Below are 57,671 nucleotides of genomic sequence, written 5' to 3' on the forward strand. Positions count from 1 at the left end.
CCTGGCCGACCTCGCCCGGGACGGCCGGGACGACCTGCGGGAGCGGGGCCGGCTCGCCCTGCGAAGGTACGGACGGACGCCCGAGTGCCACATGGAGGTGCTCGCACGGCGGGTCGCCTCCCGCACCGGCCAGAGCGATGCCTGAGACCCCGGAGCAGGCCCTGCTCCGGACCAGGGTGGACGCGGTGCTCCGGGAGTTCGTGCGGGAGGAGGCGGACAGGTTCGCCGCCGTCGACGCCGACCTGCAGCCGGTGGCAGAGCAGCTGTCCGTGGCGGTGGCCGGCGGCAAGCGCCTGCGCGCCGCGTTCTGCTACTGGGGGTGGCGTGCGGCCGGTCAGCCGGACGGCGACGCCCCCGTCCGCGCCGCCGCCGCGATGGAGCTGCTGCACGCCGCGGCCGTCGTCCACGACGACCTGATCGACGAGAGCCCCACGCGGCACGGCGTGCCGAGCGCCCACGCCGCCCTGGGGGCCGCGCTCGGCGGCCGGGCGCGTCCCCAGGCGGGCGGCCGCGCCCTCGCCATGCTGACCGGGGACCTGCTGATCGCCTGGGCGGCGCAGATGTTCCTCTCCTGCGGCCTGCCCTCCGCCTACCTGTCCCGTGCCCGCGACCTGTGGGCGGTCATGGCCCGGGAGCTGATCGCCGGGGAGTGCCTGGAGGTCCTGCGCACGGGGGCTCCGCCCGACACGGCCCGCTCGCTCCAGGTGATCCGCTACAAGACGGCCAAGTACACGGTCGAGCACCCGCTGCACATCGGCGGCGCCCTGGCCGGTGCGCCGGGGACGCTCATGGAGGCCTTCACCTCCTACGGCCTGCCCCTGGGCGAGGCGTTCCAGCTGCGCGACGACCTGCTCGGGCTGTTCGGCGACCCGGAGCGCACGGGCAAGTCGAACCTCGACGACGTCCGGGGCAACCGGCCGACCGCCCTGATCGCCGAGACCTGGGCGGCCTCCACCGCGGCCGAGCGCCGGGAGCTGCGCGGCCTGCTCGGCCGCCGCGGCCTGGACGGCGAGGGCCTGGAGAGGGTGCGGACGATCGTGCTGCGCACCGGGGCTCCCGAACGGATCGAGGAGATGATCACCCTGCGCGTGCGGGCCGCCGACGACGCCCTCGCCCGCGCGGACATCCCGCACGAGGCCGCCGAGGCCCTGTCCCTGATGGTCGCCTCGGCCGCGGCCCGCCAGTCCTGAACCGTCGAAAGGCAAGGCCCCCATGCCCTACACCCACGAAACCATGGACGCGATGCGGCTCATGGGGGACGAACTCGCGGACGCGACGGTGGCCGCGCTGTTCGAGCGCGGCGAGGTCGGCAAGTTCAACACCCTCATGCGCTACTTCACCACGGTCGGCCAGGAGCTCCCCGACGGGCTGCCCGACGTCGCCCGCGAGTATCTGCACGCCACCGCCTCACCGCCGGCCTGGGTCGACTGGGACGAGATGGAGAGGGCCCGGCTGTTCTTCATCGACAACAACGTGCACATCTCGACCGCCCTGGCCTTCGCCTCGATGCCCGCCTGCTACGTCGTGCCGCACGTGGCCAGGCTGCTCAGCGCGACCCACGCCCTGGAGTACCCCTCCCGGAGGATGGCGGAGACGGGGCAGTTCACCGTCTACCTGATGCAGCCCGACGCGTTCGAGGCGGGGAGCCGGTTCGTCCCCGCCGCGCAGAAGGTACGCCTGCTGCACGCCTCGATCCGCCGCCACCTGAGCCGCGAGGGGCGCTGGGACGAGGCGGCCCTCGGCACGCCGATCTGCCAGGAGGACATGATCGGCGGCCAGATGATGTTCTCCATCCAGGTCCTGGACGCGCTCCACCGGCTGGGCATCCACATGTCCACCGAAGGCGCGGAGTCCTACTTCTACGCCTGGCGCGTCGTCGGCGCGATGCTCGGCGTCGACCCCGGACACGCCCCGTCCGACGTGGCGGCCGGCCGCCGGTTCTCCGACCTCTACATGACCCGGCACATGGGCCCCTCCGAGGAGGGGGCGCTGCTGACACGCAGGCTCATCGAGCTCTACGAGGAGGTCGTCCCGGGCACCGCCCTGGACCCGGTCGTCGCCGCCCTCGTCCGCTACCTCATGGGCGACACCTGCGCCGACTGGCTCCAGGTCCCGCGCACCGCCTGGGACACGGCCGTCAAGGCCTCACCCGCCCTGCTCGGGATCCTCGAACGCATCGAGGACCGCTCACCCCTGGGCGCGTGGGCCCTGGACCGCCTCGGCCACGTCACCACCCACCTGGAGCTCAGCTCCCTCACCCGCGGCCGGATCATGCAGTACGCGATACCCGAACGCCTCAAGGGCGAGTACGGGGTCACCTCCACCGCCCCCCGCGTCCACCCCTGGACCCCGCCGCCGCCCACCCCCACCTGAGCGCAGCGCGTCCCGACCGTGCGACGCGGCAGGTTGCCCCCGGCCGCCCCCACAGGACGGACAAGGGGGATTGACGCGGGCGTCACGCACGGTATAAGCCTGGTGGGCACACAGCGACCGGAGGTGCGGATGGTTGCCGGACGTGTCCGAACGCGCCGGGCGGGGCCCGGGACGCGCCGCCGGGGCGCCGCCGCCCCCGGAGCGGAGGCCCCGTGATCGTCCTCGGGCTGTCCTCCGGAACCTCGGCCGACGGGATCGACGTCGCCGCCGCGCGCCTGGAACTGGACGCGGACCTGGTCACCCTGGCGCCGCTGGGCGACCGCACCGTCCCCTACCCGGCCGACCTGCGCACCGAGCTCCGCGACGCACTCCCGCCCGCTGCGACCACCCTGCAGGCCGTGTGCCGGCTCGACACCCGCATCGGGCAGGCGTTCGCCGAGGCCGCGCGCCTGGGCGCGGACGAGCTCGCCGGGGGCCGCGCGGACCTGGTGGCCTCGCACGGCCAGACCCTCTTCCACTGGGCCGAGGGGACCGCGGTGCACGGAACCCTCCAGCTCGGCCAGCCGGCGTGGATCGCCGAGGCCACCGGACTGCCGGTCGTGTCGGACCTGCGCACGGCCGACGTGGCGGCCGGGGGCCAGGGGGCGCCGCTGGCCGCACTGCTGGACGTCCTCCTCCTCGGCGGGCGCCCCCGACCCGCGGCCGCCCTGAACCTCGGCGGCATCGCCAACGTCACCGTCGTCCGGGAGGGCGCCCCGCCCGAGGCCTTCGACACCGGTCCGGGCAACGCCCTGATGGACGCCGCGGTGCGCCGGGCGACCGGCGGGCGCGCCGACCTCGACGCCGACGGCGCCCTGGCCGGCGCCGGACGCCCCGACCCCGACCTGCTCGCAGTCCTGCTCGCCGAGCCGTACTACGGGCTTGCCCCGCCCAAGTCCACCGGTCCGGAGCTGTTCGGCCCCGGCCACCTCGACGCGGCGCTGCGGCGCGCGGGGACACCGGAGGCCGCGGACCTGCTGGCCACCCTGGTCGAGCTCACCGCGGTCACCATCGCGGACGCGCTGCGGCCCTACGGGACGGCCGACGTGTTCGCGTCCGGCGGCGGCACGCGCAACCCGGTGCTGATGGACCGGCTCGCCGCCCGTCTGGCACCGGCGCGGCTCCGGCCGTTCGACGTCCTCGGGCTGGACAGCGACGCCAAGGAGGCCTACCTGTTCGCGCTGATCGGCTTCCTCACCTGGCACGGGATCGCCGGATCCCTCCCCGGCTGCACGGGCGCGCGCCGCCCGTCGCTCGCCGGCCGCATCACCCCGGGGGCCGGACCGCTCCGGCTGCCCGAACCGGCGTCCGCCGCACCCGAGCGCCTGAGGGTCGACGCACCTCCCCCCTGACCCGGGCGTCCCTGCTCCGCGCATGCCGCACCGCGGCCCGCCCACCCACCCCCACCCCCGGAGGCGCCCGTGCACGCCGTCGATCTCGCGGTCATCGTGGTGTACCTGCTGTGCTCGGCCTGGCTCGGACTGAGGCTGTCCGGCCGCCAGCGCAACACGCGCGACTACTTCATCGGCGGCCGCAACCTGCCCTGGTGGGCGGTCTGCCTGTCCGTCGTGGCCACCGAGACCAGCGCCCTGACGGTCATCAGCATCCCCGGCGTGGCCTACCTGGGGGACGTCACCTTCCTCCAGGTGGCGGTCGGCTACCTCATCGGGCGCGTGGTCGTCGCGTTCGTGCTGCTGCCCCGGTACTACCAGGGCGAGATGACCACGGCCTACGCCTACCTCGGCCTGCGCTTCGGCCGGGGCATGCAGGGCACGGCCTCGGTGACGTTCCTGTTCACCCGGCTCCTCGCGGACGGCGTGCGGATGTTCGCCGCCGCCATCCCCATGAAGATCGTCCTGGACTCCTACGGGCTCGAACTGCCCTACTTCACGATCATCGCCCTCCTCGGCGGGGTCACCGTCCTCTACACCCTCATCGGCGGCATCAGGGCCGTGGTGTGGGTGGACGTCCTCCAGATGGCGCTGTACGTGCTCGGCGGCGTCGTCGCCCTCGTCGTCATCGTCGAGAGCCTGGACGTGAACTTCCTCGCGGTCGCCGCGGAGGAGGGCAAGACCAGGTTCCTCGACTTCACGTCGAACCCGGTCTCCTCGCCCTACGCCACGGTCACCGCGGTGCTGGGAGGGGCCCTGCTCTCCACCGCCTCCCACGGCGCGGACCAGATCATCGTGCAGCGGCTGCTGGGCTGCCGCAGCCTCCGCGACGCGCAGAAGGCGGTGATCGGCAGCGCCGTCGTGGTCTTCCTCCAGTTCGCCCTCTTCCTCACGGTGGGCCTGGCCCTGTACTCCTACTTCGAGGGCGCCTCGACCGAGCAGCTCGGCCTGGCCAACTCCGACGAGCTGTTCCCGGTGTTCATCGTCGAGGGGCTGCCCACGGGCCTGTCGGGGCTCATGCTCGCCGGGATCATGGCGGCGGCGATGAGCACCCTGTCCTCGTCCCTGTCGGCGCTGTCGTCCTCCACCATGGCCGACCTCTACGAGCGGTTCGCCCGCCGCACCCTCACCGACGTCCAGGGGCTGCGGCTCGGACGCCTGTTCACCCTCGGGTGGGGGCTGGTGTTCGTCGGCGCGGGGGCGATGTTCACCGGGACGGACACCCCCGTGGTCGAACTGGGCCTGTCCGTGGCCAGCATCACCTACGGCGGCCTCCTCGGCGCGTTCTTCCTGGGCCTGTGGGTCCGCCGGGCCCGCCAGTCCGACGCCGCCGTCGCCTTCGCGGCGGCCGTCGCGACGATGGCCTGCCTCTTCCTCTTCGCGCCGGGCCTGGTCGGGTTCACGTGGTACACGGCGATCGGCACGGCCGTCGTGCTCGGTCTGGGCTACCTGCTGTCGCTGCGCCACCGCGGGAGCGCCCCGGCTCCGGAGCCGGAGCCGGAGAGGACGCCGGACGGGGAGGGCCCCTGACCCCGCGCGGCGGGGCCCGTCCGGTCACGGCCCCTGGACCCGGGACAGGAACCGGAGCAGCCCTCCGTTGAAGGCGGCCGGGCGCTCGCACGAGGGGGACGCCCCGTAGCCGGAGAACCGCGCCCACACCGTCTCACGGCGGCGGCGAGCACCCTGTCGTCACCGCTGTCGCCGCGCCCCCGCTCCGGCTTCGGAAGCGGAGCCCGAGCGGACGCCGGGCGGGATGAGCCCCTGGTTCCCGCGTCGCAGAGGCGTTCACGCCACTGCCCGGACAACGGGGTGCAAACCGTCCCGATGGGTGTGTTCCACATCACTTTGATGGCGTTCGCGTAAGCCAATGGGGTGGAAGGCACAATATGGGACCAGACGGGCAATGGCGTGAGAGCGTTTCGTGCCGCCCCATGACTCCGGGTCCGGACATGGGTGTGCTCGCTCTGCCCCCCGGAGACACCGCGGATTCCCCACCCGCCCCTGTCGGATATCTGCGAACCTCCCCTTCGCGCTCTTCCAGAGCTGCAGGATCCCCACGGAGTGAAGCCCTGTGCATGACGAAGTCCACAGCGATGACGGAGCGACCGCCGGTTCGAGCCCGGGAGGCAGCGGGCCCCCGGGGAAGCCCACGGCCTCCCCCCGAGGCCGGGACGGGGGAGAACCCGCTTCCAACACCCTCGGGGGCGATGTCCACGGGCTCGCGGTCCAGGCGGGAACGTTCAGCGGCGGAGTGACCTCCTACCACGGAGCCCACGTGGATTTTCGGGGCTCCACCGTGTCCCTCGTCGACGACCGCAGCCACGGAACCGCTCCGTCCGCAGTGCGGGACCTGCCGTCCCCCGGTCAGGGGTTCGTGGGGCGGGCCGGGGAGATCCGGGAGCTCATGGACGCCATGGCGCCCGCCCCGGCGGAGGCAGGTCCTCCCCATGGCCGCTCCGTCTCCGTGGTGACGGGGATGGGAGGGGTGGGCAAGACGGCACTGGCACTGGTAGCAGGACACCGTGCGCTCGAAGCGGAGATGTTCTCCGCTGTGTTCTTCGTCGACATGCGCGGATACGAGGACTCCCCGGTCACTGCTTTCCAGGCGCTGGAATCGCTCCTACGCGCTCTGGGGGTCGCGGCTCTCCACCTCCCGCCCGACCTGGCCGGGCGGTCCCGGCTGTACAGGTCTCGTGTGGCCGAACTGGAGACGGAGAGGAACTCTCCCGTCCTGGTCGTGGCCGACAACGTCTCCTCCGTGGGACAGGTGGAGCCGCTGATCCCCGGTACTTCGGGCAGTCATCTCCTGGTCACCACACGCGACCGCCTGCCGATCGTGGCCCGACGCCTCGCCCTGGGCACCCTCCCGCCGGACACGGCGGTCGAACTACTCGACAACGCGCTCCGGCAGATCGACCCCGCCGACGACAGGATCACACGCGAACCCCTGGTGGCACTCGACGTGGTGTCCGCGTGCGGAGGCCTTCCCCTGGCCCTCTGCATCTGCGCCGGTCTGCTCGCCCGCGACCCGGACAGGACCGTCGAGGAGCTCTCGGAGAACATGGCCACCCCGGGTGGGCGCCTGGTCCACCTCGACGACGGCAGGGTCGGCATCCGGCACTTCTTCGACATGGCCCTCGCGAGGCTGACCCCGTTCCAGACCCGGGTCTTCACACTCATCGGTGTGGTTCGGTGCGGCGGTATCACCACGGAGGCGGTCGCCTCGCTGGCGCAGACGGGTGTTCGGGAGACACTCGCGACGCTGAGGGAACTCGCCTCCGCCCACCTTCTCTCCTGGCGGAAGCAGAGCAGGCGCTGGGTCATGCACGACCTTTTGGCCGTCTACGCGTCCCAACGGGCGAAGGACGCCTCTTCGCCCTTCGACGTATACGAATCGGTCCTGATCCGACTGGCCGATCACTACGTGGAGTACGCCGGATATGCATGTGAGCATGTGAGGGAAGCGGACGCGGTCCCGGAAGGCAACGCCTTCTCCACCAGGGAGGAGGCAGAACAATGGCTGCACGAGGAACGGGCGAACATCATCACGGTCGCCCGTTCGGCACAGGAGATCGGGCACGACGGTGCCGTGGTGCGGTTACTGGCCCTGACCGCGGACCATCTCGACCGGTCGCGGTACTTCCATGACCTGAGGAAGATGTCGGTGCTGGCCGAGCACGCGTGCCGGAGACTGGGGGACCTCGGGGGCAGGGCCGCGGCCTGGGACGCCCGTGGAGTCGCCCTCGCCGGACTCCGCGACTTCCGCGGTGCGGTGGAACTGCACACCAGGGCCGGAGACGCCTTCCGCGATCTCGGAGACCGCCGCCGCGAGGCACTCGCCCGCAACAATCTCGGCAGTGCCCGGCTCGGGAGGGGCGAAACCGGAGCAGCCGTTGAAGCACACCGCCTTTCCCTGGGGTTGTTCGCCCGGGAAGGGGACCGCCACGGGCAGGCCATGGCGCTCAACAACCTCGCCATCGTGTACCAGGGAGAGCGCCGTTTCACGCTGACGATCGATTGCTACACCAGGGCACGGAAGCTTCTCGCGCGCACGGGGGACCGGCGTCGTGAGGCCACCGTACTGAACAACCTGGGCGCCGCCCTCCAGGAGATCCGCTGTTTCCCCGAATCCCTGGACGTGCTGACCACGGCCCGCGACATCCACTTCTCCTTCGGGGATCAGCACGGGGAGGCGGGCTCCTGGATGAACCTGGGCTCCACGTTCTTCGCCATGGGAAAGTACCCCGAAGCGGTCGATGCCTGGGACAGGGCGAGGAAGCTCTACCAGAGCACGAACGACCTCCACGGCGAGGCCAGGGCCTGGAACAACATCAGCGCCGGACACACGATGTCGAGGAGCTACGACGAGGCGGTCGACGCACACACCCAGGCCCACCACCTGTACCGGCACACCGGCGACCGGAGAGGTGAGGGGCTGGCCTGGATGAGCCTGGGATTCACGCAGCAGCGCATGGGCAAGTTCGAGGAAGCAGCGCGCTCACACGGTCACGCGAGGGAAATCTTCCAACGAGCCGATGACGCCCGAGGGCTCGCAGCGGTGTGGGCCCACCTCGGCGTCGCGGTGGAGAACATGAGGGGCTTCACCTCCCGGGACGCCCGAGCCCCCGGTCGGGCCGACCAGCAGGGCGGCCAGACCGGGGCTCCTTCCGCGGGCAGGCGTCCGCCGTCCCGTTCGGATACCCGGCACCCGGGAGGGGAGGCGGGCGCGTACCGCGGCCGTCGCCGTCGTGATCAGGTATGAACGTGTGCCGGCGGGGCCGGGGCCCCGGGACGCACGCGGCCCGGGGCCCTCACACGGCGAGGGACAGGACCAGGCAGCCGGCCGCCGCGCCGAGGAACCCGAGGGGCACGAGGAGGGACAGGTCCGGCGCCCTCAGGTGCACGGCCACCGCGCCGGTGAAGAACAGGACCAGGCCGAGCGCGGCCGCCGTCCCCACGAGCGGTACCCCGGCCGGCCCGAGGAGCAGGCCGAGGGCCCCGGCCCCCTTGAGCAGACCCAGCGCGGTCAGCCAGGACTCGGGCACCCCCACGGCGGCCGAGTTGGCGAGGACGAACCGTGCGCGGAGGAGGTCCGCCACGGCGAAGAAGCCGTTCGCGGCGGCGGTGAGCACGGTCACCGCGATGTAGGCGGCGGTCATGACGGCCTCCCGCCCGCCGTCGGCGCCGTGGCGGCCGGGGACCCGGTCCCGCGGTCCCGTGCGTCCGTCGTCGCGCCCGTGTCGGAACGGGTCGTTCGGGAATGCATGTCCTTCCACCTCCGGTAAGTGTCGCTGCGGTGTGCCTCGTCCCTCCTGACGAGCGCCGGCCCCGGAACGTGACACGGGCCCCGCCGCGCCCCGGGACGCCCCTGGCCGGGCCGCAGGACGGCCCCGCCGTGCCCGGGGCCGACGGCCGCCGCACGCCCCCGGCGCCGCCGGGGCGCGGCCCGCCCGGCGCGGCCCACCGCGCGGACGCACGAGGATCAGGCCGCGTCGGCGCGGCGGAGGGGGCGGAGCCCTTCGGCGGCGCACGCGCGCACGCGGAAAGGGCGCTCGGGCGAACCGGGGCCGGCGGCCGGAGCCCGCGGCGCGCGCACGCGCGCGGAAAAGCGGTTGTGCGCGCCCCGCCCAGCGACCACGATGGTCCGCCTGACAGGAGGCCCCGGATGACCCACCACGCACACGCCCGGACCCTGCGGGAGCACCCGCTGGCAGCGCCGGGCGCCGGCCCCTACGGCGTCACCGGGGCGGACGACGGCTCCCTCTGGGCCACGCTCGTCCACCACGGGCAGATCGCCCGCCTGGCACCGGACGGCGCGGCGACCCTGTACCCGCTGGACTCCGCGACCTGTGGCCCCTCGCTCATCACCCCGGGCCCCGACGGCGCGCTCTGGTTCACCCGCATCCAGGACGACAGAATCGGCCGTATCACCGCGGACGGCGAGGCGGGCTCCTTCGCGCTGCCCGCCCCGGGCGCACGCCCCTTCGGCATCGCGGCGGGCCCCGACGGGGCGCTGTGGTTCACCGAGACGAACACCGACCGCATCGGGCGCGTCACCCCGGACGGGGAGATCACCGGGTTCCCCCTGCCGACCCGGGGCGGCTTCCCGTCGTTCGTCACCGCGGGTCCGGACGGCGCCCTGTACTTCACCCTCAACCAGGCCGACGCGGTCGGCCGGATCACCGTCGGCGGACACGTCACCGTCCACGCCCTCCCCACCCGCGGCGCGGCGCCCGTGGGTATCACCGCGGGCGCCGACGGGGCCCTGTGGTTCGTGGAGATCGGCGCCGGACAGGTCGGCCGCCTCACGCCGGACGGCGACGTGCGGGAGTTCCCCCTGCCCCGGCGCGACGCGCGGCCCCACGCGATCACCGCCGACCCCGCCGGGGGGTGCTGGTTCACGGAGTGGGGCGCGAACCGGATCGGGCACGTCACCGCGGAGGGGGAGATCGACCTGGTCGACCTGCCGACCCCCGGCAGCGAACCCCACGGGATCGCGGTCACCGCGGACGGCGCGGTGTGGGCCGCCCTGGAGAACGGGAGCCTCGCGCGACTGGCCCCGTGACCGGGCGCACGGTGTGGGCTATCTTCTCCCCCATGGCCTTCGAACCGACCGCGGCGGCGTTCCTGGAGCGGCTGGACGAGCACCGCGACGACGGGGAACTCCGCAAGTACCAGCGCTATTTCCGCTTCGACGCCGACGACCAGGACCCGGACGACTACTTCGTGGGCGTGCGCATGGGCACCGTGTTCTCCCTCGCGAAGGAGTTCACGGCCATGGACCTCGACCAGATCGAGGCGCTCATGGAGAGCCCCGTCCACGAGGCCCGCGCCGGCGCGATGAGCATCATGGAGAAGAAGGCCCGGCGCCGCGGCGCCACCCCCGAGCAGATCGGGGCCCTGGCGGAGCTGTACCTGCGGCGCCACGACCGGGTCGACAACTGGGACCTGGTCGACCTGGCCGCGCACCACGTCCTCGGCCGCCACCTGAACGACCGCCCGCGCGACGTGCTGTACGCCCTGGCGCGTTCGGACGACCCGTGGGAGCGGCGGACCTCGATCGTGGCGACCGCACACTTCATCCGCCGACGGGACCTGGACGACGCCTTCGCGCTCTCCGGGATCCTCCTCCACGACGACCACGAGCTGGTGCAGAAGGCGGTCGGGTGGATGCTGCGGGCGGCCGGGGACGTGGACCGCGACCGCCTCCTGGGCTTCCTGGACGCCCACGCCGCCGGTGCGCCGAGACCGCTGCTCCGCGCGGCGATCGAGAAGCTCCCGCCGGAGCGGCGCGCCCACTACCGGGGGCTGCGGGCCTGACGGGGCCGCTGCGCCGGGCCCGGCGGCCGGGGCCCCCGGCCGGACCGGCGCGCCCGCCGGCGGGGGGACGGTGCCGAAGGCGCGGGAACCGCGCCCCCGGAGCCGGGTCAGCACGGCTCCTGGCGCGCGAGCGCCCGGCCGAGCGCGCGCACCCCGTCGGGGAAGGACCCGGGGTCCGGTCCGGCGTAGTTGAGCCGCAGGTGGGGGCCGGTGGGTTCGGCGGGGAACCACTCGTCCCCCGAGGCGACGACGACCCCGAGGTCCTCGCAGTCCGCCACGAGCCGCGCCAGGTCGGTGCTGTCGGGGAGCCGGACCCAGAGGTTCAGCCCGCCCCGGGGCAGCGCCTCCAGGTGCGCGGCGGGGACGTGCTCGCGCAGGGCGCCGGCGAGGAGGTCGCGCCGTGCGGCCAGCTGGTGGCGCAGCCCCCGCAGGTGGGTGCGCCAGGCGGGCTGGGTGACGACGTCGAGCGCGACCGCCTGCAGCACGCCGCTGACGTACAGGGACCCGGCCCGGGCGTCGGCGAGGATCCGCTCCCGGGCGGGGCCGCGGGCGACCACCCCGGCGACGCGCACGGCCGGGGACACGCTCTTGGTCAGCGAGCGCAGGTACACCACGTGCCCGCCGTCGTCGCGCGCGGCCACGGGCGCCGGACCGTCCTCGATCCCGAAGTCGTGCGCCCAGTCGTCCTCGACCAGGAACGCCCCGAAGCGGCGCACGGTGTCCAGCACCCGGTCGGCCAGGTCCGGCGACCAGCGCGCCCCGGTGGGGTTGGCGAAGTTCGGCTGGGCGTAGAAGGCGCTCGCCCCCGTGCGCTCGAACGCGCGGACCAGGGAGTCCGGGTCCGGCCCCCCGGCGCCGCTGGGCACCGGCACGACCCGCACCCCCGCCTGCGCGGCGGCCAGGAGCGCCCCCCAGTAGGTGGGCGACTCCACCAGCAGCGGGCGGCCCGCGCCGACCAGGGCGCGGAAGGCGGTGCTGAGCCCGCTCTGGCTCCCCGGCAGGACGACGGCGTCGCCGGGGGCGGGCGGCGCGACCCCGGCGGGGGAGTCCGCCCCCAGCTCGGTCGCGAACCACGCCCGCAGGTCCGGGAGGCCCGCGGCCGGGGGCCTCGCGACGGCCGACGCGCCGCGTGCGGCCCGTGTGAACGCTCCGCGCACCAGGCGCTCGGGGAGGAGTTCGCGGTCGGGGTAGCCCGAGTGCAGGGCGACCGCGCCGTCGGGGCCGGTGCGCAGCGCGGCGGCCGACCGGGGCGCGTGCTGGGCCGTCGGACCGAGCGCGGCGGTCTGCCACCCGTAGTCGTGCGGACGGGCGGCCCGGGCCGCGCGGACGAAGGTCCCCACCCCGGGGCGGCTCTCCACCGCCCCCTGGGAGGCCAGTGTCCGCAGCGCCTTCTGCACCGTGACCGGGCTCGCCCCGTACTGCGCCACCAGGGCTCGCGTGGACGGCAGCCTCGCGCCCGGCGGGGCCGTGGCGATCCACGCGCGGAGCCCTGCGACGATACGCGAACTGCTATCGTTATTCATGAAGAACAATAGTAGCGCTACTCAGACGATGCGACCAGCGCTATCCTCCCGGTCCGGGTTGCTGTGGGGCCTGCTCGGCGTCGCGGCCTTCTCCCTGACCATCCCCTTCACGCGTGTGGCCGTCGAGGGCGGCGGGATGTCACCGCTGTTCACCGGCTCCGGCCGTGCGGTCGTCGCCGCGCTCCTGGCGGCCGCCGCCCTGGCCTGCACCGGTCAGAGCCTGCCGCGCGGCAGCCAGTGGGTCCGCCTGGCCGTCGTCGCCGCAGGTGTGGTCGTCGGTTTTCCGGTACTCACCTCCTTCGCCCTCACCTCCGCCTCGGCGGGCCACGGCGCCGTCGTGATCGCCCTCCTGCCCGCGGCGACGGCGGTGGCGGCGACGCTCCGCGGACGAGAGAGGCCCCCGGCCCGCTTCTGGACCATGGCGGCCGTCGGCGCGGTGGCCGCCGTCGTGTTCGCCTCGCTGCAGGGCGGCGGGTTCGGCGGACCGTACCTGTCCGACCTCCTGCTGTTCGGCGCCGTGGCCGCGGCCGCGGTCGGCTACGCGGAGGGCGGGCTCCTGGCCCGCGAACTCGGCGCGTGGCAGACCGTCTCCTGGGCGCTCGTCCTGTCCTTCCCGCTGATGGCCGTCCTCACGGGGGTGGCGGTGGCCGACCGGCCGCCGAGCGGTACCCCGGCCGAGTGGGCGGCCTTCGCCTACCTGGCGGTGGTGAGCATGTTCCTCGGCTTCTTCGCCTGGTACCGGGGGCTGGCGATCGGCCCGATGGCACAGGTCAGCCAGGTCCAGCTCGTCCAGCCGGTCATGACCATCGGCTGGGCCGCCCTGATCCTGCACGAACAGCTCACGTGGCCCACGGTCCTCGGAGGGGTGGCGGTGGTCGCCTGCGCGGCGACGGCCGTCCGCGCCCGCCTGCGGCCGACCGCGGGGAAGGGGGCCGGGGCCGTCGCGGGGACCGGCGGCGGACGGGAGCCCGCCGCCGGCCGGCGCGGTCGGTCCCGCCCGGTTCCGCCGGACGGGGTCCGGACCGGCCCGGACGGAGGAACGGGTGCCGGACACGGGGCGCGTCCCCCGGGAGGGCGGTGAACCCCTCCGGCGCGGTCCCCGGAGGGGAGGCCCCCCGGCGCACCGTCCCGGGGGGGGGCCCCCCCCGCCCCGGGCCGGGGGGGCCCCCCCCCGCCCGGGGTTCCCCGGCGGACGGGGGCCCGCACACGGGGGGGGCCCCCGGGGCGGGCGGTGACCCCCCCGGGGGGGGCCCCGGGTGGGGAGGCCCCCCGGCGCCCCGCCCGGGGCGCGCCCCCCCCCCCCCCGGGACGGGGGAGCCGCGCCCGCGACGGTCTTCCCGGTCAGCCGGTGAACAGGGCCGCGGCCTGGACCGCGGTCCGCACCACGCCGTAGCCCAGGGCGACGACCACGACCACCCACAGGAAGAGCGCCGCCGCCTTCGACAGCGTCTGACCGCCTCGTCGCGTACCGTCCACCGGGTCCTCCCTCCGCGGCCCGGTGCCTCCGGGCGCTTCCAGTTCCTCCTGCCCGCCGGGTGCTCCCGGCGCCCGTCCGGCGCTCACGAGACCGCCTCGCGCGACCGGTCCGGGCCGGCCGGCCCGGGGGCCGGCGCCGCGGACGCGGACAGCGGGCGCACCAGCATGTTGGCCGTGAACCCGACCGCCATCACGGCCACCATGAGGTACAGGGAGGCCGTGTACAGGTCGGCGCCCGAGCGGCCCGCCGCGAGCTGGCTGTCGGCGACCACGTTGACGATCAGCGGCCCCGCGATGCCCGCGCACGACCAGGCGGTGAGGATGCGGCCGTGGACGGCCCCGACGTTGAACGAGCCGAACAGGTCCTTCAGGTAGGCCGGGATCGTCGAGAAGCCGCCGCCGTAGAAGGACAGGATGACGCCGGTGACCGCCACGAAGAGCGCCACGGAGCTCGTGCCGGCCACGGCGATGACCAGGTACAGCACGCAGCCGAGCCCCAGGTAGCCGATGTAGGTCCGCTTGCGCCCGAGGGCGTCGGACGTGGAGGACCAGACGAAGCGCCCCAGCATGTTGCACAGCGAGAGGACGCCGACGTACCCGGCGGCCTCGGCCGGGCCCACACCGGTGAAGAAGTCCTGCACCATGGGGGCGGCCTGTTCGAGGATGCCGATCCCGGCGGTGACGTTGCAGAACAGCACGATCCACAGCAGCCAGAACTGCCGGGTGCGGAAGGCCGCCTCCACGCTGAGGCCGTCCTGGACCTGCTCGCGAGCGGGGGGAGCCTGGGCGGGCGCGCCGCCCTCGGGGGTCCACCCCGGCGGCGGCACCCGGACGGTCGCGGCGCCCAGCATCATGGCCGTGAAGTACACGGCGCCCAGGGTGAGGAACGTGGGGACGATCGCCTCGGAGGGCGTCGCGGCGTACCGGTCCAGGAGCGCGGAGGACAGCGGGGACGCGATGAGGGCGCCGCCGCCGAACCCCATGATGGCCAGGCCCGTGGCCATCCCCGGGCGGTCCGGGAACCACTTGATCAGCGTGGAGACGGGGGAGATGTACCCGATGCCGAGGCCGATCCCGCCGAGGAACCCGTAACCGAGGTAGAGCAGCCAGAGCTGGCCGGTCGCCACGCCGAGCGAGCCGACCAGGAAGCCGCCCGCCCAGCACACCCCGGAGACGAACATGGCCTTGCGCGGGCCGTTGCGCTCCACCCACTTGCCGCCGAACGCGGCGGACAGGCCGAGCATGACGATGGCGATGCTGAAGACGACCCCGATCGCGGTCAGCGAGGTGTCGAACCGCTCGACCAGGGGGGTCTTGAAGACGCTGAAGGCGTACACCTGGCCGATGGAGAGGTGGACGGCGAGGGCCGCCGGCGGGATGAGCCACCGGCTGTAGCCCGGGGGGGCCACGCTTCTCTCGCGGTCAAGGAACGACGGCATGGACCATCCTCTTCACTGATCGGGCACGCGCGGTATCCGGTTGCCGCGCGCGGGTCTTTCCAGGTGCGGTCCCGTCCCCGACGGGGGGCGTGCGGGACGCCGTCCGGGGCGGGAGGGGGCGGGGGGCGCTACCGGTCCGGTCCTCCGCCGACGCCGTGCGGGGCGCCGGGGAGCGCGCGTCCCGGCCCCGGGGCCGGGGTCCCCGCCGCGACGGCGGTCCCGGCGGCGTGGCCGGTCGGCGGATCGGTCGGCCCGCGATGGCCGGAGGGACCCCGCACGACGGCTCCCGCGTCCTGGGGAACGGAGCCGGGAATGCGGTTTCCGCACTTCGGGCCGGGGGCGCCGAAAAAGAATTCGATTGTGCGCGTCGCGGTGAGGGGCGCGGGCCCGGAAACAGGGCGCGCCTGCACCGTCAGGACGCCATTGCGTCCTTCTGCCAGCGCCGTGGGGTACCTGAGCTGGCTCGACAACATGCGGACACAGTACAGGTGCGTATGTCGCCGAACAAGGGCGGACCCCCCGTTGCGGAAGGGGTCGGCCCCGGGCGGCCGACGGCGCGGGGAGCCGTTCTCGCGCGCGAGAGGGGTCGGAGGTCCCGAAGGGATCGTGCGAGTTCCTGAGCTGCGGTTTCTCGTGTTTGCAGCCTCTTGGGAGGCCCTTCGCGCGAGGCCGCCGGCCGGGCGCGCGTTCCGTCCGGCCCGGTCCTGGCGCGCAGGCCGTCACCGCCCGTGAGGCCGTCCTCCGCCGGGTCGGGGGTCCGCCGCACCGCCTCCCGCCCCGCGGGGGCGAGGGGCCCGCCGCCCTCCCCGGGGCGGCCCCTCTCCGAGAGGGAGACGGGGAAAAGGAAAAGGCGCGCCGATCCGCTGCGTTCTCCCCGGCGGCGCACCGGTGGAATCCGGGCGGGGCCGCTCGTGTATTTCTGCGCCTTCCTGGAACGGGCAGGGGAAAGGGCGAAAAGGGGTGGGGGAAAGGGGGAGGGCGTTCTCCGCCGCCGGACGCTCCCGCCCGCACCGGAGGGCACGCGTTCCCCGCCCCCGGACGGGGCCGTCCCGGTCGCGCCCCGGCGTCGCGGCCCCTCCGGGCCGACGGGCCGCCTGCGCGGCCGTGGCGGCGCGTCCCCGCCCCGCCGGAACGCGTGATCCATCCCACCGGACGCGCGGCGGCCGCACGCGGGGCGGCGGGGCGGCCGGTTGCCTAGGATCTTCCTACCGTCCAGACAGGGAAAGTGCGGTGGAAGCGATGACCGTCCCGGAACGCCCGCTCTCGAAGCTGGGATTCCTCACGATCGGCCTGTTCGACGAGGACGAACCCGCCGCGGGCCACGAGAACACGCTCAGGATGATCGAACTCGGGGAGCGGCTCGGCTTCGACAGCGCCTGGCTGCGCGACCGGCACCTCCAGCACGGCATCTCCTCGCCCGTCGCGGTCCTGGCCGCCGCCACCCAGCGCACCTCCCGCATCGAGCTGGGCACGGCGGTGATCCCGCTCGGGCTGGAGAACCCGTTCCGCCTGGCGGAGGACCTCGCGACCGTCGACGTCCTCAGCGGGGGGCGGCTCAACCCGGGGGTCAGCGTGGGTCCTCCCACCCACTACGACCACATCAAGGAGCACCTCTACCCGGACAGCTGGGACGCGGAGGACTTCGGCCGCACGCGCCTGTCCCGGCTCCTGCACAACCTGCGCGGCGAACCGGTCAGCACGTTCTCCGGCCGGGAGGGCGTCGAGACGTACTCGCGGCGTATCCAGCCGCACTCGCCCGGCCTGGCCGGACGCGTCTGGTACGGGGCGGCCGGACTGGCCTCCGCCGAGTGGGCGGGGGAGCAGGGGCTCAACCTGCTGACCAGCAGCGTGGTCCGTGCCGAGGAGGACGACGACTTCGCCCGCGTGCAGCGCTCCCACATCCTGCGGTTCCGCGAGCGCCACCCGCTCGGGGAGCGGGCGCGCGTCTCGCAGGGGCTCGTGGTGGTCCCCACCGACAGCGCCACGCCCGCGCAGCGCCGCAAGTACGAGGAGTACGCGCAGAGCCGTCTGGCGCGCACCACCGCGCCGCAGGGGCCGGGCCGACTCCTCTTCGCCCCCGACCTCGTGGGGACCTCGGAGCGGATCGCGCAGACGCTGGCCGAGCACGCCGGGTACCAGCAGGTGGACGAGGTGGTGTTCGCCCTGCCCTTCACGTTCGAGTACGAGGACTACGAGCAGATCCTCACCGACACCGCCACCCGGCTGGGCCCCCTGCTCGGCTGGACGCCCGCGGGGCGGAGCGGGCGGGAGGCGTGAGGGCCGGTCCGGGCCGCACGGAACCGGGCCACCCGGTCCGGACAGCCCGGAACCGGGCCGCCCGGTCGGGGGCGGGCCGCCGTGCCGTGCGGCGGCGCCGGGGACGCCGCGACCGGGCCGCCACCCCGGTGAACGGGACGAACGGGGGTCAGGGCCTCGTACAGTGAAGGATCCAGAGCGGACGGGGGAGGCCCGGCCGTCCGCGCCCGCACACACGCCCCGCCCCGGCGGGGACGAGACCCGGATCGGAAATCCTTGTACCTGGCTCGCATCAGTCTCAACCCCAAGCGCAGCACCCCCATGGACCAGTGGGCGTCCATGGGGCGGTCCGTACGGGAGGCCGTCGACCCCGACCCGGACTCCGACGCCCGGGTGCTGTGGGCGCGCGTGTCCCCGACCACGCTCGTGGTCAGCTCCGACACGGCCCCCGCGTGGGGGAAGATCCCCGGCGCGTACGCGGCGACGATGCAGCCGCCGCCCCGCCACACGGAGGGCGAGACCATCCGCTGGGAGCTGATCGCCGCGCCCACCGGGCAGCGCGGGGTCGACGCGGACGCCGCCGAGCCGCGCCCGCGGGGCAAGCGGGTCGCCCTGGAGGAGTCGGAGTTCCAGGGGTGGATCGAGGCCAAGACGGCGGGCGCGCTCAGGGTGACGTCCGCCAGGTGGAAGCGGCTGGGCGGCAGGCCCGCCCGGTACCACTTCACGGGCCAGGCCGTCGTGGAGGACAGCGAGGCACTCCAGGAGCTGTGCCTGGGAGGGATCGGCGCGGGACGCGGCACCGGCGCCGGCCTGCTCCTGACCAGCACCGCGCCGACCGGCTGAAGCGCAGGCCCGGAGGGGGCGGGGCCGCGGCGCCGCGGCGCGGGAAGGGGGCGCGCGCCCTCAGTGGGCGACGGACTCCAGGTACTCGTTGATGAGCTTGACGTCGAGGTGGTCCTTGCTCCGGCCCAGGAGCGTCTTCCACACCCGCACGTTGTCCAGGGCCGCGAAGCGGAGGCCGTCGATCACCTCGGCGCCGTCGATCAGCTCGTCGACCGTCCAGATGTCGGGGAACCACCCGTTGAGGACCTCGACCCGGTCGTCGAAGAGGAGGACCCGGCGGACCCCGTCGCCGAAGGGGGCGTCCTCGGGTTCTCCCAGGGTCAGCGCCCTCTCCCAGGCGGCCCCGCGGGCGACGACGTCGATGTCCCCGACCTCCCAGCGGAGGTCGTGGGCCAGGAGAGGGCCGCTGCCGGCGATGACGAAGTCGTTTTCGGGAAGTCCTAGCGACAGGACCTTCCTGATGAGGTCGTGTTCTCTGAGGTACACAGACACCCTCCTGAGTCGGGCGGCGTCGCACCCGTCTCACGACATTATAGTGAGGGCCGCGAATCCCACGAAGGCCGCGACCCCCAGGCTGCTCAGGGAGCCGATCATGAAGTACTCCGCGAAGCCCTTCTGGTGGGCCCGCAGATCGGGGAACCGGGCCAGCGCCTTGACGGCCACGACGAGGGCCGCGCCCTCGGGGCGGCCGGCGAGCACGAAGGCGTAGATCAGCGAGCGCTCCAGCCACCCGATCACCGCTCCCGCGCCCCTCAGCGACCTCATCTGCGCGCCCTCCTCCTCGTCGAGGACCTTCGTGAACGGGCGCAGGAGGTGCGTGACCACCTCCCCGCCGATGAACGTCGCGAGGACGAACCCGGCGACGACGACGAAGAGGCGGTCGTCCCCGAACAGCCGGGCCGCGAGCGCGACGGTACCGGACGCGTCGTGGACCAGGGCCCCGAGCAGGCAGACGCCCGCGAGCGCGCCCAGGGGCCACAGCACGAGCCCGGGCCGGTCGTTGAACAGGGTCGGCGACGTCTGGGCGTTCTCGTCGCCCCTGGCGAGGCGGGCGAGGGCGACCGCGATGGCGGGGCAGGCGACCAGGAGGAGCGCCGGCCCCCAGCCGGGCAGGAGCGGCGCCAGCGCGTACAGCCCGAAGGCGAGGGCCACCAGCGCGGCCCTCCACCATGTGCGGCGGGCCCACGGCAGGCTGTAGGACAGGAGCACGGAGATGCCCGCGCCGACGACGACGCGCAAGAGGTCCACCGGGTACGGCCCTTTCCACGGGGTGAGGGGACGGACCGGTCCCGCACGCGGCGCGGGACGCCGCCGGGAGGGGGAGCGGCGGGACGGGGACCGCGCCCCGGGAGCGCCGGGGACGTCGCCCCCGCCCCCTCCGGCGCCCCCGCCCGGGGGAACGGAAGGTCCGGGATCCCGGGCAGTCTAGGGTGCGCGCGGAGGTTCGGCGAAGGAGGCCCGCCCGGTCCGGGCCGGGGTTCCCCGGCGCAGGGCGGGGGGCCTGCGGCGGCCGCTCCGGGACCGCGTCCACGCCGGTCGGCCCGGCGGCCGTCCGAGCCCGCACGCCCCCGGGCGGAACGACCCTCCCGTCCGCCGGCACGGCGGACCGGCGGGCGGGGAAAAACGCCCATGGGGCTCTTTCTTTCATATGAGTATCAACCTCCCGTAGGACTCTTGCCTTCGTTCGGCAAATCATGAAGGTTCTCTTCTGAAAGCGACCTGACCGTCGCGCACAGTTGTCCCGGGGCGGCGACCGGCCCCCCGCCCGCGCGGACACACGTCGGAAGGAGCCACGTTGGCGCCATCGCACCGGAACCGCCCCGAGTCCCGGCCCCCACGGGCCGCGGTTCTGATCCCCCGAACGGCCCTCCTCTGCGGCGCCCTCGCCGCAGTGCTCACCACCTCCCTGGCCGCCGCGCCGGCCGGCGCCGCCCCGCGCGAGGCCGGGACGGGCGCCCCGGACGGCGTGTGCGAGACCGACCCCCAGGCCCCGCCCAAGCGGCAGATGCGCGCCGAGTGGATCGCCGGGGTGCAGAACATCGACTGGCCCAGCGAGCAGGGGCTCACCCCCGAGGAGCAGCAGTCCGAGCTCGCCGCGCTCTACGACCGGGCGGTGGACGACGGCCTCAACGCCGTGTTCGTGCAGATCCGGCCCACCGCCGACGCGTTCTGGCCCTCCCCGTACGAGCCCTGGTCGGAGTGGCTGACCGGTGAGCAGGGCGGCGACCCCGGCTACGACCCCCTGGAGTTCGCCGTCGAGGAGGCCCACGCCCGCAACCTGGAGTTCCACGCCTGGTACAACCCCTACCGGGTCGCCATGCACGCCGACCCGGCGCGGCTGGTCGAGGACCACCCCGCCCGGCAGAACCCGGACTGGACCTTCGAGTACGGGGGCAGGCTCTACTACGACCCCGGCGTCCCCGAGGCCCGCGAGTTCGTGATCGAGGCGATGATGCACTCGGTCGAGAACTACGATCTGGACGGGGTCCACTTCGACGACTACTTCTACCCCTACCCGGTGGCGGGGCGGACGATCCCGGACGAGGACACCTTCGCCGAGCACGGCGGCGGGTTCGACGACGTGGCGGACTGGCGCCGGAACAACGTCGACCTGATGGTCCAGGGCATGAGCGAGGCGGTGCGCGCCGCCAAACCCCACGTGAAGTTCGGCATCAGCCCCTTCGGGATCTGGCGCAACGCCTCCAGCGACCCGGACGGCTCCGACACCAACGGCTCCCAGTCCTACGACGGCCAGTACGCGGACAGCCGCAAGTGGGTCACCGAGGGGTGGCTCGACTACATCAACCCGCAGGTCTACTGGGAGATCGGCCTGCCGGTGGCCGACTACGCGGTGCTGGTCCCCTGGTGGGAGGAGGTCGCGGAGGGCACCGGCACCCACCTCTACATCGGCCAGGCCGCCTACAAGGCGGGCAACGCGGGCGCCTGGTCCGACCCGCGCGAACTCGCCCGGCACCTGGAGTTCAACCGCGACCGCCCCGGCGTGCACGGCGACGTCTACTTCAGCGCCACCTCGCTGGCCACCAACGCACGGGCGGCCATGGACGTCGTGGTGGACGAGCACTACGCCCACCCCGCGCTGGTCCCCGTCAAGGACGGCCTCGGCGGGGCCGCGCCGGCCGATCCCGTGGTCACCCGCGCGGTGAGGGGGGACGGCGGCACCGAGCTGACCATCCGGCCGGGGCGCGGCCAGGACCCCGCCTACTACGCGGTCTACGCCTTCGACGGCCCGCCCGGCAGGGACGGGGCCGCGTGCGGCATCGAGGACCCGCGCTCCATGGTCGGCACCGTCCGCTCCGAGGGAGGCGAGACGGTCTTCACCGCTCCCGCCGCGGAGGGCGACCGCACCTACTACGTGACCGCACTGGACCGCCTGCACCACGAGAGCGGTGTGAGCAACCCGCGCTACGTGCGCTGACACCGACCACCCCCGGAAGAGCGGCGCCCGGGAGCCGTGCCCGCACGGTACGGCTCCCGGACGTTTCCCGGGCCCGCCCCTGTGAACCCCCTCCCTCGCGGACACCACCCACAGGCACCGCCCCCGGACCCCGCCGCCGGCCGCCCCGGCCCCGGCGGCTCCCGGCGTGGTTCGGACCCCGCCCCGGCGGCGGCCCCGGACCCCAGGCGTCCGTGACGCCCCGGCCACGGGGCGGCGAAGACCGCGCCAACTCACGGCACGGGGTCTGGCCGTCCGCGCCCCCCGTGGGCCACACTCACCGGAGCCGACCGCCACCCCCGCGTAAGGACCCCGCCCAGGATGACCTCCCCCGCACACGCCCGCAGCACGGGACCCGCCGCCCCCCTCGGAGCCCGCCGCCTCCCGCGCCTGCTCGCCCCGGCCCTCGCCCTGGCCGTGGGCGCCGCCCTGCTCCTCCCCGCCCCGGCGGGCGCCGCACCGGACCCCGGGCCCTCGGCCGTCGGCTCGCCCGCGCGGTACGTGGACCCGTTCATCGGCACCTCCGGCGGCGGCAACACCTACCCCGGCGCGGTCCGGCCGTTCGGCATGGTCTCGTGGAGCCCCACCACGACCCGCGGCGACCAGACCGACACCGGGGCCGCCAACGGCTACGCCTACGACGCCACCCGGGTCCGGGGGTTCGCGCTCACGCACGTCAACGGCGCCGGCTGCCACCCCGGAGCGGCGGGGGACGTGCCGATCATGCCGGTCACCGTGCCCGTGGACACCTCGCCCAGCGCGGACAGCGCGGACGAGGTCTACGCGAGCGACTTCGACCACGCGGACGAGTCCGCGACCCCGGGCCGCTACACCGTCACCCTGGAGAACGGGGTGCGCACCGACCTGTCCGTCACCGACCGGGCGGGCGCGGGCGAGTTCGCCTTCCCCGAGGGCGCCCCCGCGAACCTGCTGTTCCGCACCTCCAACTCGCTCAACGGCAGCGAGGACGCCGAGATCAGCATCGACGAGGAGGCGCGCACGGTCTCCGGCTCCGTGCTGACGGGCGCCTTCTGCGGGCAGCGGGCCAACGGCGGGGAGAACAACCGCAGGTCGTACTACCGCCTGCACTTCACCGCGCACTTCGACACCCCGTTCACCGAGGTCGGCGCCTGGGAGGATGGCGAACTCCACGAGGGGGCCACGACCGCGTCGGGCGGGGAGGGCTACGACAGGGCCGCCCGCCGGGGCACCGGTTCCGGCGGCTACGTCGGCTTCGAGGAGGGCGCGACCGTGGGCGTGCGCGTGGGCGTCTCCTACGTGGACGCGCGAGGGGCCGAGGAGAACCTGGCCGCCGAGATCCCCGCCGGGGAGGGCGCGGACGTGGACGCGGTCGCCGCGGAGGCGGAGCAGGCGTGGAACCGCCGCCTGCGCACCGTCCGCGTCGGCGGCGGCTCCGAGGACCGGCTCACCGCCTTCTACACGGCCCTCTACCACTCCCTGCTCCAGCCCAACCTGGTCAGCGACGTCGACGGCCGCTACCCCGGCATGGACGGCGAGCCCCACCGCGTCTCCGGCGACCAGGGCGCCCAGTACACGAACTTCTCCGGCTGGGACCAGTACCGGGCGCAGATCCAGCTGCTGGCACTCCTGGAACCCGAGGTGGCCGGCGACTTCGCCCAGTCCCTCCTCAACTTCTCCGAGCAGAACGGAGGGGTGTGGGACCGGTGGGTCCACATCAACGGGCCCACCCACGTGATGACGGGCGACCCCTCCGCCGCGACCCTGGCCACGTTCGCCGCCATGGGCGTGGACGGCTTCGACACCCGGGCCGCCTACGACTCGCTGCGGGCGCAGGCCACCGAGCCGCACCCCGACGGGCTGTCCGACGCCGGGTGCCCCGGCCAGTGCGAGGGCCAGCGGCCGCACCTGGAGCGCTACCTCGAACTCCACTACGCGCCCCAGGACGACTGCCACTGCTGGGGCGGGGCCGCAGAGACCCTGGAGGCCTCCGTCGCCGACCACTCCCTGGGCCAGTGGGCGGCCCGGCTCGGACGCGGGTCCGACGCCGCCGCCTTCGCCGAGCGCGGCCGGTACTGGCGCAACGTGTTCAACCCCGACGCGACCCCCGGCGCCGGGTACGTCCAGGCGCGCGACGCCGACGGCTCGTGGGTGACCCCGTTCGACCCCGCCCGGGACACCGGCTTCGCCCAGGGCACGAGCGCCACCTACACCTGGATGGTGCCGCACGACGTCGGCGGCCTGGCCGGGGCCATGGGCGGGCGCGAGGCCGCCTCCGCACGCCTGGACGGGTTCTTCCGCACCCCCGACGGCGAGTGGTCGGTGGGCGGCGGCGACCCCCTCCGCTACGACCCCACGAACGAGCCCGGCATCCACGCCCCCTGGCTGTACAACGCCCTCGGCCAACCGTGGAAGACCCAGGAGACGGTGCGCGAGATCGCCGCCTCCCAGTACGGGACGGGGCCGAGCGGGCTCCCGGGCAACGACGACCTCGGGACCATGTCGGCCTGGTACGTCTTCGCGAGCCTGGGGCTCTTCCCGCAGGCGCCCGGACGCGGCGAACTGCTGCTGTCCAGCCCCGTGTTCCCGTACGCGCGGATCGCTCCGCGGGGGCGCCCGCCGATCACCGTGGTCGCCCGCAACGCCGGTCCGGACGCGGTCTACGTCGACTCGGTGCGCCTGGACGGTGAGCCGTACGGCCGCTCGTGGCTCCCGGAGGGGTTCACCACCGGGGGAGGGACCCTCACCCACGTCCTGGGCGCCCGGCCGAACACCGGGTGGGCCACCGGCGCGGAGGACCTGCCGGTCGACCGCTGACACGGGACCGCGCCCGCCGCGCCCGCTCCGCGGGGACCGGGCGCGGCGGGGCCCGCACGGCTCGGGACCGGCGGCCCCGGCCGGCCCGGCCTCAGCCCCCGCCCGGCGGGGGCGGGGCCGCGAGGCCCGCCTCGTGGGCGAGCAGGCCGGCCTGCGTCCGGTTCTCGCAGTCGAGCTTGGCGAGCATGCGCGACACGTAGCTCTTCACGGTCGACTCGGACAGGAACAGGCGGGCGGCGATCGAGGCGTTGGACATGCCCTCGCCCAGACAGCCCAGGAGTTCGCGCTCCCGTACGCTCAGACCCCGCACGCGTGCGCGCGCGTCCTCCGCGCGGACGCGGTCGCCGGCCGAGGCGCCCAGCAGGCGGCGGGCCGCGACGGGCGACATCACCGTGTGCCCGTCGGCGGCCACCCGCACGAGGTTGACCAGGTCCTCCGCGGGCGTGGTCTTGACCAGGAACCCGATCGCGCCGGCGCTGAGCGCGCGGACCACGTGCGCGTCGTCGTCGAACGTGGTGAGCGCCACGACGACCGGCGGGTCCGCCAGCGCGTTGACGCGCCTGATGGCGGCGATGCCGTCGACCCCCGGCATGCGCAGGTCCATCAGCACGACCCGGGGCCGCAGGCGGACCACGGCCTCGACCGCCTCCGCGCCGTCCCCGGCCTGGCCCACCACCTCGATGTCGTCCGCCGAGCCGAGGATCGTGCGCAGGTGCGCGCACACCATCGGCTCGTCGTCGACCACGACCACCCGGATCACGGAGCCTCCCCCGCCCTGTCCCCGTCCGGCAGCACCGCACCGATCCTGAACCCACCGCCGCTCTCCGGCCCCGCCGCGAACGTCCCGCCGAGCAGGTCCACGCGCTGGCGCAGCCCCTCCAGCCCCGAACCCGCCCCGCCCCCGGCGAGCAGGGGGTCGGGCGCGGTCACGGGGGCGGAGTTCACCACCTCGACCACGACGGCGTCCGGGCGGTAGCGCAGGTCCACCGCCACCCCGGAGCCCGGGGCGTGCTTGCGGGCGTTGGTCAGCCCCTCCTGCACGATGCGGTACACCGCGCGGGCGGTGTGCGGGGCCGCCCCGGCGGGGGCCCCGGTGACCGTCAGCTCCACCCGCTGCCCGGCCGCGCGCGCCTCCTCCGCCAGCACGGCCGGGTCCGGCCCGGGCTCCCGGGGACCGGCGGGGAACGCGTCCGGGTGCTCCGCGTCCGCGGCCCGGTCCTCCCGCAGCACCCCCATGATCCCGCGCAGCTCCTCGATCGCGCGGCTCCCCGCCGCGCGGATGCCGTCGGCCGCCTCGCGGACCCCCGGGTCCGAGGTCGCCACGGCCAGCGCGCCGGCCTGCAGCACCATCAGGCTGACCTGGTGCGAGACCACGTCGTGCATCTCCGCCGCCAGGCGCCTCCGCTCGTCGGCCCGGGCCCGGTCGGTGAGCAGCGCCCGCTCCCGCTCCTCCTGGAGGACCCGCTCCCGGCGCGCCTCCCCCAGCCTCGCCCAGAGGCTGAGGGAGGCGCCGCCGAGGACGGGCGCCGCCGCGTTGAGCACCGTGACCAGGACGGGGCCGCCCGCGGGCACGGCCACGGCGGCGGCGACCGCGACGTAGCCGGCCAGCGCCGCCCCGCCCAGGGCGAAATGGCGGGGCGCCCACCCCTCGCGCACCAGGACCGCTCCGCACCAGGCGACCGCGAGGAGCGGCCACACGAGGCCGCCCTCGTGGGAGAGGTCGCGCCACACGGAGTCGGGGGCGACCAGCAGGATGTACGCGGCGACCGTGACCAGGACGGACGTGAGCGGCTCCGGTCGCGCCACGGGCATCGCCAGCGACGCGGCGACCATGACCGCGACGCCGAGGGCCACCGTGCCCGGGGCGGCGCCGGGCATGATCGCCTGGCAGAACAGCCCGTTGGCCACGGCGACCGCGGAGAGGACGACGGCCGCCGCCCTGTGCATGCCCGCGTCGCGCCGCGCCGGAGCCGACGGCGGCCCCCCGGCCCCTGTCACCGGGGCCGTGTCCGCCCCGTCCGTATCGACCATGCCCCCACGGTAGGCCCGCGCGGGGCCGGCCGGGGCGGGGACGGAAGACAACTTTCGTCGACAGCGAAGACCACCTTGTGCGCTCGCGGGTCCACCGCCCCGGACGGTTGCCTGGAGCGAGCCGGTCCACGAGGGGCCGGGGCAGCACTCGCATCCGGAGGCGGCGTGATCGAGGTCGAGGAACTGACCAAGGAGTACAGGGGACGCAAGGCGGTGGACGCACTCTCGTTCACGGTCCCGGCAGGGCAGGTCACGGGCTTCCTCGGGCCCAACGGCGCGGGCAAGTCGACCACGATGCGGCTCGCCCTGGGCCTGGAGCGCCCCACGGAGGGGCGCGTGCTGGTGAACGGCCGCCGCTACCGCGACCTGGCGGAGCCCATGCGCGAGGTCGGGGCCCTGCTCGACACCGGGGCCGTTCCCCCCGGCATGACGGGCGCCGCCCACCTGGGGTGGCTGGCCCGCGCCGGCGGCCTGCCGGCCCGCAGGACCTGCGAGGTCCTGGAGGCGGTCGGCCTGGCCGACGCCGCCCGGCACAGGATCGCGAGCTACTCGCTGGGCATGCGCCAGCGCCTGGGCATCGCCGGGGCGCTGCTCGGCGACCCGGGCACGCTCGTCCTCGACGAACCCGTCAACGGCCTGGACCCCGAGGGGGTGCGGTGGATCCGCACCCTGCTGCGGGGCCTGGCCGCGGAGGGGCGCACCGTCCTCGTCTCCAGCCACCTGATGAGCGAGATGGCCGACACCGCCGACCGGGTCGTGGTGATCGGCGCGGGACGGCTCATCGCCGAGGAGGGGACCGACGAGCTCATCCGGCGCGGGGCCACGGGGAGGGTGGGCGTCTCGACCCCGCACCGGGACCTGCTCGCGGCCGTCCTGGAGGAGGCGGGCCTGGCGGTCGAGCGCGACGCCTCCGGCGGGGGGCTGACCGTGCTCGGCGCGGACGCCGCCCGGGTGGGCGAGATCGCCGCCCGCCACGGCGTCACCCTGCACGCCCTGGTCCAGCAGCGCGCCAGCCTGGAGGACGTCTTCATGGAACTCACCGGCGACACCGCCGTGCACCGCTTCGCCCCGGCCGGCCCCCGATGACCCCGAGCCCCGGCCCGCCCGGCCGCCGCGCCCCGCGGCGTCTCCGCGGGGCGGCCGGACACCACAGCCCCACATCCACGAGGAGAAGCACGATGACCACGGCGACAGGGCCGACCGCTCCCGCGACCGACCGACGGCCCCCCGGGTTCGCCGCGGCCCTCCGATCGGAGTGGTACAAGTTCTGGGCCCTGCCCTCCAACCGGACGATCCTGGTCGTGGCCGTCGCGCTGACGCTCGGCATCACCCTGCTGATGGCGGTGTTCGGCGACACCGCCGCCATGGCCCGGGAACAGGAGGACGGCCGGTACAGCGTGATCTTCTTCGGCAGCACGCTCGGCGTGTGGGTCCTCGCCGCGCTGGCCGCCAACGTCGTCGCCTCCGAGCACCGCAACGGGACGGTCGCCCTCACCCTGGCCGCGACCCCCCGACGCGGGCGCACCCTCGCCGCGAAGCTGGCCATCGTCGCGGCGCTCGCGCTCGGATGCGGGCTCGTGGTCTCCCTGGCCAACTTCGCCCTCACCCAGGCGGCCCTGGCGGCGGCGGGGGAGGCCACCGTCCGGCTCTCGGACCCGGGCATGCTCCGCGCCGTGCTCCTCTACATCCCGGTGTCCGCGTTCTCCCAGGCCCTGCTGGCCGCGTGCGCGGCCGTCGTGCTGCGCAGCGCCCCGGGGGCCTTCGGCCTCGTGGTCCTCCTCAGCACGCTGCCCGTCGTGGGAGCCCGCTTCTTCGGTCCCTGGTGGAGTGAGAACGTCCCCCGGCACATGGTCGGCGCCGCGTCCGAGAGCGTGGCGGGCATGGCCGTCCCGGGCACGGAGGGCTTCCTGCCCACCCTGCCCGCGCTGCTCGTCATCGCCGTGTGGACCGCGGTGTCCGTGGCGGTGGCGTCGGCGGCCTTCTCCCGGCGGGACGCCTGAGCCCCGCACACCGGCGGCCGAGGGGCCGCCGCCCGCCCGGGGCGCTGCCCGCGCCCGGCGGGCCCCGCAGGGCCCGCCGGACGCGGGGCCCCGGACGCCCCGGCCGTCCGGCGCCTCCTTGACCTTCCGGACGGCCGCGGGGGAGCGCCACCGCGCAGGCGCGGCGTCCGGCCCTCCGAACGCCGCGCGCACCCGGCGGGGGCCGCCGCCGACCGCCGTGGCCTCGCCGCCGTGCCGCCCGGTGTCAGCCCTCCACGGTGAAGCCGGCGCGGAGCAGGTCCTCCTCCCGCGACGACGGGCCCACGAGGAGCTCGAACCCGCCCGGCTCGACCACGCGCGCGCCCGAGGCGTCCACGATCGTGCAGTCGGCCACCGGCACCTCGATCTCGACGACACGGGACTCTCCCGGCTCCAGACGCACCTGCCGGTACGCCTTGAGCTCCTTCTCCGCCCACGTCACCGACGCGACCGTGTCGCAGACGTAGGCCTGGACGGTCTCCAGCACGGGCCTGGCGCCCGTGTTGGCCACCGTGACCCGCGCGCGGACGGTGTCCCCCGGCCCGACCCCGGGGCGGGGGATCCGCAGGTCCGCGTATTCGACGGTCGTGTAGGAGAGCCCCTGGCCGAACGCGAACGCGGGGCGCTGCGTGAGGTCCGCGTACCGGTCGCCGTGCTGTCCGCGCACCTGGTTGTAGAACGTCGGCTGCTGGCCGGCGTGCCGCGCGAAGGAGATCGGCAGGCGGCCCGAGGGCTCCACCAGCCCGAGCAGCAGTTCCGCGACGGCGCGCCCGCCCAGCATGCCCGGGTTGGCCGCGTACACCAGCGCGGCGGCCTCCAGCGCGGAGTCCGGCAGCACCAGCGGCTTGGAGGCGACCACCACGACGACCATCGGGGTCCCGGTCGCGGCGAGGGCGTCCAGGAGCGCGACCTGGCCGCCCACGAGTTCGAGGGTCGCGGTCGACCTGCCCTCGCCCACCAGCTCGATCCGGTCGCCGACCACGGCGACGACGACGTCGGCGTCCTCGGCCGCAGCCACCGCCTCCCCGATCATGGGCCCGTCGGGCTCGGCGGGGACCACGACGCGGGGGCGCGGCTGGCCGTCGGGGAAGAACTCCCCCTCCGGGTCCGGGACGAGGCGGAGGATGTCCGCGCCGCGGGCGTGCCGCACCCTCCACCCCTGCGGGGAGTGGTCGCGCACGCCGTCCAGGACGGTCCGGACCATCTCGCGCGGGTGGCCGTCCGGGAGCCAGTCCACCTGGCCCGACGCGCCGGCCCAGTCGCCGAGCTGGGAGTGGGGGTCGTCGGCGTTGGGCCCCACGACGGCGACGGTGCGCGCCGGGGCGTCCGCGGCGGCGTCGGCCCGCCCGGAGGCGTCGGCGCGGAACCCCCCGTCCAGGGGCAGGGTGCCGTCGTTGGCCAGCAGGACCAGGGAGCGGCGGGCGACCTCCAGGTTCAGGGCGGTGTGCTCCCGTGCGCCGATGACCGCGGCCTGGCGCTCCGGACTGGGGTGGCGCGGGTCCTCGAACAGCCCGAGCTCGAACTTGAGCGTGAGGATGCGGCCGACGGCGGCGTCGATCTCCGCCTCGGTCAGCGCGCCCCGGGCGACCGCCTCCTGGGCGCCCTCGAAGAACTGCGGCGTGGTCATCACCATGTCGTTGCCCGCGCGGACCGCTGCCGCCGCGGCCTGGACGTGGTCGGCGTGGACGCGCTGCTCCCACACCATGCGGCCCACGTTGTCCCAGTCGGTCACGAGCGTGCCGGTGTACCCCCACTCGCCGCGCAGGACCTCGTCGAGCAGCCAGTCGTTGACCGTGATGGGCACGCCGTCCATGGACTGGTAGCCGAGCATGAAGGTGCGGCAGCCCTCGCGCGCGACCCTCTCGAACGGGGGCAGGAACCACGAGCGCAGCTTGCGCCGCGAGATGTCCGCCTCGCTGGCGTCGCGTCCGCCCTGCGTCTCGGAGTAGCCGGCGAAGTGCTTGGCGCACGCCAGGATCGCCGTCGGGTCGTCCAGCCCCTCGCCCTGGTAGCCCCTGACCATCGCCGAGGCCATCTCGCCGATGAGGAAGGGGTCCTCGCCGAAGGTCTCGCCGACGCGTCCCCAGCGCAGGTCGCGGGCGATGCACAGCACCGGGGAGAACGTCCAGTGGATGCCGGTCGCGGCGACCTCGACGGCTGTGGTGCGGGCGACCCTCTCGACGAGCCCGGCGTCCCAGGTCGCCGCCATGCCGAGCTGGGTCGGGAAGATCGTGGCCCCCTCCCAGAAGGAGTGCCCGTGGATGCAGTCCTCGGCGACGAGGAGGGGGATGCGCAGCCGCGTCCGCCCGGTCAGCTCCGCCGCCTCCAGGACCCGCTCGGGGGAGGTGTGCAGGATCGAGCCCGCGTGCATGTCCTCGATGAGCGGGCGGACCCCGTCCTTGGCGTCGAGCTGCAGCATCTGGCCGACCTTCTCGGGCAGCGTCATGCGCCCCAGGAGGTCGGCGACCCGCTCGGCGTGGCTCAGCGCGGGGTCGAGGTAGGGAAGGGGTGCGTTCAACGGGTTCTCTCCTGCGGCGTCGGCTGGGCGCGGTCTGGTCGCGGGTGCGGTCGGCATGGCGGAGGCCGTCACGGACAGGCATGGGAACGCTCCCATGGGCACGGGACGTGAGATTCCCCCGCGAACACGGGCCCCTCCGACACCCCCGTGACGGGGACGCGCCCCGCCCCGCGGTCGGAGCGGTCCGCGTACGGTCGTACGCTACGGCAGTCACCGCCACCCGCGTCAAACCGGGGGCCGCGACGTACCGGGTACCACGGGCGGGCGTCCGCGCGGCGCTCCACCGGACCGCCCGCGCCCCCGGTCACCGCCGAGGCGCCGGCGGGCGCGCCGGGCGGCCCCGCGGAGTCCTGTCCGCGCCGCCACCCCGGGCTTACCTCCGCACCCGTGATGGCTCACCCCTTCGCCACTGCCTCGGCCGCAGGGGCCCGCGTAGTGTTCAGCTGGTCGCCCGGAGCCACCGGGAAACCCCGCAGGAGGGAACGAACCGATGAGGAAAGTCGCCTACCGCATCGCCGCCAGGCTGGGCATCGTCGACAGCGAGCGCCTGACCCGTCCCTACATCTACTACTAGGCCGCCGCCTCCCCGGACCCGCGCCCGGCCCCGGTCGCCCCGGCCTCCCGGCGCCCCCGGCCCCCGCGCAGCGGGTCCCGGAGCCTCCGGGGCGCCGTGCCCCGGGACCTCGGTCCGGCGGCCACGGCGCCCCGACCCCCGCCGCCCCCAGGGCCCGTGCCGATCCTCCGGGGCACGGGCCCACCGCCTTCCCAGGACGGTCCCGATGACGGTCACCCACACAGCCCCCCCGGGACCCGGGGGAGGGCGCGGCACGGCCAACGCCGCCGACTACGCCCTGGACCCGCTCGGCTTCCTCACCGGGGCGGTGCGCGAGTTCGGCGACGTCGTCTCCCTCACCTCCTCCAACGTGCTCCTGGCCCACCCCGGGGACATCGGCCGCGTCCTGGTCGACCGGGGCGAGAACGTCGTCAAGATCAGCGAGGGCACCCGGCGGGGGCCCACCGGCTTCCCGCGCGCCATGATGAACAGCGAGGGCGCGGACTGGGAGCGCAAGCGCGCACGGCTCCGCCCCGCCTTCCGCAGCGAACGCCTCGCGCACCTGGAGGAGGCCGCGCGGGAGGGGGCCGCCCGCACGGTCCGGTCGTGGGCGGACGGCCAGACCGTCGACGTGCACCGCGAGATGTCCCGGCTGGCCATGCTGGTGGGCGCCACCCACATCGCGGGCCGCGAGCCCGGGGAGCACGGCGAGGCCCTGGCCGGCGCCGTGGCCGCCATCATGAGGCTCACGTCCTCCCCGCGCCTGCCCGCCTGGCTGCCGACCCGCGTCAACCGCGACCTGCGGCGGTCCCTGCGCGACCTGGACGGCGCGCTCGCGGTGATGGTCCGCGAACACCGCGACGAGGGCGCCGGGACGGCGCTGGACGCCCTCCTCGCCGACGACCCGCCCTTCGAGGAGGTCCGCGACGAGCTGGCCACCCTGCTGATGTCGGGTTACGAGACCACGGCGGACGCGCTGACCTGGCTCCTCCACCTCCTGGGGACGCACCCGGAGGCGGGAGCCCGGATGGGCGAGGAGGGGTTCGCCCGGGCCGCCGCCCAGGAGGCCGTGCGCCTCTACCCGCCGGCGTGGGTCATCAGCCGGGAGACCGTGCGGCCGTTCGAGGCGGGCGGCCACACCCTCCCCGCCGGGACCGTCCTCGGGCTCAGCCCGTGGGTGACCCACAGGGACGAGAGGTGGTTCCCGCGGGCCGGCGAGTTCCGCCCCGAGCGCTGGCTCGCGGGCGGGCCCTCCCACCGCTACGCCTACTTCCCCTTCGGGGCGGGGCCGCGCGGCTGCATCGGGGCGTCGATGGCCCTGCGCGAGGTGGAGGTGATCGCGGGGGAGCTGTGCGCCCGCGTGCGCCTGGAGCCCGTCGCGCCGGAGGCGGTGCGCCCGCGCCCGGCCCTGGCGCTCCAGCCCCGCGGGGTGCGCGCGGTGGTCCGGAAGCTCCGGCGCGGCTGAACGCCCCGCCGCCCCCGTGTCGCCGGGCCCCGCGCCCACCGGTCGCGGCCGGTCCCGGCGCCCGCTCCGCCGGGAGCCCCCCGGGGCCTTCCGGCCGGGAGCCGCCGTCCGGGCGCCCCCGCGCGGGACGCCGTGCGGCACCGTGCCCCGCGCGGGGGCGCGGGCCCGGCGGCGCAGGGCCTCCCGGAGCACGCCCTAGCGCAGGGCGCTGACCAGGAAGAACGGGACGGCGACGAAGAGCCGCCCCGTCCCGGCGCGTTCGCGCTGCTCGTCCGCCCACGCGGCCGCCCGCTCCTCGGGGACCGCTCCCGCCGCCACGGCCGCCGAGGCCAGGCCGGTGAGCATGGGCAGGACGCCGGCGTCGGTGAACAGGAGCACGCTGCCCTCCACCTCCACGTCCCCGAAGCCCGCCTCCAGCAGCAGGGCGCGCTGGCGCCGGGGCGCGCGGGGGTCGGGCATGCCGTCGGCGTACGAGGCGACGATCGCGCGCGTCAGCGCCGGGTCGGCCGAGTCCACGGCGTACGCCTCCCAGTCCTGGCCGAGCAGGACGACGCGGCCCCCGGGGGCCAGGACCCTCCGGGCCTCGGCCAGGGCGCGCGCGGGATCGCCGAGGGAGTGGTAGAGCTTCTCCGCCCGGTACCCCTGGACGCGGCCGTCGGGCAGGGGGAGCGCGTAGGCGTCGCCGAGCAGGAACCCCGGTCCGGGGTGGCGTCCGCGGGCGGCGCCGAGCATGCGCGGGTCGAGGTCCACGCCGACCACGCGCGGCCCCCCGGCGGCGATCTCCGCCGCCGCGCGTCCCGCCCCGCAGCCCACGTCCACCACCGCGTCCCCCGGCCCCGCACGGAGGAGTTCCCGTGCGCGTGAGCGCAGCCGCACCGCCCCGGGCGTCAGGTCGAACCGGTCCAGCCTGGTCAGGAGCCGGTCGGTGTCCGACCGTTCGGAGGTCCGCATGGAAGGGATTGTGCGGCCCCGCCGACCGGACGACAAGGCCCCCGCGCCCCTCCCGTGCGGCGTCGCTGCGCCGGCCGTGCGCTCCGCGCGCCGGGGCGCGGGGGCGTCCGCGCACAGCGGCGCCCCGCTCGCCGGTGGCGGGCGGGGCGCCGCTGAACAAGGGTCATTCGGAGGGTTCGGGAAGTTCGGGGCACTCGATGGTCGGGTTGACCCCCACGTAGTTCAGGGGGCCGACGAAGACCGTGCCCACGGTGTGCCCGAGGTTCGAGCACGAGGCCTCGGCCGCGCCGAACAGGCCGCGCTGGAACGCGGCGATCAGGCCGATGAGAAGCCACAGGACGACCAGCGTCGAAAGAACGATCCTTACGCGCACTCTCTGCCTCCAAGGGGGGTGAGCTGACGAGGCGGCGTTGCTTCGCCAGGGACCTACCCGCGAGGAGGGGCGTCTCACCTGCTTCGCCCGCCGGGCGGCGCCGCGCCGCCCGGCGACGGGCTCAGGGCCACACGTCGAAGCGCCACCGGGTGGGGCCGTGCGGCAGTTCGTCGGCGGGGAACGCGAACACCGTCGACGGTGTGACGGTGAAGACCCGGTAGGGCGGCGGACCCGCGGTCGGCGCGCCCTCGGGGCCGGTCAGCTCACCGTCCCCGGGGGCCGGGGTCCACCCGTAGCGCTCGGCGTACGCCGCGGCGACCCGGTCCAGGCGTTCGGGCTCCAGCACCGCCTCGACGGTCCCCTCCACCACCACGTCCATCCGCCCCGTGCCGAACGCCAGGCTCACGTCGGGCGAGGACGCCATCAGGCGGGACTTGGCCGAGGCCTGCCCCGAGGCGAAGCAGGGCTGGCCGTCCACCCACACCGCCAGCAGCGGCCGCGTGTGCGGAGGGCCCTCCGTGCGGGACACGGTCAGCCAGTACGTTCCGGCCGTCTCCGCCAGATGGGGGAGGACCTCCGACCACACGCCGGGGGGTCCGCTCGTCAGGGACTCGGCCTTGGGATCCGGAAAAGCGAACACGACACACTCCTCTGGGCTCTCTGGCGTGAACAGACCAGGGTAATGGGCGGTGCCGACACTCACGCCGCCGCGGGTGCGGTGCGCCGGACGCGCAGCGCGAACCCGGCGAAGACCGCGGCCGCGCCGACGGCGGTGGCGAACATGACCACCGTCATGCTGGACAGCGTCACCGGGCCGAACAGCCCGGCGGTGGCGGCCAGACCGGACCCGATCGCGAACTGGAGCGAGCCCAGCAGGGCCGATCCGCTCCCGGCGACCTGGGGCGGCTGCCCGTTCAGGGCCAGCGCGGTCGCGTTCGGCGACACCAGGCCGGTGAACACCATCATCACGAACAGGGCGGCGGTCACCGTCACCAGGTCGGCCACGCCCGCGGTGTCCAGCAGCGCCAGGGCCGCCACCGACAGGATCGACCCGACCAGGCCGAGGATCAGCCGGCGGTGGATCTCCACCCGGGGGATGAGGAACGCGTTCAGCTGGTTTCCGAGGATCATCCCGAGGGTGGTCACCGCGAACACCAGGCTGAACTCCTGGGCGTTCGCACCGAACCGCGACTGCGACACGAACGAGAACGTCGAGATGTAGGTGAAGCTCATGCCGAAGCTCAGCGCGAGCGTGAGCGTGGGCCCCGTGAAGCGGATGTCGCGCAGCAGGCCGCCGAACACGCGCATCTGCGCGCGCGGGCTGATCCGCTGGCGCTCCTCGCGCGGCAGGCTCTCGGGCAGGCCGAACAGGACCAGGCCGAAGGTCAGCAGGCCCGCGGCGCCCAGCACGACGAAGAGCAGCTGCCAGGGGCCGAAGAAGAGGAGCTGGCCGCCCAGGACCGGGCCGAGCATCGGCGCCAGCCCGGCGAGCAGCACGAGCCGTGAGAAGAAGGTGGCGGCGGCGTCGCCGTCGAACACGTCGCGCACGATCGCCCGGGAGACCACCAGTCCGGCGGCGGCGGACAGCCCCTGGAGGAAGCGCAGCGCGCTGAACGCCTCCACGCTCGACACCGTCGCGATGGCGAGCGTCGTGGCGGTGAACACGCCGATCCCCGCGAGGAGCGGCAGACGGCGCCCCCACCGGTCGCTGAGCGGTCCGATGACCAGCTGCCCCAGGGCGAGACCGGCCATCACCGACGTCAGGGTGAGCTTGACGCTCGACTCGCTGGCGCCGAGGTCGGCGGAGATCTGGGGCAGGGCGGGCAGGTACAGGTCGGTGGCCAGCGGGCCGAGGGCGGACAGCACGCCCAGGACGAGCACGAGCAGCAGCGTGCGGCGGCGCGTGCTCCGGTCCCCGCCGCGAGGGGCGGCGTCCCGGACGTCGGTCGCGGCGGCGCGGACGACCGCGGTCGCCTCGTCGGTCGCGGCGGTCTCCGGGGCGCGGTGCTTCGGGCGCACGGAAAGAAGGGTCACAGGGGCTCCAGCACAGGAAAGGTCAAGGACAAGGAGAACCGGGAGGTGCTCGGGCGCCGTGAACCGCCTTCGGGCGGGGCACCGTCAAGGAAGTCCCACGTGGGGACACTCCCGGCACCAACGCAGGACCGGGTCCAGGCAATCCCGGCTTTACCCGGCGATCCGCGTGATCCGCGTTACGTGGCGGGAACCCCCGTGCGGGGCGCGGTTGCGGAGGGCTGTGACGGCGGCCATGCGGCACGCGGCGCGGACCGGCCCGCAGGTGGGGCGGGCGGCGGGCAGAGATCGCGGGCCCCGCCCGCCGCGGAGTCCCCCCACCGGTCCCGACGAGGGCCCTTCCGCGGGGCGGCACCGCCGTCGGCGGCGCGGGGCACGGCCTGCGGCGCCGCGGGGGCGACTCCACCCACGCCGGGGACGTGCTCGCGGATTCCGTCGCGCGCAGCCCCGGTCCAGGGACCTCTGGCCCGACCCCCGCCCTTGTGCACGCCGATGTCCCCAGGGGTTGCTACGGTCGCGCTCTCGACCCCGACCATCGTGCTGTGACCGACACCCCCGGGAGCTCCGGTGCGCCCCACCGCCCCCGTCGCATCCGCGGCCGCCGTCCTGCTCGCCCCCGGCCTCAGCGCCTGTGCCGAGGAGGCTCCCGTGGAGTACTCCTTCGAGTCCAGGCAAGAGCCGGAGGCCGACCTGCCCGCCCCGGGGGAGGCGATGCCGGTTCTCCTCGAGATCGGGGACTCCCACGCCTGGGACGACGGCCTGTCCGTGGGGCTGTCCGACGTCGAGCTGCCCGACGGGGACGCCCTCGGAGACAGCGGCGGTCGGGGCATGGTCACGTTCACCGTCGTCCTCACCAACGACAGTGACGTCCCGGTGCGGACCGACCGCATCGACTGGTTCTGCGCCGGCGGCGTCGAAGGCGACGACGAGGCGTTCGACGGGGACGCACACGAGCGGCCCGAGGCGATCCGGCCCGGCTCCACCGGCATCCTGGAGCCCGCCTGCGAGATGCCCGCCGAGGAGTACGGACTCCAGCTCCTGCTGGGCCTCTCCCGACCCGGTGACGCGGAGCTCGCGCACGAGGCCGTGTTCTTCTCCGGCATCGTCGAGTAGGCGGGGCCGGCGGATCACGGTGGCGTCGGAGCCGGGCGAGGGGGCCGGGGCGCTTGAGACGGCTCATCGACGGCGAACCCGCCGGGCCGGACGTATGCCCGCGTGATCTCGGACGCCTGCTCCCGGCGCCCGGTCGGGTCTGCGAGCCCGTGTGCCGCCGTCGGGCCCCGCCCGCCGCGGGCCTCCCGGGCGCGCGGCCGCGCGAAACAGGGATTTCACCTCTGCCGGTCTTGCCGGGCGCGGACCGTGTCGGTAGGAACGGTGGGGACCCCCAGGAGGAGCCCTCGTGCACCAGCCCCCTCAGCCGCGCCCCCGCCGCCCCCGCGCACTGTCCGCACTCTCCGGCACACTGGCCGCCGTCGTCGCGGCGGGCCTGCTCGCCACCCCCGGCGCGGCCTCCGCCGACCCCGTCCCGCGCGGGGAGGCCGCCAACGGCCCCGAGCGCAACGACCGGGCCGCCGGGGCGGAGGCCCTGGCCGGCGCCGCCCCGCACGCGTTCGCCGCCCCGCCGGCCGCCGCAGGGGTGGACCCGGACGCCCCCTACCCCAGGCGGACCGAACTCCCGGAGCCGCCGGAGGACCCCGACGACCACTCGGTCAGGCTCGGCCTCATGCCCTACCACGGCATCGCGCCCGCCCTCAACGAACTCCAGGAGTCCTCCGACCGGGTGAGCGCGGAGGTGGTCGGCGCCTCCGTGCAGGGCCGCGACATCTACCTGGTCACCGTCACCGCACCCGAGAACCGGGCCGAGTCCGACCACCAGAGACGGATGCGCGAACTGATCTCGCAGGACCCCGGGCGGGCCGCCCGGGACCGGACCCTGGCCGACCGCTACAAGGCCCCCGTGCTCGTCAACGCCAACATCCACGGCAACGAGTGGGAGGGCACGGACGCGTCGCTGCGGGTCATCGAGGAGCTCGCCACCGGCACGGACGAGGCGACGGAGGAGCTGTTGGAGAGCACGCGCCTGTACTTCGTGCTGACCGCCAACCCGGACGGCCGCGTGGCGGGACAGCGCGCCAACAGCCGCGGATTCGACCTCAACCGCGACTTCGTCACCGTCTCCCAGCCCGAGACGGCGGCGGTGCGCCAGGTCGTCATCGACACACAGCCCCTGGTCCTGCTCGACCAGCACGGGTACGTCAACGGCACCCTCATCGAGCCGGGGACGCCACCGCACGGCCAGAACTACGAGTACGACCTCTACATCAAGCACACGTACGCGAACGCGGAGAACATGGAGGAGGCCGTCCTCGACCTCGGGTACACGCCCGAGGACGACGGGGTGGAGCCCCCGCAGATCCCCTTCCGCGACTGGGAGGACGGCTGGGACGACTGGCCGCCGATCTTCACCCCCATGTACGCGCCCTACCAGGGAGCGGTCTCCTCCGCCACGGTCGAGTTCCCGCTGCGCGTCAACAACGCCGACTACGACGACCTGGACGAGGAGGAGCTGCGGCGCCGCTCGGCGATCAACACCGACGTCTCCGCCGCCACCATCGGGGCGACGCTGTCCTACGTCGGGGAGAACCGCGAAGAGCTCATCGGCGACCAGGTCGAGGTGTTCCGCCGGGGCGCGGCCGGTGAGGAGCAGGTCGTGCCCCCGCAGGGGTGGGTGCCCGGGTTCGACCCGGAGGACGTGTGGACCACCGAGTTCCCGCGCGCCTACGCGATCCCTGCGTGGGGTCCGGCCGCCGCCCGCCTCGTGGACCTGCTCGTCGCCAACGACGTGGTCGTCGGGCGCGCGAACGAGGGCTTCGAGGCGGACGGGACCTCCTACGACGCCGGGACGTACGTGGTGGACATGCACCAGCCCAAGCGCGGCATGGCCAACGTCCTCCTGGAGGACGGGCGGGACATCAGCGAGGACGTCGGCGCGATGTACGACATCTCCGGATGGAGCCACGGGCTGCTGTGGGGGGCGCGCGTCGACGCCCTCCACACCGGGGTCGGGGCCGACACCTCGCCCGTGGCGGCGGCCGACCCCTCCGGGCGGGTGGACGAGGCGGGCGGGCACGGCTGGGAGCTGGCACTGGACGACGGGGCCCAGGTCGTGGCCCTGAACGCCCTGCTCGCCGACGGCGTCGAGGTGACGTGGAGCGGGCGGGGCAGTGTGCTGGTCCCCGCGTCGGCGGCCGGCGCCGTCGAGGGCGTCTCCGACCGCCACGGGGCGGTCTTCGCCGGGGCGGAGACCGGCGGGGGCGAGGCTCTGTCGGCGCCGACCGTCGCCGCGGCGGGCGCCGCCGACGAGCTGTTCACGCTCGACCGGATGGGGTTCGACGTCGAACCGGTGTCCACGCGCGTGCTCAACGACGGGTTCGACTGGACCGGGGTGGACGTGCTCTACGTGTCCAGCGGGCTGGTCCACGCCGACCTCGACGCGGAGGCCCGTGCCGGCCTGGACGCGTTCCTGGCACACGGGGGCGTGGTGGGGAGGGGCGCGACGGGCGCCCGCTTCAACGACCAGGCGGGGCTGCTGGACGTGGTCGGGCACGCGGGACGCCCGGACGCCAACGGCGTGGTGGCCGTGACCGCCGGGGAAGGGGTGCTGGCCGGGACGGGCGGGCACTCGTTCGTGTACTCGCCCAGGTGGTTCACCGACCTGGGCGAGGGCGTGTCCGTGGAGCAGTCCTACGCCGCAGAGGGGCCCCTGGTGGCCGGGCACTGGCGTGCCGACGCGAACGGGGCGGGCGGCCAGGACGCCGCCGCCGGGCGGGCCTCCGTGGTCAGCGGCGTCGCGGAGCGGGGCGCGTCCGTGGTGCTGTTCGGCACCGAGCCGCTGTTCCGCAACCACCCCAAGGGCCTCTTCGGGCAGGTCGCCCAGGCCCTCTACTGGAGTTCGCTCGCCCAGGAGGGCTGAGCCCGCCCGCACCGGCGCCGCCCCGGAGGAGGACTCCGGGGCGGCGCGGTCGCCGGGGGATCCCGGTCTTGCCCGGGAATTGTCAAGGCGTCGCTCTCAGTACGGAAAGCCTTTGGCGTAATGAGCCCTTTTTCCCCGGACGGATAGGTGACCCTTGGAGGAGGGAGGGGATTCTGCCTGTCCGGGCCGGACCTTCCCGAGGGGGGTAATGCGTCATGTACGAACAACCGCCGGGTGGTCCTCAGTACCCTCAGCAGCCTCCTCCCGGACAGCCACCACCCCCGCAGAAGAGGAAGGCCTGGCCCTGGGTCCTGCTCGGCTGCGGCGGGGCCGCGCTGCTGGTGATCATCCTGGGCGTCGCCTGCACGGTGTCGCTGTTCGCCGGAGGAGCCGGCCAGGAGCCGACCGGTGAGACGGCCGACGACGCGGGCGGGGCCGAGTCCGTCGGCGTGGGCGAGCCCGGAACGGTCGGCCAGTGGGAGGTGACCGTGAGCGGTATCGAAACGGCCGCCACCTACGGGGACGAGTTCTCCCAGGAGACGGCGCAGGGCGAGTACGCGATCGTGGACCTCACCGTGGAGAACACCGGGACCGAGGCCACGACCTTCGACAGCTCGGCGATCAGCCTCGTCGACTCCGAGGGCAACACCCACTCGTCGAGCGGATCCCTGGCGGCCGATTCCCTGTTCCTGGAGCAGATCAACCCGGGCAACGAGGTCTCCGGGTCCGTTGCGGTGGACGTGCCGGAGGGGACCGAGATCACCGAGGTCGAGGTGACGGACACGCTGTCGACGGAGGGCCCGCTGGTGGTCGAGGTGGACTGACGGCCCAACGCCCCGGGCGCCGAGGCTCCGCGGTCCGGGGCGGCGGGCGGGAGGCGCCCGTCCGGAAAACCCGTGGCGCCCGGGCGGGACCGCCCCCTAGGGTGCCTGCCATGACGACTCCTTCCCCCTCGCTCCGCCTCGCGGAGATCACCCCCGAGAACGTCGATGCCGCCCTCGGGGTGAAGGTCCGAGAGGACCAGAACGCCTTCGTGGCCCCCGTGGAGCGCTCCCTGGCCGAGGCCTACGCCTCCCGCGCCACGGCCTGGCCCCGCCTCGTCATGGACGGGGACGAGGCCGTCGGCTTCGTCATGGCCAACTTCGCTCCCGACGAGGAGGAACCGGACTTCCGCTGCGGCATCTGGCGGCTCAACATCGCCGGGGACGCGCAGGGGAGGGGGTACGGGCGGTTCGCGGTCGGGGCCGTCGCCGCCGAGGCGCGCGTGCGGGGGAACCAGCGGCTCACGGTGACGTGGGTGCCGGGCGAGGGCAGCCCCGAGGGCTTCTACCTGGGTGCGGGGTTCCGGCCCACCGGACGGGTGTTGGACGGAGAGGTGGTCGGGGAGATGGTCCTCGACCGGTGAGGGGGACGGCCCCGCCGCAGGGCGGGGCCGCGATCCCCTCCGCGCCGTCAGTGGCCCCGGTCGATCCACTCCTGGAGGTGGGGCGCCTCGTCGCCGACCGTCGTCGAGTCGCCGTGCCCGGTGCGCACCACCGTGTCCGGGGGCAGCGTCAGCAGCCGGTCGCGGATGGACCCCACGATCGTCGGGAAGTCCGAGTAGGACCGCCCCGTCGCCCCCGGCCCGCCCCGGAACAGGGTGTCCCCGCTGAAGAGCGTTCCCAGCTCCGGCGCGTACAGGCACACCGCCCCCGGGGCGTGGCCCGGGGTGTGCAGCACGTGCAGCCCGGTCCCGGCCACCGCGACCGTCTGCCCGTCGGCCAGTTCCCCGTCGGGGGCGCGGTCCGGGTGGGTCGTGTCCCACAGCACCCGGTCGTCGGGGTGCAGCAGGATCGGGGCGCCGGCGGCGTCGGCCACCGCCGGGGCGGCGTTGACGTGGTCGTTGTGAGCGTGCGTGCACACCACGGCCACGACCCTGCGCCCGCCGACCGCCGCCAGGACCGCGTCGGCGTCGTGGGCCGCGTCGACGACCACGACCTCCTCGTCGTCACCGACCAGCCAGACGTTGTTGTCGACCTCCCACTCGCCGCCGTCCAGGGCGAACACCCCGGAGGTGGTGAGGAGTTCCACGCGCGCGCCGCTCACAGCCGCACCACCGAACGCAGGACGTCGCCGCGCTCCATGCGGACGAAGGCCTCCTCGATGTCGCCCAGGCCGATCTCCTCGCTGACGAAGGCGCCCAGGTCCAGGCGGCCCTGGAGGTGGAGGTCGACGAGCATGGGGAAGTCGCGCGAGGGCAGGCAGTCGCCGTACCAGGACGACTTCAGCGCGCCCCCGCGCCCGAACACGTCCAGCAGCGGCAGCTCCAGGCGCATCTCCGGCGTGGGCACGCCCACTAGGACCACGGTGCCCGCCAGGTCGCGCGCGTAGAACGCCTGCTTGTAGGTGGAGGGCAGCCCGACCGCGTCGATGACCACGTCCGCGCCGAAACCGCCGGTCAGCTCGCGGATCGCCTCGACGGGGTCGGCGGCGGAGGCGTTGACCGTGTGGGTGGCGCCGAAACCGCGCGCCTGGTCGAGCTTGCGGTCCTCCAGGTCCACGGCGATGATCCGGTTCGCCCCCGCGAGGCGGGCCCCGGCGACGGCCGCGCAGCCCACGCCGCCGCAGCCGATGACCGCGACGGAGTCGCCGCGGGTCACACCGCCGGTGTTGACGGCGGCGCCGATCCCGGCCATGACCCCGCAGCCGAGCAGTCCGGCGGCGGCCGGTGAGGCCTCCGGGTCGACCTTGGTGCACTGGCCCGCGGCGACGAGGGTCTTCTCGGCGAAGGCGCCGATGCCCAGGGCGGGGGAGAGCTCGGTGCCGTCCTCCAGGGTCATCCTCTGGGTGGCGTTGTGGGTGTCGAAGCAGTACTGGGGGCGGCCGCGCCGACAGGCGCGGCACTCACCGCACACCGCGCGCCAGTTCAGGACGACGTAGTCGCCGGGCCGGACGTTGCCGACGCCCTCGCCGACGGACTCCACCACGCCCGCGGCCTCGTGGCCGAGCAGGAACGGGTACTCGTCGTTGATGCCGCCCTCGCGGTAGTGCAGATCGGTGTGGCACACCCCGCACGCCTGGACCCGGACCACTGCCTCCCCGGGGCCCGGATCGGGGACGACGATCGTGGTCAGTTCGACGGGTGCTCCCTTGGCACGGGAGATCACACCCTGTACCCGCTGAGACATCTGGGCTCCCAAGACGTGGCCGGTGGGCGGAGCCGGCGGGCTCCGCTCCCGCCACCATGCCGCACCGGGCTCACACATGTCCAACATGTGAGAAGAGTGGGATTCACGCGTGGGAGTCATCAATCGGGTGTTCCTCGCGCAGCAGGTCGAGGAACGCGCGGGTCGCGCCGGAGGGGTGGGAGCCGCGGGGCGTGGCCAGCCCGACCCGCCACCGCGTGCCGCCGGGCAGGGGAGCGCTCCGCAGCCCGGCCGCCTGCGGCTTGTCCACGACCGGCCGCGGCACGACCGCGACCCCCATCCGGCGGCGCACCAGGTCCAGGAGGGTGTACACGTCGTTGACCTGGAGGGCCACCCTGCGGGTGATGCCGAACTCGGCGAACGCGAGGTCCGCGCAGTCCCGCGCGCCCCACCCCGGGTGCAGGTCCACGTACTCCTCCCGCTCCAGCTGGGCCAGCACGTCCCCCGCGTCGATCGCGTGGTCGGGACCGGCCAGGAGCATCAGCGGCTCCTCCGAGATGCGCAGCAGGTCCGCGCCCCCCTCGCCGTCGAGGGGCCCCGCCACCAGGGCCGCGTCCAGCAGTCCGGCCCGCACCTGGTCCATCAGCTGGCCCGTGGCGGCCTGCTGGAGGTTGATCGTCACCTGCGGGTGCAGCGAGCGGTAGGAGTGCAGGAGGGGCGCCGCCTCCACGACCCCCATGCACTGCTCGGTGCCCAGGGCCAGGGTTCCGCGCACGCCGTCGCCGTCGGCCACCAGGTCCCTGAGTCCGTCCGCGGCGGAGAGGATGCGCTGGGCCTCGGCCCACAGCAGGCGGCCGGTCGGGGTGGGACTCACGCGCCGGGTGGTGCGCAGGAGGAGCTGGGCGTCGAGGTCCCTCTCCAGCGCCCGGATCGACGCGGACAGGCCGGACTGGGTGATGCCGAGGTACTCGGCGGCGCGGGTGAAGTGCTGCTCCTCGCACACCGCGGCGAAGTGTCTCAACTGTCGAAGCTCCACGGCGCCAGCCTAACGAGCGGCGGGGACCGGGCCGACCGCGTGCGGGGGCCCGGCCGCCGGGCCCGCTCCCTCGGCCTGCGCCGGCGGGGGCTCGGCGAGGCCGAGCGCGGCGGCGACCCCGCGCCGTCGCCCTCGCGCTCGAGGGGCTGGCCGGGGCGCGCTCCCCGGAGGGGGAGCACGGGGCCGCGGCCGAGCTCCTGGACCGTGCCCGCGCCCTGCGCGACGGGGTCGGCATGCCGCTGCCCCCGGCCGGGCGCCGGGACGTCGACCGGATCGCCGAGCGCATCCGGGAGGGGTCCCGCGCCGGCTGAGCGGGGGCGCGGGGGGAAGGGCGGACCGGGCCGGGGACGGGGGCCGGGGCGGCCCGGGAAGGGGGCGGGGGCCCCCCGGGGGGGGGGGGGGGCCCCCGCCGCCCCCCCCCCCCCCCCCCCCCGCCCGGGGGGGGGGGGGCGGCGGGGGCGGGGGGGGGGGGGGGGGGCGGGCCGGGGGGGGGGCCCCCCCCGGGGGGGGGCGGGGGGCCCCCGCCGCGGACGCGCGCACGAGCGACGCCGAACGGGGAGGCGTTCTCGCGCCGGGTCAGCGGGTGAAGTCGTCGGGTCCCCGGCCGGGGCCGTGATAGAACTCGCGCTGCGGCTCGTCCTCCGGAACGGGCGGGAAGGTCGGCCCCTCGCCGGAGGGCTCGCGCAGCGCGCCGAGGTCCACGCCCTGGGCCGTGAGCACGGAGGCGGTGGCGTTGCGCAGGTCGGGGAGCATCGCGTACAGCACGTCCCCGGGGCAGGCGGTGGCGTTGAAGTCCCGGTGCCCGCGGATCGCGCTCTGGGGGTTGAGCCCGTAGGCCCCGCACAGCCAGGACAGGGTGGCCACGAGGGCGTCGGTCAGGGCCTGGGTGGGCCCCGTGGTCATGTAGGTGCCCTCGTTCTCGATCCCGATGCAGGTGCTGTTGTTGTTGGCGACGTGGGCGCCCACCACGTGGTGGCCCGCCCCGACGGCCTCCGGGGTGCGGTCGCGGCCCTCCATGACGTGGCCGCCCCGGCTGATGGTCAGCTGCTGCCCGGAGTCGGACCAGCCGTTGCTGTCCATGTGGAAGTTCTGGATCGACCGGGACAGGGCCAGGGCGTGGTCGAGCGAGTAGTTGGTGCTGTTGGGCGTCGCGGTGTGGTGGACCACGATGTAGCTCGGCCGGTGGGCCAGGACCTGGATCGGGCTCGACGGCGGCCGGGCGTTCCAGGAGCCCCGCCAGTACAGGAACGAGGGGGCCGCCTGGGCGGAGGCGCTCGTGGCGCCGCCCACGGTGAGCGCGCCGCCGAGGACGGCGACTCCCGAGGCCGCGGCCGCTCCGCGCAGGATGGTGCGCCGGGCCGGTCCGGACGGGTGGGTGTGTGGCATGGGGGGACCCTTCGTGGGGGGTGGTTACTTGCCAGTTCATAAAAGAACACGGACCACGGACCGTGCGCAAAGGGTGACCCGGGGATTTCTCTGTCCGCTTCCGGTCAGAATGCAAACCACCTGCCCCCGTAGGCAGGGGGCCCGCTCCGGGTGTAGGGAGAAAGGCTTTCGGGCGGGGGTGCGCGATGACGTCACCGACGCGTTTCCAGGTTTCACCGACGTCATTCGCCCGACATTTCCCCGTCGTTTCCGAAGCCATTGGTGAATGGGCCGCGACCGGTGCGCGCCCTGCCTTCGCGCGCCGCGGCGGGAACGCGGGACCCGGGGTCGGGGGAGGGGCGGGAACGGCGCGGGGCCCGGTGGGACCAGTGGTCCCACCGGGCCCCGCGGGGTCGGTGCGGTGTCAGGCGACCGGCTCGGGCTCCCTGTTCCGGTCCCGCGCCCCGGCCGTCAGGCGCCCGCTGCGGTGCAGCCACCAGTCGGCGAGGAGGGTGCCCAGGGGAGGGATGGACGCGGCCAGGGCCACCAGGGTCGGCCACAGCCCCCAGCGCAGGTGGAGGGCGGCGGCCAGGGCGACGGCCACGTAGACCATGAACGCCCCGCCGTGCAGGGGGCCGAAGATCTGCACGCCCAGTTCGCTGCCGTTCCCGAGGTACTTGAACCCCATGCCGACGAGGAGGCCGGCCCAGGTGAAGGCCTCGAAGACCGCCACCACGCGGAAGACGGTCGCTGTGACGCGGGGACTGATGTTCACGTTGTTCCTCGGACTCGTTCTCGCTGGACACGGCTGATCCCGGCGCCGTGGGCCGGGACGGGCCTCCAGGCTAGGACATTGTGTGGAATGTCAGGCTTGGGGTGTCCATTGGTCCGCGCGACGCCCCTCCAGCCCCGCGGGGGCGTGCGGCCCCGGCCCGGGGTGCGCCCGGGCGGGGGCCGGAAAGGGCAAGCGCCTCACTTCCGCCGTGGTCCGGGGAGGTGACGTCCGTGTGGAGCGCCCGCCCGGACGGGTTTCGCGCGCCGTCGGCCGGGGCTCCCGCCGCCGTGCCCGGACCGCAGGAACCCGCCGGGCCGTCCTCCTGGCGGGGCGGTCGGCCGTACCCCGCGAGCCGCCCCCGGGCGAGGAGTGGGGTTTAGGCAAGGCTAGCCTCATCGGTGTTCGGAGGCCGGGCGCCCGAGCCTCCCGCGCCCGTTCCCGCCGCAGTCCCCGCCCCGAGCGGAACGACCCCACCGAGGAGAAGCAGTGACCACCCCGACCCACGAGCGCCGCCTCCAGAGGTACCCGCTGAAGCCGCGCGTCCTCGAAGTGACCGACGTCGAACGCGTCACCCCGCGCATGATCCGCGTCCACCTCGGAGGACCCGACCTCGCCGGGATGGAGAGCGCCAACTTCGCCGACCACGTCAAGCTGTGGTTCCCCAACGACGAGGGCGGACACGTGCTGCCCGTCGTGGAGGACGACCGCTGCCTGAACTTCCGCGCCCCCGGCGTGGTGTTCCGCGACTACACCGTCCGCGCGCTCGACACGAGAGCCCAGCGCCTGACCGTCGACTTCGTCGCCCACGACCACGGACCGGCGGGACGCTGGGCGCAGGCCGCCGGACGCGGCGACAAGCTGGGCGTGCTGGGCCCCCGCGGCACCGCCTGGATCAGCGGGGAGTTCGACCACCACGTGCTGCTGGTGGACGAGACGGCGCTGCCCGCCGCCGCCCGCTACGTGGAGGAACTGCCCGCCGACGCCCGCGTGTTCGCGTTCTTCGAGGTGGCGGACGCCGGTGAGGAACAGGAGCTCGAAGCCCCCGCCGGTGCCCGGATCACCTGGCTGCACCGGGGCGGGGCCGAGCCCGGCACCACCGACCTGCTGCTGGAGGCCTTCCGCGCCCTCGAACTGCCCGAGGGGGACGGGTTCGTGTACGCCGCCGGTGAGGCGGGCACCCTCAAGCCGATCCGCCGCCTGCTCAAGGAGCGCGGGTTCGTCCGCAACGCGACCTGCGAGGTCGACGGCTACTGGCGCCGGGGCACCTCCAACCTCGACCACCACGAGGAGGACGACGACGAGTAGGGAGGCCCGGGAGGGCGGACACGGGATCCGTGCCCGCACCCCGGCGGGCGGCGCGCGGGGCGGGCCTCACCCGGTCCCGCGCACCCGCAGCGGGACGAGCATCGCCTCCCGGACCCGCCGCCAGTCCACGCCCCCCAGACCTGCCACGCCGAGGTCCTCGGCGACCGCCCCGACGCTGTGCAGGTCGTGGTCGTCGACCAGCTCCCGGCCGCCGTCGCCGTCCCTGTGGTCGCGCACCAGACCGGTCACGTACCGGCGCAGGGCCTCCTCACCGGTGATCGCCGCCGAGCGCGCGGACTCGTGCCAGCGGGCGTCGTGGGGGAGCCACGCCGAGATGACCTCGGTGGGACTGGGGCGCTCGTGCATCCTCATGCAGGGAAGCTAGCAGGGGGAGGCCGGGACCGCGTCCTTCCCGGGGCGCGAAACCGCAGGTCGGAGCCGATTGGGTCGGGCCGAATCCCGGTGTGCGCGGGGTCGCGGCCCGTCCCTTCCGCGCGGGGGCTCGGCCCGGCCGCGTCGCTCACCCGTCCTTCCGCGGCCCGTCCCTGCCCTCCCGCGCGCGGGAGGCGGGAGGGCGGTCACCGCGGGCAGGACCGGGGACCGGTTCGGCCAGGTCCCTTCCGCGCGCGGAAGGGCGGGGGCTCGGGCCTGCCGGGGCCGCCGGCGTTCGACCGGCCGTCCGCCCTGCTGCGGGGGGCGGGACCGCGACACGCCGGGGAGCGCCGCCGCCGGGGTGGCGCCGGCGGCCGGATCGGGCCGGTCGGTACCGTGCCGTCATGCTGATTCGTCGTGCCCTGCCCGGTGACGGCGCGGGGATCGCCCGCCTGATCGTGCGCGCGGCCCCGCATTTCGAGGTGAAGGGGTACCCCGACGGCGAGTGGCCCGAGGGGATGGTGGTCCTGGTCGCCGTCGACGGCGACGCCGTGGTCGGCTGGATCGAGGGGATCCTCGACGGGGCCTACACGGGCCCCGGCGCCCCGGTGCCGCCGCCCCACGGGTACGTCCTGGCCCTGGTGGTCGACGCGGCGTGGAGGCGCCGGGGGGTGGGCACGGGCCTGCTGGACGCGTTCGTGGCCGTGGCGGGACGGTCGGGCACACGCTGGGTGTTCCTGAAACCCGAGGAGGGCGAGCACGTCGAGGAGCGCGTCGCCTTCTTCGAGCAGGCCGGGTTCTCGCCCGTGCACGACCCCGCGGAGGCGTGGCCGCCCATGGGGCGGCGGACCCACGAGGGCGGGTAGGCCGGAGCGCCGGCCCCGGCCCGTGGACCGGGGTCCCCGCCGGGGACGCGCCTCCGCCCCGCGCGGGGCGAGCATCAGGAACCGCAGGTCCCGGAGCCCCGCCGCCGACGCGGTTGGCGCGGGGCCGCCCCGAAACCTACGCTCGGATCCATGACGGACGCGACGGGGGCCATCGAACGCGCGACGGGCGCCGTCCGGCGGGAGACCGTCGGACTCGGCCTCTCGGGTGCGAGGGTCCTGCGCCTGCTCGACGCCCGGGGGCGACCGGTCGCGTTCGTCAAGCTCGTCGACGACGCGGCGGGCCGCCTCGCCGGCGAGCTCGCGGCGGAGACCGCCCGCCTGGAGTGGCTGGCCCGACTGGGGGCGCCGGTCCCCGAGGTCCTGGGCGCCGGCACGGGCGACGGCGGGTCCTGGCTCGCCACGCGGGCGCTCCCCGGCCGTCCGGCCTCCGACCCCTGGCCCGAGGGGGAGCGGGACTCCGTCGTGGACCGGCTCGCCCGCGCCGCCCGGGAGCTCCACGCGACCGCCGCGGACGACGCCCCCTTCGACCGGTCCCTGTCGTCGGTGCTCCCGGAGGTCCGCGAGCGCGTCGACTCCGGACTGGTCGACAGGTCGTGGGAGCTCGCCCGGAGGGAGGGCCCTCCGGCCGCGGCCGTGCTGCCGGAGCTGGAGAGCGCGGCCGACGCCCTCGGCGACGGGCGGCCCGCGGTCTCCCACGGCGACTTCTGCCTGCCCAACGTGCTGGTCGCGGAGTCCGGCGGGCACGGGTTCGTGGACGTCGGCCGCGCGGGCAGGGCGGACCCGCACTCCGACGTCGCGGACATGGTGCGGAGCCTGCGCAGCCGCAGGAACCCCCAGTTCGGCCCCGCCTCGGCCGAGAGGTTCCTGGACGCGTACGGCCGCGACCGGATCGACCCGGAGCGGCTCCGGCTGCACGACCTCCTGGAGAGCTTCTTCTGGCCCGTGCCTGAGGAGAACGGCCCCCGGGGCTGAGTGCCCCGTCCGGCCGGGGCGACCGCGTTCCGCGGCCGAGGCCGGGGCCCGGGCCGGGCGCCGACAGCCCCGTGGCCGGGGAGGCCGGACCGCCCCCGGCCGGGCCCCTCCGGGGCGTGCCTGCGGGCGGGGGACGCTCCGTGCCGGCGCGCGGCGCGTGCCGCCGCCCGTCCCCCGGCGGACCGGGTCAGAAGGGGTGGAGGCGGGCCGCCGCGCCCGCGCGGACGGCCTCGGAGATCCGGTCCAGCACGGGCGACCTCAGGTTCCACCGCTGCCAGTACAGCCGCACGTCCACCGGGTGCCCCGGGGCCAGTTCCACGAGCCGCCCGGCCCCGATCTCCGCGGCGCACTGCGACTCGGGCACCACACCCCACCCGAACCCCAGCAGCACCGTCCGGGCGAAGTCCTCCGACGCCGGGATGTAGTGACGCGGGCCCGACGGCTCCCGCCCCGTCGTCTCCCGTACGAACCTGTCCTGGAGGTCGTCCCTGCGGTCGAAGTTGACCACCGGCGCCCCGGGCAGCAGTTCCGGGTCCGCGCGCCCGCCCAGGTGGCGTGCGTCGAACTCCGGACTGCACACCGCCCGGTAGCGCATCGTGCCGAGTCCCGCCACCGCGCACCCCTGGACCGCCTCCGGGGTCGAGGTGACCGCCGCCATCACCGTCCCCGACCGCAGCAGCGACGTGGTGTGCTCCTCGTCCTCCCGGTGGATCTCGAACACCGCGTCCGCCCCGGGGCTCGCCTCCGCCAGCGCGTCCAGGAACCAGGTGGACAGGCTGTCGGCGTTCACCGCCAGCGGCACCGACACCGGCTCCGCCCCGCCGCCCGTGCGCAGCTCGGCGGCGGTGTCCGCGTCCAGGAGCAGGACCTGGCGCGCGTAGCGCAGGACCACGTCCCCGGCGTCGGTGGTGCGCACCGGGTTCGTCCGCCGCACCAGGACCTTCCCCGTGCTCTGCTCCATCGCCCGCACCCGCTGGGACACCGCGGAGGCGGTCACGTGCAGCCGCCGCGCGGCCGCCTCGAAGGTGCCCTCGTCGACCAGGGTCGTGAGGGTGCGCAGGTGGTCGAACTGGAACGGCATCTTAAGCCTCTCTTAAGGGATCCAAGAAACTTTAGCTTTACTGCACGCCCGCCCCGTCCTAGCGTTTCGACGGTGAACGAGACACTTCTCCCCGCCCTGCTCGGGTTCGGCACCGGGCTCGCGCTCATCGTGGCCATCGGCGCGCAGAACGCCTACGTCCTGCGCGTCGGCATCGACGGCCGCCCGGGCACGGTCCTCCCCGTGGTGCTGGTCTGCGCCCTGTCCGACGCGGTGCTCATCACCGCCGGGGTCCTCGGCGTCGGCGCGGTCCTGGGGGCCGCCCCCGGCCTCGTCGCCGCCGTCCGGTTCCTCGGCGCGGGGTTCCTCGTCGCCTACGGGCTGATCGCGGTGCGCCGCGCGCTGCGGCCCGGGGCGCTCGTGGTCGGCGGCGCGGCCCGGGACGGCCGGAGGGCCGCCGTGGCCACGGCGCTGGTGCTCACCTGGCTCAACCCGCACGTGTACCTGGACACGGTCGTCCTCCTCGGCTCGCTCGCCAACCAGCAGGCCGGCGACGCCCGCTGGTGGTGGGCGGCCGGCGCGGTCACGGGAAGCCTCACGTGGTTCTTCGCCCTGGGGTTCGGCGCGCGGCTGCTGCGCCCCCTCTTCGCGCGGCCCGGGGCCTGGCGGGTCCTGGACGCGCTCATCGCCGCCCTCATGCTGACCCTCGGCGTCCGGATGGCCCTCGGCGCCTGAGCCGCCGCCCGCCCGCCGACTGCCAGCCCCGGCGGCCCGGACCCCGTGGTCCGGGCCGCCGTCGTCGTCTCGGCGTTTCTGTTTATAAAACGTTTCAAGGCCGTGTGTGTGCACGTCACACCCCATGTCTTCGAGGGATATTGACACGCGAGAAGAGCTGGAGGTAGTTTCAGCGAAACCTGAGTGAAACGATTCAATGAGGCCGGTCCGACCGGCAGGTCCCCCGAACGGAGCCCCACCGTGGCAGCACCCTCCGACCGCCGCGCCGACGCCCTGGCCGTCCTGCGGCGCCAGCACATCGAACTCCCCTCCTGGGCCTTCGGCAACTCCGGCACCCGGTTCAAGGTGTTCGCGCAGCCGGGGGTCCCCCGCGACCCCTGGGAGAAGATCGCCGACGCCGCCCAGGTGCACCGGCTCACCGGCGCCGCCCCCACGGTCGCCCTCCACATCCCCTGGGACCGGGTCGACGACTACGCCGCGCTCGCCGCCCATGCACGCGAGCTGGGCGTGGGCATCGGAACCGTCAACGCCAACGTCTTCCAGGACGACGACTACCGGCTCGGCAGCGTCACCAACCCCGACCCCGCGGTCCGGCGCAAGGCGGTCGACCACCTGCTGGAGTGCGTGGACGTCATGGACGCCACCGGCTCCCGCGACCTCAAGCTGTGGTTCGCCGACGGCACCAACTACCCCGGACAGGACGACCTGCGCGCGCGCCAGGACCGCCTCGCCGAGGCGCTGTCGGAGGTCTACGACCGGCTCGGCGACGACCAGCGCCTCCTCCTGGAGTACAAGCTCTTCGAGCCCGCCTTCTACGCCACCGACGTCCCCGACTGGGGCACCGCCTACGCCCACTGCCTCGAACTCGGCGAGAAGGCCGTGGTCTGCGTCGACACCGGCCACCACGCGGCGCACACCAACATCGAGTTCATCGTCGCGTTCCTGCTCCGGGCCGGCAGGCTCGGCGCCTTCGACTTCAACTCGCGCTTCTACGCCGACGACGACCTCATGGTCGGCGCCGCCGACCCCTTCCAGCTGTTCCGCATCATGTACGAGGTCGTGCGGGGCGGCGGGACGACCGAGGACGCCGGCGTCGCGTTCATGCTCGACCAGTGCCACAACATCGAGCCCAAGATCGCCGGACAGATCCGCTCGGTGATGAACGTCCAGGAGGCCACCGCCAAGGCCCTGCTCGTGGACGCCGACGCGCTCGCCGCCGCCCAGCGCGAGGGCGACGTCCTCGCCGCCAACGCCGCCCTCATGGACGCCTACGCCACCGACGTCCGGCCGATGCTCGCCCGGATGCGCGAGGACCGGGGGCTCGAGGCCGACCCCATGGCGGCGCACGCCCGCTCCGGCTACATGGAGCGCGTCACCGAGGAGCGCAGGGGCGGGACCCAGGCCGGGTGGGGCGCGTGAGCGAGCCGGACGCACCCACCGACCACAGCACCCCTCAGGGAGACAGCACCGTGCCCGACTCCGTCGTCGACCAGCTCATCGCCCGCAGCAACGCCCTGGGCGCCGACCCGCGCAACACCAACTTCGCCGGTGGCAACACCTCCGCAGCGGGGACCCGGACCGACCCCGTCACCGGACGGCCCGTCGAACTCCTGTGGGTCAAGGGCTCCGGGGGCGACCTCGGCACCCTCACCGAGGACGGCCTCGCCGTCCTGCGCCTGGACCGCCTGCGCTCCCTCGTCGACGTCTACCCGGGCGAGGAGCGCGAGGACGAGATGGTCGCCGCCTTCGACCACTGCCTGTTCGGCAGGGGAGGCGCGGCCCCCTCCATCGACACTGCCATGCACGGACTCGTCCGCGCCGCCCACGTCGACCACCTGCACCCCGACTCCGGCATCGCCCTGGCCACCGCCGAGGACGGCGAGCGGCTCACCCGCGAGTGCTTCGGCGACCGCGTCGTGTGGGTGCCCTGGCGACGGCCCGGCTTCCAGCTGGGCCTGGACATCGCCCGGATCGCCGAGGAGAACCCCGGGGCCATCGGCGCCGTCCTGGGCGGCCACGGCATCACCTCCTGGGCCGACACCAGCGAGCAGTGCCAGGCCAACTCCCTGGAGATCATCCGCACCGCCGAGGCCTTCCTCGCCGAGCGCGGGCGCCCCCGGCCCTTCGGGCCGCCCCTGCCCGGCTACGGCGCCCTGCCCGCCGCCGAGCGCCGCGAGCGGGCCGCCGCCCTGGCCCCCGTCCTGCGCGGCCTGGCCTCCACCGACCACCCCCAGGTCGGGCGCTTCACCGACGCCGACGTGGTCCTGGACTTCCTCGCCGGGGCGGAGCACCCGCGCCTGGCCGCCCTCGGCACCTCCTGCCCCGACCACTTCCTGCGCACCAAGGTCCGCCCGATGGTCCTCGACCTGCCGGCCGACGCCCCCCTCGACGACGCCGTCGCCCGCCTGAGGGAGCTCCACGCGCACTACCGGGACGAGTACCGCGCCTACTACGAGCGCCACGCGGGCCCCGACAGCCCCGCCATGCGCGGCGCCGACCCCGCGATCGTGCTGGTCCCCGGCGTGGGCATGTTCTCGTTCGGCAAGGACGCCAAGACCGCGCGCGTCGCCGGCGAGTTCTACGTCAACGCCGTCAACGTGATGCGCGGCGCCGAGTCCGTCTCCTCCTACCGCCCCATCGAGGAGTCGGAGAAGTTCCGCATCGAGTACTGGGCCCTGGAGGAGGCCAAGCTCGCCCGGCTGCCCCGGCCCAAGCCCCTGGCCGCCCGCGTCGCCCTCGTCACCGGCGCGGCCGGCGGCATCGGCGGGGCCGTCGCCGCCAGGCTCGCGGCCGAGGGCGCGTGCGTGGTCGTCGCCGACCTCGACGCCGACCGGGCCGCCGAGGCCGCCGCCGAACTCGGCGGGGCCGACGTCGCGGTCGGCGTGGCCTGCGACGTCAGCGACGCCGACGCGGTCGCGCGGGCCTTCGAGGAGGCCGCCCTGGCCTTCGGCGGCGTCGACCTGGTCGTCAACAACGCCGGGCTGTCCGTCTCCAAGCCCCTCCTGGAGACCACCGAACGCGACTGGGACCTCCAGCACGACGTCATGGCCAAGGGCTCCTTCCTGGTCTCCCGCGAGGCAGCCCGGGTGATGACCGCCCAGGACATGGGCGGCGACATCGTCTACATCGCCTCCAAGAACGCCGTGTTCGCCGGCCCCAACAACGTCGCCTACTCCGCGGCCAAGGCCGACCAGGCCCACCAGGTGCGCCTGCTCGCCGCCGAACTCGGCGGCCGGGGCATCCGCGTCAACGGGGTCAACCCCGACGGGGTCGTGCGCGGCTCCGGGATCTTCGCCGGGGGCTGGGGCGCCCAGCGGGCCAAGGTCTACGGGGTCGAGGAGAAGGACCTGGGGGCGTTCTACGCCCAGCGCACCATCCTGGGCCGCGAGGTGCTGCCCGAGCACGTCGCCAACGCCGTGTTCGCCCTGACCGCCGGGGAGCTCTCGCACACCACCGGCCTGCACGTCCCGGTCGACAGCGGCGTGGCGGCCGCGTTCCTGCGATGAGCGCCGCCCGCACCCCCGGGACGGGCCCGGCCGTCCACGCCGCCGTCGACCTCGGCGCCTCCAGCGGCCGTGTCATCACCGGCCGCCTGGAGGACGGACGGCTCCACACGGAGGAGGTCGCCCGTTTCCCCAACGGGCCCGTCCCGGTGCCCGAGCGGGGCCGCGACACCCTGTACTGGGACATCCTGTCCCTGTACCGCGGCGTCCTGGAGGGGCTGCGCCGCGCGGCCGGGCCCCACGGCGGCCTGGCGTCGGTGGGCATCGACTCCTGGGCGGTCGACTACGGACTGCTCGACGGCGACGCCGCGCTGCTCGGCAACCCGGTGCACTACCGCGACGCGCGGACGGCGGGCGCCCCCGAACGGGTGTTCGAGCACCTGCCCGCCGCCGAGATGTACGCCGTCAACGGCCTCCAGGTCCAGCCGTTCAACACGGTCTTCCAGCTGGCGGCCGCGTCCGGGGGCGGCCGGCTCGCCGCCCTGGACGGCGACCTGCTGCTCGTCCCCGACCTCCTGGGGTACTGGCTGACGGGGGAGCGGGTGGCGGAGCTGACCAACGCCTCCACCACGGGCCTGGTCGACGTGGACGCGCGCGCCTGGGCCGACGCGTGCCTGGACGTCCTGGAGGGGCCCTTCGGGGTTCCGGTGCGCCGGCTGCTGCCGGGCCTGGTCGAGCCGGGCACCGTCGTGGGCCCCCTGCTCCGGCGGGACGCGGTGGGCGCGGCGGCCGGGGCGCCCCTGGTGGCGGTGGGCTCCCACGACACCGCGTCCGCGGTCGTGGCGGTGCCGGCGGCCACGCCGAACTTCGCCTACGTCTCCTCGGGGACGTGGTCGCTGGTCGGTGTGGAGCTGGACGCGCCCGTCCGCACCGAGGAGAGCCGGGCCGCCAACTTCACCAACGAGCTCGGTGTGGACGGCACCGTCCGCTACCTGCGCAACGTCATGGGGCTGTGGGTGCTCCAGGAGTGCCTGCGCGTGTGGGGCGGGGAGGCCGACCTGGCCGACCTGCTGGAGCGCGCCGCCGCGAAGCCCGCACTGGCCTGCGTGGTGGACGTGGACGACCCCCGGTTCCTGCCGCCGGGCGACATGCCGGAGCGCATCCGCGAGTTCGCGGCGCAGACCGGGCAGGAGCCCCCCGCGGACGAGGCCGCGACGACGCGGTGCGTCCTGGACTCCCTCGCGCTGGCCTACCGGCGGGCCGTCCGCCAGGCCTCCGAGCTGAGCGGAAGGCGCGTGGACGTGGTGCACGTCGTGGGCGGGGGGGCCAACAACGCCCTGCTGTGCCGGCTCACCGCCGACGCCGTCGGCCTGCCGGTCGTCGCGGGCCCCGCCGAGGGCGCGGCCGTCGGCAACCTGCTCGTGCAGGCCAGGGCGGTCGGAGAGGTCCGCGGCGGCCTGGCGGACCTGCGCCGGATCGTCGCCGACTCCACCGTGACGCGCCGCTACGAGCCGAGCGGCCCCGCCGCGCCGTGGCAGGCCGCCGAGCGCCTCCTGCGGGGGTAGGGCGCCGCACCCGGGACAGCCCCCGCCGGGCCGCCCCGGGCCCCGCCCCTCGTGGGCGGAGCCCGGGGCGGCCCGCACGCGCGGGGCCCGGGCCGCCCAGTCTCGTCGGCCCCCGGCCACTCCTCGGGGCGGCCCGCACGCGCGGGGCCCGTCCCGTGCCCCCCGTGGTGCCGCTCCCGGGCGGGGCGCGCGTCTCCCCGGGGCGGTCCGGCGCGCGCGGCCCCTCCGC

48 protein-coding genes (1 of these 48 only partly in view) are annotated in these 57,671 nt (G+C 75.1%); 28 read left to right on the forward strand and 20 right to left on the reverse strand.

The window, feature by feature from the left end:
• The 6 genes from ACIRPH_RS05430 to ACIRPH_RS05455 form a co-directional block, all read left to right on the forward strand.
• Positions 1-145 carry the 3' portion of a hypothetical protein gene (locus tag ACIRPH_RS05430; protein WP_402909654.1) on the forward strand. 137 nt of this gene lie to the left of the window's left edge, so 145 of the gene's 282 nt are visible here — the last part of the coding sequence; the start codon falls outside the window, past its left edge; its stop codon occupies positions 143-145.
• Complete coding sequence (locus ACIRPH_RS05435) at positions 138-1,190, forward strand: polyprenyl synthetase family protein (RefSeq protein WP_402909656.1); 1,053 nt, start codon at positions 138-140, stop codon at positions 1,188-1,190. The genes ACIRPH_RS05430 and ACIRPH_RS05435 overlap by 8 nt, the downstream gene beginning before the upstream one ends.
• Positions 1,191-1,212: 22 nt before the next feature.
• Positions 1,213-2,373: an oxygenase MpaB family protein gene (locus ACIRPH_RS05440; RefSeq protein WP_402909658.1), complete on the forward strand. Its 1,161-nt coding sequence runs from the start codon at positions 1,213-1,215 to the stop codon at positions 2,371-2,373.
• A 212-nt stretch (positions 2,374-2,585) separates the two neighbouring features.
• Entirely contained in the window at positions 2,586-3,764 is a 1,179-nt protein-coding gene (locus ACIRPH_RS05445; RefSeq protein WP_402909660.1) for an anhydro-N-acetylmuramic acid kinase, read from the forward strand.
• Positions 3,765-3,833: 69 nt separating this feature from the next.
• On the forward strand, positions 3,834-5,333 hold the full coding sequence (locus ACIRPH_RS05450) for a sodium:solute symporter (protein WP_402909662.1): 1,500 nt from the start codon (positions 3,834-3,836) through the stop codon (positions 5,331-5,333).
• 745 nt (positions 5,334-6,078) lie between these two features.
• Positions 6,079-8,565 carry a tetratricopeptide repeat protein gene (locus ACIRPH_RS05455; protein ID WP_402909664.1) on the forward strand — a complete coding sequence of 829 codons (2,487 nt, stop codon included), beginning with the start codon at positions 6,079-6,081 and terminating at the stop codon, positions 8,563-8,565.
• A 49-nt stretch (positions 8,566-8,614) separates the two neighbouring features.
• Here the strand turns inward: ACIRPH_RS05455 and ACIRPH_RS05460 are convergent, their stop codons facing one another.
• On the reverse strand, positions 8,615-8,962 hold the full coding sequence (locus tag ACIRPH_RS05460; protein WP_402909666.1) for a DoxX family protein: 348 nt from the start codon (positions 8,960-8,962) through the stop codon (positions 8,615-8,617).
• A gap of 506 nt (positions 8,963-9,468) precedes the next feature.
• On the opposite strand from ACIRPH_RS05460, the gene ACIRPH_RS05465 reads away from it, so the two are divergent.
• Positions 9,469-10,368, forward strand: coding sequence for a virginiamycin B lyase (locus tag ACIRPH_RS05465; RefSeq protein WP_402909668.1), 900 nt, complete (start codon positions 9,469-9,471; stop codon positions 10,366-10,368).
• A 32-nt stretch (positions 10,369-10,400) separates the two neighbouring features.
• Complete coding sequence (locus ACIRPH_RS05470) at positions 10,401-11,123, forward strand: DNA alkylation repair protein (protein WP_402909670.1); 723 nt, start codon at positions 10,401-10,403, stop codon at positions 11,121-11,123.
• Between the two features lie 107 nt (positions 11,124-11,230).
• Here ACIRPH_RS05470 and ACIRPH_RS05475 read toward each other — a convergent pair whose 3' ends face one another.
• Positions 11,231-12,646, reverse strand: a complete 1,416-nt coding sequence (locus ACIRPH_RS05475) for a PLP-dependent aminotransferase family protein (protein ID WP_402909672.1) — start codon at positions 12,644-12,646, stop codon at positions 11,231-11,233.
• A 28-nt stretch (positions 12,647-12,674) separates the two neighbouring features.
• Here ACIRPH_RS05475 and ACIRPH_RS05480 point away from each other — a divergent pair, with 28 nt between their 5' ends.
• Positions 12,675-13,727, forward strand: a complete 1,053-nt coding sequence (locus ACIRPH_RS05480) for a DMT family transporter (protein ID WP_402909674.1) — start codon at positions 12,675-12,677, stop codon at positions 13,725-13,727.
• 260 nt (positions 13,728-13,987) lie between these two features.
• On the opposite strand, the gene ACIRPH_RS05485 is transcribed toward ACIRPH_RS05480, so the two are convergent.
• Together ACIRPH_RS05485 and ACIRPH_RS05490 are read right to left on the reverse strand one after the other, a co-directional pair.
• Positions 13,988-14,122 (reverse strand): hypothetical protein, encoded by a 135-nt coding sequence (locus tag ACIRPH_RS05485; RefSeq protein ID WP_402909676.1) that lies wholly within the window; start codon positions 14,120-14,122, stop codon positions 13,988-13,990.
• A gap of 83 nt (positions 14,123-14,205) precedes the next feature.
• A complete protein-coding gene (locus ACIRPH_RS05490) occupies positions 14,206-15,561 on the reverse strand; it encodes an OFA family MFS transporter (RefSeq protein WP_402909678.1) in 1,356 nt (451 codons plus the stop codon).
• A 1,239-nt stretch (positions 15,562-16,800) separates the two neighbouring features.
• On the opposite strand from ACIRPH_RS05490, the gene ACIRPH_RS05495 reads away from it, so the two are divergent.
• Both ACIRPH_RS05495 and ACIRPH_RS05500 read left to right on the forward strand, forming a co-directional pair.
• Positions 16,801-17,838 carry an LLM class flavin-dependent oxidoreductase gene (locus tag ACIRPH_RS05495; protein WP_402911580.1) on the forward strand — a complete coding sequence of 346 codons (1,038 nt, stop codon included), beginning with the start codon at positions 16,801-16,803 and terminating at the stop codon, positions 17,836-17,838.
• A 255-nt stretch (positions 17,839-18,093) separates the two neighbouring features.
• Positions 18,094-18,660: a type I-E CRISPR-associated protein Cas6/Cse3/CasE gene (locus ACIRPH_RS05500; protein WP_402909680.1), complete on the forward strand. Its 567-nt coding sequence runs from the start codon at positions 18,094-18,096 to the stop codon at positions 18,658-18,660.
• Positions 18,661-18,720: 60 nt separating this feature from the next.
• Here the strand turns inward: ACIRPH_RS05500 and ACIRPH_RS05505 are convergent, their stop codons facing one another.
• Positions 18,721-19,146: a hypothetical protein gene (locus ACIRPH_RS05505; protein ID WP_402909682.1), complete on the reverse strand. Its 426-nt coding sequence runs from the start codon at positions 19,144-19,146 to the stop codon at positions 18,721-18,723.
• 36 nt (positions 19,147-19,182) lie between these two features.
• Positions 19,183-19,908: a hypothetical protein gene (locus ACIRPH_RS05510; protein WP_402909684.1), complete on the reverse strand. Its 726-nt coding sequence runs from the start codon at positions 19,906-19,908 to the stop codon at positions 19,183-19,185.
• Between the two features lie 547 nt (positions 19,909-20,455).
• Between ACIRPH_RS05510 and ACIRPH_RS05515 the strand changes: the two genes are divergently transcribed.
• Together ACIRPH_RS05515 and ACIRPH_RS05520 are read left to right on the forward strand one after the other, a co-directional pair.
• Entirely contained in the window at positions 20,456-22,096 is a 1,641-nt protein-coding gene (locus ACIRPH_RS05515) for a glycoside hydrolase family 10 protein (protein ID WP_402909686.1), read from the forward strand.
• Positions 22,097-22,435: 339 nt separating this feature from the next.
• Positions 22,436-24,910, forward strand: coding sequence for a GH92 family glycosyl hydrolase (locus tag ACIRPH_RS05520; RefSeq protein ID WP_402909689.1), 2,475 nt, complete (start codon positions 22,436-22,438; stop codon positions 24,908-24,910).
• A gap of 91 nt (positions 24,911-25,001) precedes the next feature.
• Here the strand turns inward: ACIRPH_RS05520 and ACIRPH_RS05525 are convergent, their stop codons facing one another.
• Together ACIRPH_RS05525 and ACIRPH_RS05530 are read right to left on the reverse strand one after the other, a co-directional pair.
• Positions 25,002-25,670 carry a response regulator gene (locus ACIRPH_RS05525; protein ID WP_402909692.1) on the reverse strand — a complete coding sequence of 223 codons (669 nt, stop codon included), beginning with the start codon at positions 25,668-25,670 and terminating at the stop codon, positions 25,002-25,004.
• Positions 25,667-26,941, reverse strand: coding sequence for a sensor histidine kinase (locus ACIRPH_RS05530; RefSeq protein WP_402909695.1), 1,275 nt, complete (start codon positions 26,939-26,941; stop codon positions 25,667-25,669). The genes ACIRPH_RS05525 and ACIRPH_RS05530 overlap by 4 nt, the downstream gene beginning before the upstream one ends.
• A gap of 165 nt (positions 26,942-27,106) precedes the next feature.
• Here ACIRPH_RS05530 and ACIRPH_RS05535 point away from each other — a divergent pair, with 165 nt between their 5' ends.
• Both ACIRPH_RS05535 and ACIRPH_RS05540 read left to right on the forward strand, forming a co-directional pair.
• Entirely contained in the window at positions 27,107-28,027 is a 921-nt protein-coding gene (locus ACIRPH_RS05535; RefSeq protein ID WP_402909698.1) for an ABC transporter ATP-binding protein, read from the forward strand.
• Between the two features lie 92 nt (positions 28,028-28,119).
• Positions 28,120-28,941, forward strand: a complete 822-nt coding sequence (locus ACIRPH_RS05540; RefSeq protein ID WP_402909701.1) for a hypothetical protein — start codon at positions 28,120-28,122, stop codon at positions 28,939-28,941.
• Between the two features lie 244 nt (positions 28,942-29,185).
• Here ACIRPH_RS05540 and ACIRPH_RS05545 read toward each other — a convergent pair whose 3' ends face one another.
• The gene (locus ACIRPH_RS05545) at positions 29,186-31,477 is read right to left on the reverse strand and encodes a glycoside hydrolase family 3 N-terminal domain-containing protein (protein ID WP_402909703.1); all 2,292 of its coding nucleotides are present in this window, start codon (positions 31,475-31,477) and stop codon (positions 29,186-29,188) included.
• A 490-nt stretch (positions 31,478-31,967) separates the two neighbouring features.
• On the opposite strand from ACIRPH_RS05545, the gene ACIRPH_RS05550 reads away from it, so the two are divergent.
• Both ACIRPH_RS05550 and ACIRPH_RS05555 read left to right on the forward strand, forming a co-directional pair.
• Complete coding sequence (locus tag ACIRPH_RS05550; protein WP_352982781.1) at positions 31,968-32,051, forward strand: cittilin family RiPP precursor; 84 nt, start codon at positions 31,968-31,970, stop codon at positions 32,049-32,051.
• A 205-nt stretch (positions 32,052-32,256) separates the two neighbouring features.
• Positions 32,257-33,495, forward strand: a complete 1,239-nt coding sequence (locus tag ACIRPH_RS05555) for a cytochrome P450 (protein ID WP_402909705.1) — start codon at positions 32,257-32,259, stop codon at positions 33,493-33,495.
• Between the two features lie 195 nt (positions 33,496-33,690).
• Here ACIRPH_RS05555 and ACIRPH_RS05560 read toward each other — a convergent pair whose 3' ends face one another.
• The 4 genes from ACIRPH_RS05560 to ACIRPH_RS05575 form a co-directional block, all read right to left on the reverse strand.
• Positions 33,691-34,446, reverse strand: a complete 756-nt coding sequence (locus ACIRPH_RS05560) for a methyltransferase domain-containing protein (protein ID WP_402909707.1) — start codon at positions 34,444-34,446, stop codon at positions 33,691-33,693.
• Positions 34,447-34,609: 163 nt separating this feature from the next.
• Complete coding sequence (locus tag ACIRPH_RS05565) at positions 34,610-34,819, reverse strand: hypothetical protein (RefSeq protein WP_402909709.1); 210 nt, start codon at positions 34,817-34,819, stop codon at positions 34,610-34,612.
• A 121-nt stretch (positions 34,820-34,940) separates the two neighbouring features.
• On the reverse strand, positions 34,941-35,459 hold the full coding sequence (locus ACIRPH_RS05570; protein WP_402909711.1) for a pyridoxamine 5'-phosphate oxidase family protein: 519 nt from the start codon (positions 35,457-35,459) through the stop codon (positions 34,941-34,943).
• A gap of 59 nt (positions 35,460-35,518) precedes the next feature.
• The gene (locus ACIRPH_RS05575) at positions 35,519-36,709 is read right to left on the reverse strand and encodes a multidrug effflux MFS transporter (RefSeq protein ID WP_402911584.1); all 1,191 of its coding nucleotides are present in this window, start codon (positions 36,707-36,709) and stop codon (positions 35,519-35,521) included.
• A gap of 708 nt (positions 36,710-37,417) precedes the next feature.
• On the opposite strand from ACIRPH_RS05575, the gene ACIRPH_RS05580 reads away from it, so the two are divergent.
• From ACIRPH_RS05580 to ACIRPH_RS05595, 4 genes are all read left to right on the forward strand, one after another.
• Positions 37,418-37,963: a hypothetical protein gene (locus tag ACIRPH_RS05580; RefSeq protein ID WP_402909713.1), complete on the forward strand. Its 546-nt coding sequence runs from the start codon at positions 37,418-37,420 to the stop codon at positions 37,961-37,963.
• 286 nt (positions 37,964-38,249) lie between these two features.
• Positions 38,250-40,823 (forward strand): M14 family zinc carboxypeptidase, encoded by a 2,574-nt coding sequence (locus ACIRPH_RS05585; protein WP_402909714.1) that lies wholly within the window; start codon positions 38,250-38,252, stop codon positions 40,821-40,823.
• Between the two features lie 215 nt (positions 40,824-41,038).
• Positions 41,039-41,647: a DUF4352 domain-containing protein gene (locus tag ACIRPH_RS05590; RefSeq protein ID WP_402909717.1), complete on the forward strand. Its 609-nt coding sequence runs from the start codon at positions 41,039-41,041 to the stop codon at positions 41,645-41,647.
• Positions 41,648-41,757: 110 nt separating this feature from the next.
• A complete protein-coding gene (locus tag ACIRPH_RS05595; RefSeq protein WP_402909719.1) occupies positions 41,758-42,228 on the forward strand; it encodes a GNAT family N-acetyltransferase in 471 nt (156 codons plus the stop codon).
• A gap of 47 nt (positions 42,229-42,275) precedes the next feature.
• On the opposite strand, the gene ACIRPH_RS05600 is transcribed toward ACIRPH_RS05595, so the two are convergent.
• The 5 genes from ACIRPH_RS05600 to ACIRPH_RS05620 all read right to left on the reverse strand — a co-directional run bounded on the left by ACIRPH_RS05600 (position 42,276) and on the right by ACIRPH_RS05620 (position 47,124).
• Positions 42,276-42,908 (reverse strand): MBL fold metallo-hydrolase, encoded by a 633-nt coding sequence (locus tag ACIRPH_RS05600; RefSeq protein ID WP_402909721.1) that lies wholly within the window; start codon positions 42,906-42,908, stop codon positions 42,276-42,278.
• On the reverse strand, positions 42,905-43,990 hold the full coding sequence (locus ACIRPH_RS05605; RefSeq protein WP_402909723.1) for an S-(hydroxymethyl)mycothiol dehydrogenase: 1,086 nt from the start codon (positions 43,988-43,990) through the stop codon (positions 42,905-42,907). Before ACIRPH_RS05605 ends, ACIRPH_RS05600 begins: the two co-directional genes overlap by 4 nt.
• 103 nt (positions 43,991-44,093) lie before the next feature.
• Positions 44,094-44,984: a LysR family transcriptional regulator gene (locus ACIRPH_RS05610; protein WP_402909726.1), complete on the reverse strand. Its 891-nt coding sequence runs from the start codon at positions 44,982-44,984 to the stop codon at positions 44,094-44,096.
• A gap of 576 nt (positions 44,985-45,560) precedes the next feature.
• Positions 45,561-46,370: a peptidoglycan recognition family protein gene (locus ACIRPH_RS05615; protein ID WP_402909729.1), complete on the reverse strand. Its 810-nt coding sequence runs from the start codon at positions 46,368-46,370 to the stop codon at positions 45,561-45,563.
• Between the two features lie 403 nt (positions 46,371-46,773).
• Positions 46,774-47,124 carry a DUF3817 domain-containing protein gene (locus ACIRPH_RS05620; protein ID WP_402909732.1) on the reverse strand — a complete coding sequence of 117 codons (351 nt, stop codon included), beginning with the start codon at positions 47,122-47,124 and terminating at the stop codon, positions 46,774-46,776.
• Positions 47,125-47,610: 486 nt separating this feature from the next.
• Between ACIRPH_RS05620 and ACIRPH_RS05625 the strand changes: the two genes are divergently transcribed.
• A complete protein-coding gene (locus ACIRPH_RS05625; protein WP_402909734.1) occupies positions 47,611-48,429 on the forward strand; it encodes a siderophore-interacting protein in 819 nt (272 codons plus the stop codon).
• A 66-nt stretch (positions 48,430-48,495) separates the two neighbouring features.
• Here the strand turns inward: ACIRPH_RS05625 and ACIRPH_RS05630 are convergent, their stop codons facing one another.
• Positions 48,496-48,801 carry a hypothetical protein gene (locus ACIRPH_RS05630; protein ID WP_402909737.1) on the reverse strand — a complete coding sequence of 102 codons (306 nt, stop codon included), beginning with the start codon at positions 48,799-48,801 and terminating at the stop codon, positions 48,496-48,498.
• A 404-nt stretch (positions 48,802-49,205) separates the two neighbouring features.
• Between ACIRPH_RS05630 and ACIRPH_RS05635 the strand changes: the two genes are divergently transcribed.
• Positions 49,206-49,667, forward strand: coding sequence for a GNAT family N-acetyltransferase (locus ACIRPH_RS05635; protein ID WP_402909740.1), 462 nt, complete (start codon positions 49,206-49,208; stop codon positions 49,665-49,667).
• A gap of 150 nt (positions 49,668-49,817) precedes the next feature.
• Positions 49,818-50,660 (forward strand): aminoglycoside 3'-phosphotransferase, encoded by an 843-nt coding sequence (locus tag ACIRPH_RS05640; RefSeq protein WP_402909743.1) that lies wholly within the window; start codon positions 49,818-49,820, stop codon positions 50,658-50,660.
• A 187-nt stretch (positions 50,661-50,847) separates the two neighbouring features.
• Here ACIRPH_RS05640 and ACIRPH_RS05645 read toward each other — a convergent pair whose 3' ends face one another.
• Positions 50,848-51,741 (reverse strand): LysR family transcriptional regulator ArgP, encoded by an 894-nt coding sequence (locus ACIRPH_RS05645; RefSeq protein ID WP_402909745.1) that lies wholly within the window; start codon positions 51,739-51,741, stop codon positions 50,848-50,850.
• A gap of 72 nt (positions 51,742-51,813) precedes the next feature.
• Between ACIRPH_RS05645 and ACIRPH_RS05650 the strand changes: the two genes are divergently transcribed.
• The 4 genes from ACIRPH_RS05650 to ACIRPH_RS05665 all read left to right on the forward strand — a co-directional run bounded on the left by ACIRPH_RS05650 (position 51,814) and on the right by ACIRPH_RS05665 (position 57,442).
• A complete protein-coding gene (locus ACIRPH_RS05650) occupies positions 51,814-52,434 on the forward strand; it encodes a LysE/ArgO family amino acid transporter (protein WP_402909748.1) in 621 nt (206 codons plus the stop codon).
• A gap of 240 nt (positions 52,435-52,674) precedes the next feature.
• Complete coding sequence (gene rhaI, locus ACIRPH_RS05655; RefSeq protein WP_402909750.1) at positions 52,675-53,853, forward strand: L-rhamnose isomerase; 1,179 nt, start codon at positions 52,675-52,677, stop codon at positions 53,851-53,853.
• Positions 53,841-55,940 carry a bifunctional aldolase/short-chain dehydrogenase gene (locus tag ACIRPH_RS05660; RefSeq protein ID WP_402909752.1) on the forward strand — a complete coding sequence of 700 codons (2,100 nt, stop codon included), beginning with the start codon at positions 53,841-53,843 and terminating at the stop codon, positions 55,938-55,940. The genes rhaI and ACIRPH_RS05660 overlap by 13 nt, the downstream gene beginning before the upstream one ends.
• Positions 55,937-57,442, forward strand: a complete 1,506-nt coding sequence (locus ACIRPH_RS05665; protein ID WP_402909754.1) for a rhamnulokinase family protein — start codon at positions 55,937-55,939, stop codon at positions 57,440-57,442. Before ACIRPH_RS05660 ends, ACIRPH_RS05665 begins: the two co-directional genes overlap by 4 nt.
• Positions 57,443-57,671 lie beyond the last annotated feature (229 nt).

The organism is Nocardiopsis sp. NPDC101807 (genome assembly GCF_044766605.1).
In the GTDB taxonomy this organism is placed as follows: Bacteria; Actinomycetota; Actinomycetes; order Streptosporangiales; family Streptosporangiaceae; genus Nocardiopsis; species Nocardiopsis tropica.

What these genes read in the sequence shown, in the direction of transcription:
- ACIRPH_RS05550 (WP_352982781.1), top strand. Translation starts at nt 31,968, where the DNA reads ATGAGGAAAGTCGCCTACCGCATCGCCGCCAGGCTGGGCATCGTCGAC.
- ACIRPH_RS05615 (WP_402909729.1), bottom strand. Translation starts at nt 46,370, where the DNA reads ATGCCACACACCCACCCGTCCGGACCGGCCCGGCGCACCATCCTGCGC.
- ACIRPH_RS05530 (WP_402909695.1), bottom strand. Translation starts at nt 26,941, where the DNA reads ATGGTCGATACGGACGGGGCGGACACGGCCCCGGTGACAGGGGCCGGG.
- ACIRPH_RS05460 (WP_402909666.1), bottom strand. Translation starts at nt 8,962, where the DNA reads ATGACCGCCGCCTACATCGCGGTGACCGTGCTCACCGCCGCCGCGAAC.
- ACIRPH_RS05540 (WP_402909701.1), top strand. Translation starts at nt 28,120, where the DNA reads ATGACCACGGCGACAGGGCCGACCGCTCCCGCGACCGACCGACGGCCC.
- ACIRPH_RS05640 (WP_402909743.1), top strand. Translation starts at nt 49,818, where the DNA reads ATGACGGACGCGACGGGGGCCATCGAACGCGCGACGGGCGCCGTCCGG.
- ACIRPH_RS05520 (WP_402909689.1), top strand. Translation starts at nt 22,436, where the DNA reads ATGACCTCCCCCGCACACGCCCGCAGCACGGGACCCGCCGCCCCCCTC.
- ACIRPH_RS05435 (WP_402909656.1), top strand. Translation starts at nt 138, where the DNA reads ATGCCTGAGACCCCGGAGCAGGCCCTGCTCCGGACCAGGGTGGACGCG.
- ACIRPH_RS05595 (WP_402909719.1), top strand. Translation starts at nt 41,758, where the DNA reads ATGACGACTCCTTCCCCCTCGCTCCGCCTCGCGGAGATCACCCCCGAG.
- ACIRPH_RS05470 (WP_402909670.1), top strand. Translation starts at nt 10,401, where the DNA reads ATGGCCTTCGAACCGACCGCGGCGGCGTTCCTGGAGCGGCTGGACGAG.
- ACIRPH_RS05465 (WP_402909668.1), top strand. Translation starts at nt 9,469, where the DNA reads ATGACCCACCACGCACACGCCCGGACCCTGCGGGAGCACCCGCTGGCA.
- ACIRPH_RS05440 (WP_402909658.1), top strand. Translation starts at nt 1,213, where the DNA reads ATGCCCTACACCCACGAAACCATGGACGCGATGCGGCTCATGGGGGAC.
- ACIRPH_RS05590 (WP_402909717.1), top strand. Translation starts at nt 41,039, where the DNA reads ATGTACGAACAACCGCCGGGTGGTCCTCAGTACCCTCAGCAGCCTCCT.
- ACIRPH_RS05495 (WP_402911580.1), top strand. Translation starts at nt 16,801, where the DNA reads ATGACCGTCCCGGAACGCCCGCTCTCGAAGCTGGGATTCCTCACGATC.
- ACIRPH_RS05490 (WP_402909678.1), bottom strand. Translation starts at nt 15,561, where the DNA reads ATGCCGTCGTTCCTTGACCGCGAGAGAAGCGTGGCCCCCCCGGGCTAC.
- ACIRPH_RS05480 (WP_402909674.1), top strand. Translation starts at nt 12,675, where the DNA reads ATGCGACCAGCGCTATCCTCCCGGTCCGGGTTGCTGTGGGGCCTGCTC.
- ACIRPH_RS05560 (WP_402909707.1), bottom strand. Translation starts at nt 34,446, where the DNA reads ATGCGGACCTCCGAACGGTCGGACACCGACCGGCTCCTGACCAGGCTG.
- ACIRPH_RS05475 (WP_402909672.1), bottom strand. Translation starts at nt 12,646, where the DNA reads ATGAATAACGATAGCAGTTCGCGTATCGTCGCAGGGCTCCGCGCGTGG.
- ACIRPH_RS05605 (WP_402909723.1), bottom strand. Translation starts at nt 43,990, where the DNA reads ATGTCTCAGCGGGTACAGGGTGTGATCTCCCGTGCCAAGGGAGCACCC.
- ACIRPH_RS05630 (WP_402909737.1), bottom strand. Translation starts at nt 48,801, where the DNA reads ATGAGGATGCACGAGCGCCCCAGTCCCACCGAGGTCATCTCGGCGTGG.
- ACIRPH_RS05555 (WP_402909705.1), top strand. Translation starts at nt 32,257, where the DNA reads ATGACGGTCACCCACACAGCCCCCCCGGGACCCGGGGGAGGGCGCGGC.
- ACIRPH_RS05665 (WP_402909754.1), top strand. Translation starts at nt 55,937, where the DNA reads ATGAGCGCCGCCCGCACCCCCGGGACGGGCCCGGCCGTCCACGCCGCC.
- ACIRPH_RS05645 (WP_402909745.1), bottom strand. Translation starts at nt 51,741, where the DNA reads ATGCCGTTCCAGTTCGACCACCTGCGCACCCTCACGACCCTGGTCGAC.
- ACIRPH_RS05635 (WP_402909740.1), top strand. Translation starts at nt 49,206, where the DNA reads ATGCTGATTCGTCGTGCCCTGCCCGGTGACGGCGCGGGGATCGCCCGC.